Genomic DNA, 56,180 nt, shown 5'->3' on the forward strand with positions numbered 1-56,180 from the left:
CTCCCGGCCTGGTTCGTGCCCGGCGCCCGCGAGACCTGGGTGATCACCGTCCACGGACTCGGCACCGGCCGCGAGCACCCGATGGTGGTCATGCCCTTCCTGCACCGGTACCGGCTCCCGGTGCTGGACCTCGCCTACCGCGGCGACCTCGGCGCCCCCGCCTCCCCCGACCGCCGCGGCCACCTCGGCGCCTCCGAATGGCGCGACCTCGACGCCGCCATCCGCTACGCCCTCCGGTACGGCGCCCGCCGCGTCGTCCTCCACGGCTGGTCCACCGGCGCCACCATGGCCCTGCACGCCGCCACCCGTTCGTCGCTCGCCGGCCGCATCGCCGGACTGGTGCTCGACTCGCCGGTCCTCGACCGGCGGGCCACCCTGCGCGCCCTCGCCGCGGCCAACGGAACCCCGGCCGCGCTGCTCCCGCTCGCCGCCCTCGCCGCCGAGACCCTCACCGGGCCGGCCACCGACCACCGCGCCGAGGTCGTCGACCCCGAGGCCCTCGACGTCCCGGTGCTGCTGTTCGCCGGCCCGGACGACACCATCGCCCCCTGGGGCCCGGCCGTCCGGCTCGCCCGGGCCCGCCCCGACCGGGTCACCCTGCGCACCGTCCACCACGCGCCCCACGCGGCCATGTGGAACGCCGACCAGCCCCACTACGAAGAGGCCCTCCGCCGCTTCCTCACGCCGCTGATGTGACAGATCCCGGAGCCCCCGTGCAGTAACGGCTGATTCCGTTTGGGCTTTCGGCCAGTGACGGGCGAGACTGATTCCGTGACGTCCCGAAAGCCTGATGAGCAGTTGGCTCGCGCTTCCAGACTCCGACTCGTCCCCGCCCGTTCGGTCGCCAGCGCCCGCAAGGCGGTGAGCGACCGGCGCACCCGGCCGGCCTCCCGGCCGCCCGAGGGGACTCCGGCCGCGCCGGAACTCGCCAACCGGGCCCGGACATCACTCTCCGACGCGGTACGCCTGGCCCGTTGGGCCGAACGCAACCTCGGCGCCCCCGACGCCGGCCGCCCCGCGCCGGCCGGCGCCCTTCCCGCCCGCGACATCGAACGCGCCTCCGGCGAACTCGGCCTGACGCACGGCCAGGTACGCGCCGGCTGGGACCGCGCCCGGCTCGCCGGCCTCGTCGAGATGCACGGCGGGAGCGCCCGCCCCGGCTGGCGGCTGCGCGCCTGGGACCGCGACGACGCGGCCGTGCTGCGCGGCTGGGTGGCCCTGTTCGACGCCTGGTCGCTCGTCCACCCCGCCCCGGCCGACATCGCCCCCGCCCTGGTGGCCGAGGTGGTCGAGGCCATGCCGCAGGTGCTCTCCCTGCTCCAGCTCTCGGCCGGCCCGGTCACCGTGCCCGCCCTGCTGGACCTCCTCGGCCAGCGCGTGGCCGAGCTCCGCGAGGAGCGCTGCGAGGTCCCGTACGGGCCCGAACCCGCCCCCGGAGCGGACTCCGGCGCCCCCGCCGACGCCGTCCCCGCCGGGGCCGAGGCCCGGCGGACCGCACCGCTGGCCCGCCTGCTCAGGTGGGCGCTGGGCGGGCTCGCCGCCGTCGACGCCGTCACCCTCGGCCCCAACCAGGCGGGGCTCACCCCCCTCGGCAGCTGGGCCGTCTGGGTCAAGCTGGAGCAGATCTGCGTGGCCGCGCAGAGCCCCGCCGGAAACATCGAGCAGTCCGCCGCCGCCATGCTGCACGGCTGCGCCCGGCTCACCCCCGGCCCGGCCCGCGCCGAGTACCGGGCGTGGCTGGCCGCGCGCCCCGTCGGCCACGCCGTCAGCGAGCTGCTGCACGCCGCCCGCGGCGAGGACGCCCTGCTCCGCGGCCTCGCCTTCGAGGCGCTGCGGGTCGTCGGGGCCCCCGCCGAACCGGAGGTGCGGGCCGCCGCCCGCGAGCCCGCGCTGCGCCCCTACGCCCTGCTCTGGCTCGCCGAGCACGAGGGCGTGGACCCGGAGGACGCCCAGGAGGTGCTCACCGCCGAGGAGCAGACCTGGCTCTGGGTGGACACCGCCGCCGCCATCGCCGACCACGGGGAGTCCGACCTGCTCGCCCGCCACCTGGACTCGGCCGTGCGCACCACCGTCCCGCGGCTGCTCGACGAGGTCCGTGCGGTGGGGCACCCCCGCACCGTGCAGGTGCTGGTCGCGCTGGCGGCCGCCCACCCCGACCCGGCCCTGGCCAAGGCGGTCCGCCGGGCCGCCTTCCAGGTCCACACCGGCGGAGGGTGACGACGGGCTCGGCGACGCCGGTTCACACGGTCGGGGCGTACGTCCCGAAGCTCCAGATGTTGCCCTCCGGGTCCCGGGCCATGTAGTCCCGGGACCCGTAGTCCTGGTCGGTCGGCTCCATGAGGATCTCCACCCCGTGCTCCACCGCCCGCCGGTGGTGCGCGTCGACGTCCTCGACGACCACGTACACCCCGGCCGGACCCGGCTCCGCACCCATCAGCCGGTCGAAGGTGCTGCCCGTGCCGCGGCTGCCGAGCATCACCATGCCGTTGCCGTAGGACAGCTCCGCGTGCCGCACCGAGCCGTCGTCTCCCTCGTAGACGGCGACCCGGGTGAACCCGAAGGCCTCGGTGAGCAGTCTGATCGCCGCGTGGGCGTCCTGGTACGTCAGCGTCGGACTGATCGACGGTGTGCCTGCCATGAAGGTCACGACCCCTCTCGCTCCGGTTCGTGTGACTCACGCCACAGTCTGGCAGGCGGCAGCGGTCCCGGCCGGGCTTCAGCGGAAGGTGTTGCACTGCGCCATGTCACCCGTGCGGTAGCCCTGGAAGAACCACTGCTGGCGCTGCTCGGCCGAGCCGTGCGTCCAGGTCTCCGGGGTGACCCGGCCCTGGAGCTTCTCCTGGATCCGGTCGTCGCCCACCGCGGCCGCCGCGTCCAGTCCGTCCCGGATGTCGTCGTCGGTCAGCGAGGTGATCAGCGGCCGGCCGGTGGACGCGGCGGGGCTGGTGGTGGCGTTCCTCGCCCACACCCCCGCGTAGCAGTCGGCCTGCAGCTCCACCCTGACCGCGTTGCTGGTGGCGCCGGCCCGGCCGTCCTGGGCCCGCTGGAGGGTGCCGATCAGGTTCTGGACGTGGTGCCCGTACTCGTGGGCCACCACGTACGCCTGGGCGAAGGGCCCGCCGGCCGCCCCGAACGTCGTCCGCAGCTCCTCGAAGAAGCCGAGGTCCAGGTAGACCTGCCGGTCGGCGGGGCAGTAGAACGGCCCGACCTCCTTGGTGGCGGCGCCGCAGGCGGTGTTCACCCGCCCGGTGAAGAACACGGTGGAGGCCGGGGCGTACCGCCCGCCCCGCCGGGCGAATTCCTGCCGCCAGAAGCCCTGCGCGCTGTTCACCACCCCGACCAGCCGGCAGTCCTCGCGCGTGTTGGCGTCCCGCCCGGTGCGGCAGGCCTGCTGCACCTGGGCCATCGAGGACGAGGTGGCCGAGGGCTCCGGATCGCCGGAGGAGAGCCCCAGCTGCTCGGGACCCACCCCGAAGAGCAGGCCCATGACCAGGGCGATGATGCCGACGAGGCCCCCGCCGACCGTTGCCCGGCCGCCCGGGATGCGGCTCCCGCGCACGTCCTTGACCTGGGAGGTGTCCAGATCGGCGTTGTCGTCGAACTGCATCGCGCCTCGCCCTCGGATCGGCGGACCAGGAGGCCGGGCGGCCGGCCCCGGCGGGGGGTGTCCACCCCTTCATCCTGATACGTCCCTGATCACGCGGCCCGCACCGAGGGCCGAACGGGCGACCCGCGGTCCTCAAAACCGGTTGCGCACCACTTGTAGAATGAATCCCATGGCAAATCTCCTCGCGGACTAGCGGCGTAGAAGCCTCGCGTACCGCCCCCTTCCGCCGTCCATACCGCACTGGAGTATTTCCGTGATCACCGCCACCGGCATCGAGCTGCGCGCCGGCGCCCGCATCCTCATCGAGAACGCCTCCTTCCGTGTCGCCAAGGGCGACCGGATCGGCCTGGTCGGCCGCAACGGAGCGGGCAAGACCACCCTCACCAAGTGCCTCGCCGGCGAGGGCCAGCCCGCCGCCGGCGCCATCACCCGCTCCGGCGAGGTCGGCTACCTCCCGCAGGACCCGCGCACCGGTGACCTCGACGTCCTCGCCCGCGACCGGATCCTCTCCGCCCGCGGCCTCGACACGCTGATCAAGAAGATGCGGGCCAACGAGGACCGCATCGCCAACGGCACCGGCGCCACCCGCGACAAGGCCCTCAAGCAGTACGAGCGCCAGGAGACCGAGTTCCTCACCAAGGGCGGGTACGCCGCGGAAGCCGAGGCCGCCACCATCGCGGCCGCCCTCGGCCTGCCCGACCGCGTCCTCGGCCAGCCGCTGCACACCCTCTCCGGCGGCCAGCGCCGCCGGGTCGAGCTGTCCCGGATCCTGTTCTCGGACGCCGACACCCTGCTCCTCGACGAGCCGACCAACCACCTCGACGCCGACTCCATCGTCTGGCTGCGCGACTACCTCAAGACCTACCGCGGCGGCTTCATCGTCATCTCCCACGACGTCGACCTGGTCGAGACCGTGGTCAACAAGGTCTTCTACCTGGACGCCAACCGGTCGGTCATCGACGTCTACAACATGGGCTGGAAGCTGTACCAGCAGCAGCGCGAGGCCGACGAGAAGCGCCGCAAGCGCGAGCGCCAGAACGCCGAGAAGAAGGCCGCCGCCCTCAACGCGCAGGCCGACAAGATGCGCGCCAAGGCCACCAAGACGGTCGCCGCCCAGAACATGGCCAAGCGCGCCGACCGGCTCCTGTCCGGCCTGGAGGCCGTCCGCGTCTCCGACAAGGTCGCGAAGCTCCGCTTCCCGGACCCGGCACCCTGCGGCAAGACCCCGCTGACGGCCGAGGGCCTGTCGAAGTCCTACGGCTCGCTGGAGATCTTCACCGACGTCGACCTCGCCATCGACAAGGGCTCCCGGGTCGTCATCCTCGGCCTCAACGGCGCCGGCAAGACCACGCTGCTGCGCCTGCTGGCGGGCGCCGAGAAGCCCGACACCGGCGAGGTCACCCCCGGCCACGGCCTCAAGCTCGGCTACTACGCCCAGGAGCACGAGACCCTGGACCCCGAGCGCACGGTCCTGGAGAACATGCGCTCCTCGGCGCCCGACCTCGACCTGGTGCAGGTCCGCAAGGTGCTGGGTTCCTTCCTGTTCTCCGGCGACGACGTGGACAAGCCGGCCGGAGTACTCTCCGGCGGTGAGAAGACCCGCCTGGCCCTGGCCACGCTCGTGGTGTCCTCGGCGAACGTGCTGCTCCTCGACGAGCCCACGAACAACCTGGACCCCGCCAGCCGCGAGGAGATCCTCGGGGCGCTGCGCACCTACAAGGGCGCGGTCATCCTGGTCACCCACGACGAGGGCGCGGTGGAGGCCCTGGAGCCGGAGCGGATCATCCTGCTCCCGGACGGGGTCGAGGACCTGTGGGGTCCCGACTACCGGGACCTGGTCGCCCTCGCCTGACCCGTTGATCCAGTTCCTTATGGATCATTCGGCTCAGGGGTGATCCGTCATCTGAGTGAGACGGTCTCGTACCGTCGCGCGCTGTACAACGGCCCCGGCCGTGCCCGCACGAGGGCGCGACCGGGGCCGTCCCTGTTCTTTCCGCCCTCCTGACCTGCCGATTCATTCCCGATTCCGGGAAATGTGATGGAGGTCATGCGACGGAAGGGCAGATTCCGTTCTGCTCGGGCGTCCACCTGCGCGGAAATGCCGCCGCACGGACCTTGCTGAATGGGTGGCCAGGAAGCCCGGGAGGGGTGATCATGAGAGTCCAGAGCGCACTTCCCATGAGGAGGCACGGGTGGCCGAGACTCTGAAGAAGGGCAGCCGGGTGACCGGCGCCGCGCGCGACAAGCTCGCGGCAGACCTGAAGAAGAAGTACGACTCCGGTGCGAGCATCCGGGCGCTGGCCGAGGAGACGGGCCGGTCCTACGGATTCGTCCACCGGATGCTCAGCGAGTCCGGAGTCACGCTGCGTGGCCGCGGTGGCGCGACGCGCGGCAAGAAGGCGGCCACGGCCTGATCGAGGGCCCGAAGCCGAGGACCACACAACGTACGGTGACCCCCGGTCGGCCACTGGGTCGTCCGGGTGGTTACTGTGCAGTCACTTAAGTGGAGCTGCACAAGTAACCACCCGGAGGCACGGATGGACCTGCTCGACAAGGACGGCGTACGGCTCTCGGTCGACGACGCGATCGCCACGGTGACACTGACCAACCCGGCCAAGCGAAACGCCCAGTCTCCCGCGCTCTGGCGGGCGTTGGCGGAGGCCGGTCGGTCGCTCCCCGGATCGGTCCGGGTCGTCGTCCTCAGCGGCGAGGGCAAGTCCTTCTCCGCCGGACTCGACCGGCAGGCGTTCACCCCCGAGGGCTTCGAGGGCGAACCGTCCTTCCTCGACCTGGCGCGCGGCTCGGACGAGCTGCTCGACGCCACCATCGCCGAGTACCAGGAGGCGTTCACCTGGTGGCGGCGGAACGACATCGTCACCATCGCCGCCGTACAGGGCCATGCGATCGGAGCCGGATTCCAGCTCGCCCTCGCCTGCGACCTGCGGGTCGTCGCCGACGACGTGCAGTTCGCCATGCGCGAGACCAGCCTGGGCCTGGTCCCGGACCTCGGCGGCACCCAGCCCCTCGTCTCCCTGGTCGGTTACGCCCGCGCCCTGGAGATCTGCGCCACCGGCCGCTTCGTCCACGCCGAGGAGGCCGAGCGGACCGGCCTGGCCAACCTCGTCGTGCCCGCCGCCGAGCTCGACCACGCCGTACGGGACCTGACCGCGGCCCTGGTGGCCGCGCCCCGCGACGCCGTGATCGAGACCAAGGCCCTGCTCCGCGGCGCCGCCGGCCGCACCTACGACGAGCAGCGCACCGCCGAGCGCGCCGCCCAGGCCCGCCGCCTCCGCGACCTCGCCGGCCTGTCCGACTGAGCCGTCGGGCGAGCCGTCAGGACGACCGGTACTCGTGGCAGCTGTGCGGGCTGCGGGTCTTCCAGAAGGTGCCGGCCCGGCAGGTCTTCAGGAAGAAGGGATCCTCCGGCCGGTGCAGCGCCGGCTGCGCCGACACGTTCGACCAGACGTGCGTGCGCGAGTTCCAGTAGACGTGCCCGAGCCCCGTCCCGTTGGAGCCGGAGTTCCGGCCCGGGCCGGAGTGCAGGCGGACGGTCTTTCCGGGGCGCACCAGGTAGGTGCCGAAGGTGTAGTCCCAGCGGGAGTCGCTGCCCCGCACCTTCCAGCCCCTGAGGTTCACCGTGCGGCCGGTGTTGTTGTGGATGTCCAGCCACTCGCCGTTCCGGGACGCCACGGTGGTGGTGTCCCGGCCGGGGGAGTCCCACTGGAACGCGCCGAAGTGCACGGTACGCGCGTGCACGGTGGCGGCCGAGGCCGGGGTCGCGGTGCCGAGCGTGCCGGCCAGGAAGGTCGCGGCCAGGGCCGCGGCCCTGCCGGGGGTGAAGGTGCGCATGGTTCTCCCGTCGCAGGGACCCGGCGCCGCCGGGTGCGGGCCGAGGTCATGATCATGATCTCTGGTCCCGTACCCGGTACGGCCGTCGGGGGTCTCAGAAGCCGTGGCGCGCGCCGCCGTCGACCGGCAGCATGACGCCGGTCAGGTAGGACGCCGCCGGGGACAGCAGGAACGCCGCCGTACGGCCGAACTCCTCCGGAGTGCCGTAGCGGCGCAGCGGGATGCGCGACTCGTTCTGCGCGCGGGCCGCCTCGGCGTCCCCGGAGAGCGCGTCCAGCTCCCGCACCCGGTCCGTGTCGATCCGCGCGGGGAGCAGCCCGACCACCCGGATCCCGCGCGGCCCCAGTTCGTCCGCGAGGGACTTGGCGAAGCCGGCCAGGCCCGGGCGAAGACCGTTCGAGATGGTCAGCCCGGGGATCGGCTCGTACACCGACCCGGACAGCACGAATCCGATGACCCCGCCCTCGCCGAGCTCGGCGGCGGCGGCCCGGGCCAGCCGCACGGCCCCCAGGAACACCGACTCGAACGCGGCCGTCCACTGCTCGTCCGTGTTGTCCGCCGCGAAGCCCGGCGCCGGGCCGCCCACGCTGACCAGTACGCCGTCGAACCGCCCGAAGTGCTCCCGGGCGGCCGCGACGAGCCGGGCGGCCGACCCCGGGTCGGCGTTGTCCGCGGCCACGCCCACGGCGTTGGGCCCCAGCTCCGCGGCGGCGGCAGCGGCCCGGTCCGCGTCCCGGCCGGTGAGGAGCACCTTCGCCCCGTCGGTGGTCAGTTCACGGGCGGTGGCCAGGCCCAGCCCGCGGGTGGCTCCGGTGACGACGTAGACGCGGTCCTTCAGTCCAAGATCCATGCGCCCACGTTAGGCCACGTCAGGCGCTGACCGCTTCCCTGTCCCCGGCGCCGGTCCGTGCGGCCTCCGCCTCGCGGTCGCGCCGCTCCCGGCGCACCAGCACCACCCAGCCCACCGGCACCCCGGCCGCGAACAGCCACCACTGCACGGCATAGGCCATGTGCGCGCCGATCGAGTCGTGGTCGGGCGCGCCGATCGGTTCCGGCCTGCCGCCTGCCGGCTCCGGCGCGGTGAGTTCCAGGTAGCCGCCGAGCACCGGCTTGCCCAGGGCCCGGGCCTGCTGCTCGCTGTTGATCAGCATCACCTGGCGGTCCGGCAGGCCCTTGCGGTCCTTGATGCCGCTGCCGCCGCTGGTCTCGTCCGGCTTCAGCCGTCCGGTGACGGTGACCTCGCCGGCCGGGGGCGCCGGCACCGGGGGGTAGGCCCGCGGGTCGTCGCCCCCCTCCACCCAGCCGCGGTTGACCAGGACCACCCGGCCGTCGGTCAGCACCAGCGGGGTCAGGACGTGGAAGCCGACCGAGTCGTTCCCGTTGGTCCGCATCCGGACGACGACCTCGTGCTCCGCGTCGAACGTGCCGGTGGCGGTGACCGATCGCCAGCGGTCGGAGCGCGGCACGGTGTGGCCGGGGGAGGTGAGCTCGGTGACGGGGACCGGCGCGGCGTCCAGGTTCGCCGCTATCAGCTCGTTCTGCGCGACCCGGTGCTCGTGGCGGTGGAACTGCCAGAACCCCAGCTTGACCATCACGGGGATGAGGACGAGGGCGACGAGGGTGAGGCACACCCACTGCCGGGTCAGGACGAAGCGGTACACGCCCTCGACGGTACCCCCGGGCGCGGCCGGCCCTCGCGGTGGGGTCACCCCCCGCGGCCGGAGGGGCCCCTCGAGGAGGGCCGGCCGGCCGGGCTCAGACACGGTCGACGATGCCCACCTTCCCCTCCGCGCGGGCGCAGTGCCCGCCGCAGAACCACTGGCCCTCGACCTCGACGCCCTGCCCGATGATCTGGACGCGGCAGTGCTCGCAGATGGGCGCCATGCGGTGGATGGCGCAGGAGAAGCAGTCGAAGACGTGCACCGCGCCCTGCGCGTGCACCTCGAAGGACATGCCGTAGTCGTTTCCGCAGACCTCGCAACGTGCCATGCGCCACAGCGTGGGACCGGACGGGCCGGGCGGGCGAGCGGCGCCCTGGCGAGTCGCCCCAGGCTCACCCGTCTGCCGGAGCCACGTCCCGCAGGAGTTGGGTGAAGGCCGCCTCGTCGACGACCGGCGTTCCGTACGCCTTCGCCTTGACGGTCTTGGAGGTGGCCGAGTCGGGGTCGTTGGTCACCAGCAGGCTGGTGAGCCGGGACACACTGCTCGCCACGTGCAGCCCGGCCTCCACGGCACGGTCCTCGAGCAGCTCCCGGTCGACCGAGGTGTCCCCGGAGAAGGCGACCCGCATGCCCTGCTTGAGCGGGCTGCCGTCGGTGTACCGCCCCGGGTTCGGGTACGGGCAGGGCGGCCGCCTGCGCGAGGGACGCCAGCTGTTGGCCGATCCGTACGCGCGCTGGTGGCCCAACCGGGGCGCGGCCGGGGTGTCCGACCACTCCGTCAGCGGCCGGCACTCCAGCAGCGGCAGCCGTACGCCGTCCCGCGCGGCCGCGTGCAGCGACGGGCGGAAGGCCTCGGCCAGCACCCGGGCGTCGTCCAGGGCGTGGTGGGCGCGCTGCTGGACGACGCCGAAGTGGGCGGCGAGGGACTCCAGCTTGTGGTTGGGCAGCGGGAGGTTCAGCTCCTTGGACAGGGCGATGGTGCACAGCCGCTGGCGGACCGGCGCCGCGCCCTCGGCCCGGGCGTACTCCCGGGCGATCATCTGCCAGTCGAACATGGCGTTGTGGGCGACCAGCACCCGGTCCGCCAGCCGGTCCGCGAACTCCCCGGCGATGTCCGCGAAGAGCGGCGCGCCGGACAGCACCTCGGTGGTGAGGCCGTGGATCCAGACCGGGCCGGGGTCCCGCTGCGGGTTGACCAGCGTGTACCAGTGGTCCTCCACGTTGCCCTGCGCGTCGAGCCGGTAGACGGCGGCGGACACTATCCGGTCGTCGCGAGCGAGCCCGGTGGTCTCCACGTCGACGACCGCGTACCCCTGGGGGTACGCGGCCGGCCACGTCGTCTCTGCGGTCGTACGGTCGTCGAGCATGGTCACAGAGGATACGGGCCCCGACTGACACCCCGCTGCCCGAGGCGGTGACCGGGGCCGCTCACCCGAGTTCCGCGACCAGGTCCGCGGCGGTGACCCGGACGAGCGCTTCGGCGGCGTCGCCGGGGCCCGGGAAGAGCCGGTAGGAGGTGCCGGTGGCGCGGGCGGGCGCCACGCCGGCGTCCACCGTGGCCAGGAACACCCGCCTGCCGGAGGCGAGTTCGGCGGCCGCCGCGCGGGCGTCGGGAACCGCGAGCCGCTCGTCGGGGCCACCGGCCGCCCCGTCCGCGCCGGCCTCGTCCGCCGCCCCGGTCCCCCCGGTCCCCCCGGCCGCCACCGGGCCGGCGATCCTGGCCGCGAAGGCGCCGGGCTCCTCGCCGGGCCCGCGCCGGTAGAGCCACAGTTCGTCGGAGCCCCCGGTCGGACCCGAGCCGTCGTCGGGGCCGGCCCGGCGTACGACGGCCACCTCGCGGGCCCGGACGGCCGCCCGCCACACCGTCAGGTCCCAGAGCGTGGCTCGGGTGCCGGAGCCGTACTGCTCCCACAGGTCGCGGGCGACCCGGCCCAGCCGCGGCCCCTGCGAGCGGACGCTCTGGAAACCCTCGGCGGGCGGCAGGTGGACGTCCGCCCACAGGGCGCGCCCGGCGGCCAGGTCCACGACCATCGGCAGGGTCACGCTGGAGTCGCCCACGAGGTCGAAGCGGCGGCGGACCGCGCGCGGGTGGTAGCCGGCGTCGCGCGGGACGCCGGCCGGCAGGGCCATGAACCCGGCGAAGGCGTCCGGCAGCTCCTCGAAGGCCACGTTGTTGAAGCTGAAGACCATCGGCACGGCGTACGCGTCGCCGTCGCGGGCGAGCACGGCCGGGTCGAGGTCCACGTACTCGGTGGCGCCGTCGGGTGCCGGGGCCGAGGTGAGGTCCCCGGAGTGCACGGCGCCCCGGCCGTGGGTGAGCGAGGTGTAGTCGCACAGGCCGGTGAAACGCCAGTCCGCGTCGAAGAACGCCACCGACAGGTCGAGGTCGGTCCGCCTTCCCTCCGGCTCCCGCCAGTGCAGGAACAGCCGGACCACCTCGCCGGATGGCAGGGACTGCATGCTGCCGCGCGGCACCGCCACCAGGGACGCCGCCGCACCGTGCTCGGCGAAGGGGACGGCCAGGTCGCCGAGTTCGGGGTCGAGCACGGCCAGCTCGTACGGCTCCCCGGCCCCGCCCGCGAACCGGCGGAGCACCTCGGCCTCCAGCACCCGCACGACCGCCCCGGTCAGGGCGGCGGGCAGCGGGGGCCGCACCTCGCGCAGGGCGAGGGCCCGGGTGACCTCCGCGCGGGGGAAGAACACCCGGCGGCGTCCCGTCCGGTCCTCGGCACGCACCCGGAGCGCCCCCAGCGCCGACAGCAACGGCCCGGGCCCCACCCGGGGCAGCCCGCGCGCCAGGGCCTCGGCCAGCTCCGGCACCGGGGCGTCCGCGTCGGCGGGGTGCAGGCGCAGCAGGTGGTCGAGGCGGCGGACCAGTTCGCCGGGACGCTCGCCGGCGAGCGCGGCGGCCGGGCCCGGATCGCCCGCGGCCAGGGCCCGTTCCATCCGGCCGGCCCAGGTGGCGGGCCGGATCCGGTCGCCGACCACCCGGACCGCGTCGGGGTGGTCGGCCGCGGTCTCCAGCAGGGCCGCGCCGAAGGAGGTACCGGCGTCGACGCGGGTCTCGCGCAGCACGGCGAAGGCGAGGGCCGCGCGGGGGTGCCGGGCGTGCTGCTCGAAGGGGTGCAGGGGCTCCGCGGCCCGCTTCCACGCGGTCGGGTGCCGCAGCAGGTCCTCGACCAGGAACGGGGTGGGCAGTCCGTCGAGGACGGCCAGCAGCAGCCGGCGCAGCGCCCGGTGCGGGCCGATGAACTGCGGTAGCGGCAGCAGCCCCGCGGACCCGCCCGACAGCACGGAGAGGACCCGAAGCACGTCGGTTGCGGTGGTCAGCCGCTCGGCCGGCAGGGCCCGTACGGCCTCCTCGGCGCCAGCCGGGGGACGGCCCAGCAGGGTGCCGATCACCAGCGCCTTCGTCTCCCGGACCGGGATGTCCTCGGGGAGCAGGCCGCGTCCGGCGGGGCTGAGCGGCAGCAGGGTCAGCAGGTCGTGCCGGTCCTGGGGGGAGAGCGGGGTGCGGCGGGCCAGCAGGGCGCCGACGATCGCGGTGGCGTCGGCGGCCCGGTCGGTGCCCAGGCGGAGCAGGCGCAGCGGGCCGGTGGTGGGGGGCTTCGCCGCGCCGACCGCGCGCACGGGCCGCAGGAACGGGTCGTCGCCGTCGAGCCGGCGGTGGCACAGCGGGCAGCCGGAGTAGTCGGCGCCGTCCCAGCACAGCCGGCACACCAGGTGGGCGCAGGGGGAGACGGCGTGGACGGTCCGGCCCTCGCCGCACAGCACGCAGGGCTGGTCCGGCTGTTGGAGCAGGTGGGCGAAGACCCGGTCCACGTACAGGGCCTCGGTGTCCCGGGGGACGGTCCGGGGGAACTCGCGGAACAGCGGGTTGTGGGTCCGGTCGGAGCCCATGAGGCGGTCGGCCAGCGCGACGACGCGGGTGTGGGTGGCGGCCAGTTCCCCGCCGGGCAGCGCGGACAGGGCCGCGTGCAGGGCGGGCGAGAGGGTGCAGCCGCGGCCGAGGAGCTCCGCTTCGAGCCTGCGCAGCGCCGGTCCGGCGCGGTGCGCGCCGCCGGGGCCGGTCCCGGACCCGGGATCCCCGCCGCGTCCGGTGCCGGTCCCGGCCCCGGGGCCGGCGTCCACGTACACGGTCTGGATCCGGCGCAGCAGGACGGACTCGGCAGCGAGCAACAGGGCTTCCCCTCCACGGGTCTGGGACGACACGGACGGGGGCGGAGAGTAGGCGCGCGAGAGGTGTCGGAAGGGTGAGAAGGAAGCGCGCCGGGGAGCCGCCCCCGTACGAGCCGATCCCATCACGGCGGTGGCCGGGCGCCAAACGATTAATGCCCCGGGCTCGGGGTCCCCGGGGTCGGGGTCCCCGGCTTCGACCGGTCCCGGGCTCCGGTGCCGGGCGACAGCAGGGACTCCACCAGGGCCCGCACGGAGAGCAGGAAGATCCGCTCCGGTTCGGCGGGCCGGGCCAGGGCGCGGGCCAGGGCGGCGTCGTCGGGGGAGGTCCCGGGGGTCCTGGCCGCCGCCGGGCCGCGCGGGGGGTTCCACAGCTCGCCCTCGGCGGGGGACTGGGCGGGGGCGCGTTCCCGGTTGCGTTCCACCAGGACGTGCCCGACGACCTGGAACTGCACGGCCCGCACGACGTCGGCGGCTCGGGCGCCACGCAGCCCGGCCGCGTGCACCTCGTGCACCAGGGCCTGCTGCGCGGGCAGGAACATCCGCTCGGTGAGCCCGCGTTCGTGGACCATCGCGATCAGGTGGGGGCGCTCGCGCAGCTCGCGGCGCAGCGCCCGGGCCACCGAGACGATCCGGTCGGCGGGAGTGCGGCCGGCGGGCCGGATGGCGCCCATGTCCGTCACCGTCCGCTCGACCAGCGCGTCGAGCAGCGACTCGCGGTTGCCGACGTGCCAGTAGATGGAGGTGACCGCCGTGCCCAGTTCGGCGGCGAGCTTGCGCATGGTCAGGGCGGCCGGGCCGTGCCGCTTGACCAGCGCCGCGGCCGCGTCCAGCACGTCGTCGCGGGTCAGCGGGGTTCGCGTCATCGTTGCCCCCTCCTTGTCCGACGTACCGTCAGTTCTGCTCGGTGCAGCCCTCTTTACCCTTCATCGGCGTCGGTGTAACTGTGTTACAGAGCCCCCGGGAACGAACCCATGAAGGGTGGTACACCCATGGCACGCATACGGTACGGCGCGCGTACCGAGGCCGAGATCGCCGCCTCCCGCGAGAAGAGCACCGACCTGCCCGACATTTGGTCCACCGGCGTGGTCGCCGTCTGGGAGACCGACCCGGACGTCGTCGCGGCGGTCCTCCCGCCGCCCCTCGAACCCACCGCCCGCCCCCTGGTCCGCGCCAACATCAGCAAGGTCGACCTGCCCGGCTACCCGCTCGGCGCCGGATCGGTGGCCGTCGCCGCCCACCACGACGGAGTCGACGGCTGGTACCCGCTGGTCATGCCGATGACCCACGAGCGCGCCCTCACCGGCGGCCGCGAGGTCTTCGGAGAGCCCAAGAAGCTCGGCGAGGTCACCGTCGAGCGCGACGGACTGGTGGTCTCCGCCGCCCTCGCCCGGCACGGCATCGCCTTCGTCGAGGTGCGCGGCGCCGTCGACCGCGAGCTCCCCCCGCCCGCCCCCGCCCCGAAGACCGACTTCTACTTCAAGTTCCTCCCCGCCGTGGACGGTTCCGGCTTCGAGGACGACCCGGTCCTCGTCCACTGCACCCGCAACGAGAAGGTCCGCAGGCTGGAGCACGTCACCGGGGACGTCATCCTCCGCGAGTCCATGTACGACCCCGTGGCCGACCTCCCCGTCCGCCGCCTGGTGGAGATCACCATCGGGGAGAAGACCACCGACCAGAAGGGCCGCGTGGTGGAGCGGGTCAGCGCCCGCGCCCTGCTGCCGTACGTCCACCAACGCTACGACGACCCCCAGCAGGTCCTGGACGGCCCGCCCGAGGGGAGCGTGTGACATGAGGCTGGAACCCGGACAGACGGCCGTCGTCACCGGCGCCGCGAGCGGCATCGGCCTCGCCCTGGCCCGCCGCTTCGCCGACGAGGGCCTGCGCGTCGTACTCGCCGACGTCGAGGAGGGCGCCCTCGCCGACGCCGCGGAACAGCTGGCCGCCGACGGGGCCGAGGTCCTCGCCCGCACCGTCGACGTCGCCGACCGCGACGCGGTGAACGCCCTCGCCGACGCCGCGTACGACGCCTTCGGCGCGGTCCACGTCCTCTGCAACAACGCGGGCGTCGGCTCCGGCGCCGAGGGCAGGATGTGGGAACACGAACCCAACGACTGGAAGTGGGCCTTCTCCGTCAACGTCTGGGGCGTCTTCCACGGCATCCAGGCCTTCGTCCCCCGCATGCTCGCGGGCGGCGAACCCGGCCACGTCGTCAACACCTCCTCCGGCGACGGCGGCATCGCCCCGCTGCCCACCGCCTCCGTGTACGCCGTCACCAAGGCGGCCGTGGTCACCATGACCGAGTCCCTCTACGCCCACCTCAGGGCGGAGCGCGCCCAGGTCGGGGCCTCCGTCCTCTTCCCCGGGCCGCACATGCTCCGCACCGGACTGTGGGAGTCCCACCGCAACCGGCCCGAGCGCTACGCCAAGCAGCGGCCGCGCCGGAGCCCGTACCGCACCCTCGACCAGTACGAGGCCGCGATGAAGCAGGCCGGCCACGAGGTGCGGTTCACCCCGGTCGAGGAGGTCGCCGAGCAGGTGGTCGACGGCATCCGCGCCGACCGCTTCTGGATGCTCCCCGCCGGCGAACACAGCGACCGGCAGATCCGCGCCAGGTCGCAGTCCATGCTCGACCGCGCCAACCCCGCCTACCTGGAAAGCTTCATCCTCGACTGAGGAGCGTCGTGTGAGCGAGTACGCGTACGAAGACCCGTACCTGATCATCTCCTCCGACTGCCACGCGGGCCTGCCCACCGAGCGGTACCGCCCCTACCTCGAATCCCGCTTCCACCGCGCGTTCGACGAGTTCCTCGGCCAGCGCGACGCCCGCCGCGAGGAGGCCACCCGGCTCGGCATCCGCAACGAGGCCTTCGCCGAGAAGTGGTTCCACGACAACGAGGAAGGCCTGCGGGGCGGCTGGGACACCGCGCAGCGGCTGAAGGAACTCGACGGCGACGGGGTGGCCGCCGAGGTCGTCTTCCCGGACGCCGACGCCGTCGACAGCCAGACCGCCGCCCCCTTCGGAGTCGGCCTCGGCCTCTCCGGCGACCAGGACCCCGAACTCGGCATGGCGGGCGCCCGGGCCCACAACCGGTGGCTCGCCGAGTTCGTCTCCGAGAACCCCGGGCGCCACTGCGGGGTCGCCCTGCTCCCGGTCACCGGCGAGACGGACCGGGTCGTCGCCGAGATCCACCGGGCCAGGGAGTCCGGCCTCGGAGCCCTGATGATCCCCTCCATGTGGGTCGACAAGGCCCCCTACCACGACCGCCGGTACGACCCGGTGTGGGCGGCCGCGGCCGAGTCCGGGATGCCCGTCGTCACCCACTCCGGGGCCGCGCCCCGCCACGAGTACGGCGACCACCTCGGCATCTACGTCTCCGAGGTCACCTGGTGGCCGGCCCGCCCGCTGTGGTTCCTGCTCTGGTCCGGCGTCTTCGAACGGCACCCGGGCCTCCGGTTCGGCGTCGCCGAGTCCGGGTGCTGGTGGCTGCCCAACCTGCTGTGGTTCATGGACCGCCTCTACCTCGGTGCCCACGGCGGCAAGAAGCTTTCCCCCTTCGCCGAACTGAAGCGCCCGCCCAGCGAGTACCTCGACCGGCAGTTCTTCGTCTGCGCCACCAACACCAAGCGGCGCGAACTGGCCCAGCGCTACGAGATCGGCGTCGACAACATCCTGTGGGGCTCCGACTTCCCGCACCCCGAGGGCACCTGGCCCAACACGCGCGCCTGGCTGCGCAACACCTTCCACGACGTCCCCGTCGCGGAGAGCCGCCGCATGCTGGGCCTGGCCGCGGCCGAGGTCTTCGGCTTCGACACGGAGGCACTCGCCCCCCTCGCCCGCCGCATCGGGCCCACCCCGGCGGAACTCGGCCAGCCCGCCGACCAGGCCGCCGTCGAAGCCTCCTGGGCCCGCTCCCGGGAGGTCGGCCGGCACTGGCTGACCGGCCACGACTTCCCGGTCCTGGGGGTGGACCGGTGAACGACGACCGCTACACGGTGATCTCGGCGGACTGCCACGCCGGAGCCGACCTCCTCGACTACAGGCCCTACCTGGAGAAGCGCTTCCACGAGGACTTCGACGCCTGGGCCGCCACCTACGTCAACCCGTACGAGGACCTGCTCGCCGACACCGCCGACCGCAACTGGAACTCCGCCCGCCGCCTGGCCGAACTGGAGGCCGACGGCATCGTCGCCGAGGTCGTCTTCCCCAACACCATCCCGCCGTTCTTCCCGAACGCCTCGCTGATGGCCCAGCCGCCGACCCGCGAGGAGTACGAACGGCGCTGGGCCGGCCTCCAGGCACACAACCGCTGGCTGGCGGACTTCTGCGCGGACGCGCCGGGCCGGCGCGCGGGCGTGGTCCAGATCCTCCTCAACGACGTGGACGCCGCGGTCGCCGAGATCCGCCGCACCCGGGAGGCCGGCCTGACCGGAGGCGTCCTGCTCCCCGGCGTCCCGCCCGGCTCGCCCGTCCCCGAGCTCTACTCCGCCGTCTACGACCCCATCTGGGCGGTCTGCGCGGAGCTCGGGGTCCCCGTCAACCACCACGGAGGCTCGGCGTCACCGCCGCTGGGCGACGAGCCGGCCGCACGGGCGGTCTTCATGGTGGAGACCACCTGGTTCTCGCACCGCGCGCTGTGGCACCTGATCTTCGGCGGCGCCTTCCGCCGGCACCCGGACCTCATGCTGGTCCTCACCGAGCAGGGCTCCGGCTGGATCCCGGGCGTCCTGGAGATGCTGGACTACTACCACGGCCGCCTGGTCGCCGCCTCGGCCACGGCGGAGTCCAAGTTCGGCGCGGGCCTGGCGGAGGCGATGGGGCGCGGGCCGTCGGAGGTGTGGCGCGACAACTGCTTCGTCGGCGCGAGCTTCATGCGCCCGCACGAGGTCCCGCTCCGCGACCGGATCGGCCTCGACAAGATCATGTGGGGCAGCGACTACCCCCACGACGAGGGCACCACCCCGTACTCGCGCGAGGGCCTGCGCATCGCGTACGCGGGCCTCCCGCGGGACGAGGTCGCCGCGATGGCCGGCGGCAACGCGGCCCGGGTGTACGGGTTCGACCTGGCGCTGCTGGACGCGGTCGCCGCGAAGGTCGGCCCGACCGTGGCCGAGATCTCCGCCCCGCTGACGGAGGTCCCGGCCGCGGCCACCAGCCCGGCGTTCGCCCCGGGGGGCTCGGTCCGGGTCTGGTAGCCGCGGGGTCCCGCCGGGCGGTTCACAAGAGCCGGAGCCGCCCCGGCGGGAAGAGGCCGCTGCCCAGCGCGGGCGTGGTCGCCGTGAGATCCACGCGCAGCCGGTCGAGGTCCGCAAGCGGGCCGAGGTCGATGGACGGGCCGCATTGGTGGATGCTGAGGCGGTTGAGGTGCGGCAGCTTCCGGAGGGGTTCGAGACCGTTGGTGAGCACGCATGTGCTCAGGTAGAGCTCGGTGAGGTTCCGGTGGCGTACCAGCGTTGCCGGATCGAGCGCGGGGTGGTTGAGGAGTCGCAGGGTGCGGAGCCGGGGAGGTCGGATGTCCGCGAGTTCTGAAGCCTGCCGAGGGCCGGTCACGGTCAGCCATACCAAGTCGCGCCAGCCCTCGATTCCCCGCAGGCTCATGTGTTCGGCGCTCGCGTAGAGGCCGAGACCGGTCAAGGGGCCGGGGAGCGGAAGGTCCGCCACGCAGGTGGCCTCCGGTGTGAGGTCCAGCCCCAGATGGGACAGCCGGGTCAGCTCGACCATGGGTGACAGGTCGAGCCCGTTGGGCATGCGGTACAGGTAGAGGGTCTCCAGCGGTAGCCGCCGGACGCCCCGCAGGTCGACCGCCGAGCAGTCGTCGAAGCCCAGCAGCTTGAGGTGAGGCAAGGCCGACAGCGCGGACAGGTCGTCCAGCATGCGGTTGGACCCGAAGTAGACCTCCTCGGCTCCGTGGTCCAGCAACTCGGCCGGGATGCCGTGGTCACCGTCCAGACGGACGCGCTTGAGGTGCCGCAGCCGCCGCAGTTGCGCCAGTTGTGCCGCCGTGTACACCTGCAGGAAGACCACCGGCCCGAGCGCGCTGCGGCTGAGCACCGCGTCCGTGTACGCCTCGGCGTCGAATCGGCGCCAGCTTCCGGCCAGTTCGTGGCACACCTCGAAGCGGTCGTCGTCGCGGAACCTGGTGACCAGGTCAAGGGCGCGCTGGCCGCCGACGAGCGAAGCCGTTCGCACCGTGGCCGCCGCCTCCACCTCGCTCAGCTCCTCCGGGCCGGGCAGCAGGTCCAGCACCAGCTCGCCCACTTTGGCGAGCTCTCCGGCCTGGTCCCGCGAGCGGGGCGGCAATAACCCCGCCGTGCGGGAGCGGATCTCGTCCCGTACGGCGGCGTCGAGTTCGGGGGCGTGCTCCAGGCAGGCCGCGGCCAGGAGCACCAGGCGGCTGCGGGCGCCCCTGACCTTGTCCGCGCGGCGGAGCAGGCCGCGCAGGATGCGGGTCCGCTCGTCGGGGCGGGCGTGGCCGACGGCCATGCGGACGACGTCGTCCCAGGTGTCGTCGTGGGCGTTGCGCACGAGCACGCCGAAGTCGCGCGACTCCACCGCCGCCTTCGCGCCCAGGTAGTCCTGGAAGGTCCGGTGGACGAAGTCCACCGAGCCCTTCACCGGCTCCCGCAGCAGCCCGCTGCGGATCAGCAGGTGGGAGAAGACCCGCTCGGCGTCGCCCTGCTCCCGGACCTGCGGCATCGCCGCGAGCCACTCGTCCAGCAGCTCGACCGCCTCCTCGCGCCCCGCCTCCACCTGCCCGTTGCGGATCAGCCAGTACGCGAACCGCTGGAGCAGCAGGATCTGCTCGTCCCGGGTGAGGTACACGCCCTCGACCCCACTGATCTCCCGCTCCGTGTCCCGCCGGACCAGCAGCATGTCCAGCGCCGCGTCGTACAGCTCCTTGCGGGCGCGGGGGAGCTGCATCCGCCGGTCCCGGTTCAGGGCGCACAGCAGCGCGCACATCAGGGGGTTGGTGGCGAGCCGGCCCAGGTCCCGGCGGGCGCCGACCGCCTCCAGCAGCGAGGCCTCGTACGCGGCCAGGTCCTCGCCGCCGCATTCCGTCCGTGCGGCCGCGTGCCAGTGCGTGACGAACGCCCGGACGTCCTCCCGCTCCATCGGCAGCAGCGAGTGCGGTGTGAAGCCCGCTCCGGCCAGCCAGTCCTCCGGTACCGCCGAGGGCCGGGTCGTCACCACGTAACGGGCCCTGGGGAAGGCCGAGACGAGTGACCGCAGCCAGTGCTCCGTCCGGGTGCGCAGCCGTTGCGGGACCTCGTCCACGCCGTCCACCAGGACCAGGGCCCGGCCGCTCAGCATGAGGTCCTCGACCCAGTCGGCCGGGGCCGACAGTGGTACGCCCGAGGCCCGGAGGAAGGCCTCCGGCGCCGGCAGGGCCTCCAGGGTGGTGAAGGACCGCAGCCGCAGCACGAACGGCACGCAGCTGCTCCACGGCCCTGCCGTTCGCCGGGCCGCGTTGAGCGCCAGCCACTGCAACAGGGTGCTCTTGCCCGAGCCGGCCGGACCGCGCAGCAGGATCCGGTCCGCGGTCCCGAGCGCCTGCTCCGCCCTGGCGGTGGCACGGTGCGGCCCCGGCTCCCCGGGCAGCGGCTGCTGCCCGCCGCTCACGCTGAGGCTGATGTACGCGAGGTCCAGCGGCCACTCCTCCCGGGCCCGGGCGGTCGTCAGCCCGAACAGCTGGAGGCGCCCGTGGGTGGCGGCCACGTACGCCGCGTACCGCTCCTCGAACGCCAGCGCCGCGCCCTCCGCCACGTCGCCCGGCCGCTCCGACAGCCGGCCCACGGCCCGCGCCAACTCGCCGGTGCGGCGAACGAGTTCCACGTCCGCCCGGGCCCCGAACCCGGGCAGCGTCGTCACGTACTCCACCGCGTGGACGCAGGTGAGCCGGATCAGGTCGCGGCAGACCGCCTCGGCGGCGCCGCTCAGCCCGGCCCCCGGCGGGACCGGCAGCCGGGCCGCCAGGGCCGCCGGGTCCAGGTCCGCCGCGAACACGGCGTCCGCGTCGAGCGGCCCCACGGCCGCGAACGCGTCACCCACCGCAGCCAGCACCGCCTCCCGCTCGTGCCCGGGCAGCCGCGCGGCGGCCTCGCCCAGCCGGTCCGCGAGCAGCTCCGTCAGGTGGCGCACCTCCCGGTCGCCCAGCGCCGCCGGGCGCCGCCACGGCGGTGCCGGCCGGCCCGGTGCGGACGTCAGACCCGCGCCCGGGACCCGCCCCAGCCTGGCCCGCACCAGCGCGCCCGCGGCCGCCCCCGCCGCCCGTAAGGCGGCCGTCTCCCAACCCGTCATGCGCCCTCCCCTTGTACCGTCGGTAACCCCGACGGATACTGATCGGTAACAACCCCTAGCGACACCCCGGATCCCGCCCCTAAGGTGCGCCCATGCCGAACCTGCCCGATGTCGTGCTCTGGTCCATACCCGCGTTCGTCCTGCTCACCGTCATCGAGATGGTGAGTTACCGGCTCCATCCCGACGAGGACGCCGCCGGCTACGACGCCAAGGACGCGGTCACGAGCGTCACCATGGGGCTCGGCAGCATCGGATTCGACCTGCTCTGGAAGCTCCCGGTCGTCGCCGTCTTCACGGCGGTCTACGAACTCACGCCGCTGCGCGTGCCGTTCCTGTGGTGGACCGTCCCGCTGATGTTGCTCGCCCAGGACTTCCTCTACTACTGGCAGCACCGCGGCCACCACGTGATCCGCATCCTGTGGGCCTGCCACGTGGTCCACCACAGCAGCCGGAAGTTCAACCTCACCACCGCCCTGCGCCAGCCCTGGACCAGCGCCACCACCTGGTGGTTCTACCTGCCGATGGTGGCGCTCGGCGTGCACCCGGCCGTGATCCCGTTCTGCTACGGGATCAACCTGCTGTACCAGTTCTGGGTGCACACCGAGCGCATCGGGAAGCTGCCCCGCGCCTACGAGTACGTCTTCAACACGCCCTCGCACCACCGCGTCCACCACGCCTCGCAGGGCGGCTACCTCGACCGCAACTTCGGCGGGATCCTGATCGTCTGGGACCGGATGTTCGGGTCCTGGGTGGGCGAGACCGAGCAGCCCGTCTACGGCCTGACCAAGAACATCGGCACCTACAACCCGCTGCGCGTGGCCACGCACGAGTACGCCGCCATCGCCCGCGACGTACGCGCCGCCCGCAGCTGGGGCGAGCGCGCCGGACGGGTCTTCCGCGGGCCCGGCTGGCAGCCGGCCGCCCCCGCCGCACCCGCCGCCCCCGCCGCCGCACCCGCCGCACCCCCCGCCCCCGCCGGGGCACCGGCTGCCGCCGCGCGGGAGAGCGCCGCGTGAGCGCCGACGCCGGGCGCGGCGGCGGCCCGTCGTGGGTGGCCGCGCCCGCCGCGGCCGCCGCCGCGGCCCGCCGGGAGACCCTCGGCCGGGCAGCCCTCGGCGGCTTCGCCGCCGCCACCGCCGCGGACCTCGGTTCGCTGCTCGCCGGCTGGGACCCGGGGCACGTCCTGTTCAAGCCGCTGCTGATGCCCCTGCTCATCGCGTACGTACTGACCCGCGGCGCCCCCCGCCTGCTGGTCGCCGCCCTGGCCTTCGGCTGGGGCGGGGACCTGGCCCTGCTCTTCGACGCCGAGGCCGCCTTCCTCGCCGGCATGGGCTCCTTCGCCCTCGGGCACGTCTGCTACCTGGTGCTGTTCGGCACCCGCCCGGTGTCCCCGTGGCTCGGCGCCGTCTACGTGACGGCCCTCGTCGGCACGGTAGGGCTGCTCTGGGGCGACCTGCCCGCCGAGCTGCGGATCCCCGTCGCCGGGTACAGCCTGCTGCTGACCGCCATGGCCTGGCGGTCGGCCGCACCGGCGGCCCGGGCCGGCCTCGGCGGGGCGCTGTTCCTGCTGTCGGACACGCTGATCGCCACCGGGGTGGCGGAGTGGCCACAGCTGCCCCGGCCCGATTTCTGGATCATGCTGACCTATCTGGCCGCGCAGTACCTGCTGGCCACGGGCGTACTCGCGGCCCGCCCGGCGAACCCGGTCCGCGAGCAGGCGTACGGTAGGGAAGTCATACAAGACTGAACCACCTAGCCGGAGGACTGCACCACCATGCGCGCCACCGTCATCCACGCCCCGCACGACATCCGCGTGGAGGAGGTGCCAGACGCGGCGGTCCAGGAGCCGCGGGACGCGGTCGTCCGGGTGCTGCGGGCCTGCATCTGCGGCAGCGACCTCTGGGCCTACCGCGGCGAGGCCCAGCGGCAGCCCGGCCAGCGCATCGGGCACGAGTTCCTGGGCGTGGTCGAGGAGACCGGCTCCGCCGTCTCCTCCCTCCGCCCCGGAGACCTGGTCGTCGCCCCGTTCATGTGGTCCGACGGGACCTGCGACTACTGCGCCGAGGGCCTCTTCACCTCCTGCGTGCACGGCGGCTTCTGGGGCTCGGTGGGCCACGACGGCGGCCAGGGCGAGGCGGTCCGGGTCCCGCACGCCGACGGCACCCTGGTGAAGCTGCCCGCCGACGCCGCCTCCGACGACCACCTGCTGACCGCCCTGCTCGCCCTCTCCGACGTCATGGGCACCGGCCACCACGCCGCCCTCGGCGCCGGCGTGCGCCGGGGATCCACGGTCGCCGTGGTCGGCGACGGCGCGGTCGGGCTGTGCGGCGTACTGGCGGCCAAGCGGCTCGGCGCCGAGCGGATCATCGCCCTGGGCCGCCACTCCGCCCGCACCGACATCGCCAAGCTCTTCGGCGCCACCGACGTGGTCGCCGAGCGCGGCGAGGCCGCCGAGGCCGCCGTACGGGAGCTCACCGGCGGCCAGGGCGCCCACTCGGTCATCGAGGCGGTCGGCACCGAGCAGTCCATGCGCACCGCCGTCGGCATCACCCGCGACGGCGGGTCCATCGGCTACGTCGGCGTGCCGCACGGCAGCGGCACCGGCCTCGACCTGGGCGTCATGTTCGACCGCAACATCAGCCTGCGCGGCGGCGTGGCCCCGGTCCGGGCCTACATCCCCGAGCTGCTGGCGGACGTCCTCGACGGCACCATCGACCCGGCCCCGGTCTTCGACCGCGCGGTCGGCCTGGACGAGGTGCCGGACGGCTACCGGGCGATGGACGACCGCAGCGCGCTGAAGGTGCTCATCAAGCCGTGAGGGTCCCGGCGGTACGCGCCGGGGGCGGGGGGGGGGCGCGCCGCCCCCGCCCGGCCCCCGGCCGGGTGTTGCCGATGTCTGCTACTTCACCGCGTTGAGCGCGTTGACCTGGCCGTAGCCGTAGTAGCCGGTCTGGCCCCACTTGCTCTGGCAGGTGGTGGCGTCGATCAGGTTGCCCGTGTTGTCGTAGACCTTCTCCGGGCAGACCATCTTGTCCGCCTGCGCCTTCAGCATGCGCTGCAGCTGGGCCGGCGTGGCCCACGGGTTGGCGCTCTTGAGCAGGGCCGCGACGCCCGCGACGTGCGGGGTGGCCATCGAGGTGCCCTGCTTGTAGCCGTAGCCGCCGTCGAGGACGGTGGACAGCACGCGGCCGTTCTTGTCCGGGGTCTCCGGGATCTGGTACCGGTCGCCGCCGGGGGCGGAGACGTCGGCGACGCCCAGGCCGTAGCTGGAGTAGTAGGACTTGAAGCCCTTGTCACCGGTGGAGGTGACCGTGACCACGCCCGGCAGCTGGGTCGGCAGGTCCAGGCAGACCTTCGGGTCGATGGTCCGCGGGCCCGGGACGGTGTCGTTCGGGCTGCTGTCGTCGAGGATCGAGTCGGCGGCCAGGTCGAAGTTGGAGTTGCCGGCCGCGGCGACGTTGAGGACGCCCTTGCGCTCGGCGTACTTCGTCGCCCGGGTGAGGGACTCCACCAGCGCCTTCTGGTCGTCGTCCGTCTTGCAGTTGAACATCCACGGGTCGACGTAGTAGCTGTTGTTGGTCACCTCGATCCCCTTCTCGGCGGCGAACATGAAGCCGCAGACGACCGCCTCGGTGAAGAACAGGCTGGTCGCGGGCTCGCTCACCTTGATGCCGGCGACCTTGACCCCCGGCGCGATGCCGGTGATGCCCTGGCCGTTGCGCGGGGCGGCGATGGTGCCGGCCACGTGCGTGCCGTGGTCGCTGCCGTCCGCGTACGGACGCCAGGCGCCCTCGGAGGTGTCCGCGACGCCGCCGACGCAGTTGGCCGACTGCTCGCGCGAGAAGTTCGGGGCCAGATCGGGGTGGGTGTCGTCGACACCCGTGTCGATGACGCCCACCGTGACGTCCTGGCTGCCATCGTTGATCTTGTGAGCCTGGTCGGCCTTGATCGCACGCACGTCCCACTGGTTGGGCTCCAGCGGCTCCTCGCCCGGGGCGGCGGCCGCCGCCGCGCGCGCGGCCTCGGCGGCGCCGAGCTTCTGGGTGCTGCCCTCCTCGGTGGTCTGCACCGACTGGAGCGGGGCCGTGCGGGTGGCGCCCACCGAGGTGAACAGGTGCTTCTGGGTCCGCAGCTGCTTGGCGAACTCCGGGTTCTGGGAGTGCGCGACGACGACCCCGATCTGCTCATAGGCCGTCACCACCGTGCCACCGGCCCGCTCGACGGCCTTCTTCGCCTGCTTCACCGAGCCGTACGCGGTCAGGTTCGCCACGTAGCTGAGCTTGGGGCCGCTGGTGGAAGGCTGGGTCACACCGCTGTTGCCGAGCGGGGCCGCCGAGGCCGCCACCGAGGGCACGAACGCGAGCGAGGCCGTGAGCGCCAGACCGACCGGCACCGCGAGGGCGCGCCGGCGTCCGGATCCCAGATGAGCCATGGGTTCTCCACATCATCCGTAAAAAGCCGTCCGGACGCGGGTCGCGTCGGACGGGTTCATGACAGGTGAACCTAGCTCGCGTGTTCCCTTCCGCGCTATGAGTTCGAGGAATCAGTTCCATAAGAAAAGTCGGCCGCTGAACCGTCGCGGCCCGGCGTACGTGCCGTTGACAGGGAGACGGCATCGTCCGGCCCCCGCCCGGGCAGTCACCGTGTCCGCAGCCCCCACCCCGCACCCGCGTCGCAAGGAGAGCTCCCCGTGACCACCGAAGCAGCGCCGCCGCCGAGCGGCCCGGAAGCCGGTACGGCGACCACGCCGACGGCGGAACAGTTCACCGCCGTCCAGCAGAGCGAGGAGTTCGGGGAACTGCGCCGGTCCTACCGGTCCTTCGCCTTCCCCCTCACCATCGCCTTCATCAGCTGGTACCTGCTGTACGTCCTGCTGTCGAACTACGCCGGCGGCTTCATGGGGACCAGGCTCTTCGGCAACGTCAACGTCGCCTTCGTGCTCGGCCTCGGCCAGTTCGCCACCACGTTCCTGATCGCCTGGTGGTACTCCCGCCACGCCGCCGAACGCCTCGACCCCAAGGCCGAGGCCATCAAGTCCCGCATGGAGGCCGGAGAATGACGCTCACGCACCACCTGGCGGCCGGAGGAGCGAGCGAGCACCGCCCGCTCATCATCACCCTGTTCGGCCTGTTCGTCGTCGCCACGCTCGTCATCACCGTCTGGGCCGGCCGGCAGACCAAGGGCGCCGCGGACTTCTACGCCGGCGGCCGCCAGTTCACCGGCTTCCAGAACGGCCTGGCCATCTCCGGCGACTACATGTCCGCCGCGTCCTTCCTCGGCATCGCCGGCGCCATCGCCCTCTTCGGCTACGACGGCTTCCTCTACTCCATCGGCTTCCTCGTCGCCTGGCTGGTCGCCCTGCTGCTGGTGGCCGAGCCGCTGCGCAACTCCGGCCGCTACACCATGGGCGACGTCCTCGCCTACCGGATGCGCCAGCGCCCGGTCCGCACCGCCGCGGGCACCTCCACCATCGTGGTGTCGATCTTCTACCTGCTCGCCCAGATGGCCGGCGCGGGCGTCCTGGTCTCCCTGCTGCTCGGCATCACCAGCGACGGCGGAAAGGTCGCGATCGTCGCCCTCGTCGGCGTCCTCATGATCGTCTACGTCTCCGTCGGCGGCATGAAGGGCACCACCTGGGTCCAGATGGTCAAGGCCGTCCTGCTGATCGCCGGCGCCCTCCTGCTGACCTTCCTGGTGATGTGGAAGTTCGACTTCAACGTCTCCGCGCTGCTCGGCAAGGCCGCCGAGGAGAGCGGCAAGGGCGCCGCCTTCCTGGAGCCCGGCCTGAAGTACGGCGCCACCGGGACCTCCAAGCTCGACTTCATCTCCCTCGGCCTCGCCCTGGTCCTGGGCACCGCCGGTCTGCCGCACATCCTGATCCGCTTCTACACCGTCCCCACCGCCAAGGCCGCCCGCAAGTCCGTGAACTGGGCCATCGGCATCATCGGCGGCTTCTACCTGATGACCATCGCGCTCGGCTTCGGCGCCGCCGCCCTGCTGGAGCGGAGCGACATCATCGCCTCCAACCCGGCGGGCAACACCGCGGCCCCGCTGCTCGCACAGGAGCTCGGCGGCGGCGCCGACTCCACCGGCGGCGCGATCCTGCTCGCGGTGATCTCCGCGGTGGCCTTCGCCACCATCCTCGCCGTGGTCGCCGGCCTCACCCTCGCCTCGTCCTCGTCCTTCGCCCACGACATCTACGTCAACGTGATCCGCAAGGGCCGGGCCACCGAGCAGGAGGAGGTCCGGGCCGCCCGCCTGTCCACCGTGGTCATCGGCGCCGTCGCCATCGGCCTCGGCGCACTGGCCCGCGACCTCAACGTGGCCGGCCTGGTGGCCCTGGCCTTCGCGGTCGCCGCCTCCGCCAACCTCCCGACGATCCTCTACAGCCTCTTCTGGAAGCGCTTCACCACCCGGGGCGCCCTGTGGTCGATCTACGGTGGCCTGATCTCGGCGGTGGTCCTCGTGCTGTTCTCACCCGTCGTGTCCGGCAACCCGAAGTCCTCCATGTTCAAGGGAGTGGACTTCCACTGGTTCCCGCTGGAGAACCCCGGGATCATCTCCATCCCCCTCGGCTTCCTGCTCGGCTGGCTCGGCACCGTCCTGTCCAAGGAGAAGGCCGACCCGCAGAAGTACGCGGAACTGGAGGTCCGGTCGCTGACCGGGACCGGGGCCCACTGAGACCCTGTGAACACGCAGCGTGGCCACCTCGTACGTCCGTACGAGGTGGCCACCTGACGTATCGTTCCTTTGGCGACGTCAACAAGCCACGGGGGTCCCGTAGGCTCGATGACAAGGGATGACACCGGACACACCACCGGATCCGCCGTCACCAGAACCGGACAGGGGAGGGGGCCCACAGTGCTTCTCGACACCTACGGCCGCGTGGCCACTGACCTGCGCGTCTCGCTCACCGACCGGTGCAACCTGCGCTGCACGTACTGCATGCCCGAGGAGGGCCTGCAGTGGCTGGCCAAGCCCGACCTCCTCACCGACGACGAGATCGTCCGCCTCATCCGGATAGCCGTCACCGACCTCGGGGTCACCGAGGTCCGCTTCACCGGCGGCGAGCCGCTGCTCCGCCCCGGCCTGGTGGGCATCGTCGAGCGGTGCGCGGCCCTGGAGCCCCGCCCCCAGATGTCCCTCACCACCAACGGCATCGGCCTCAAGCGCACCGCGGGGGCCCTCAAGGCCGCCGGCCTGGACCGGGTCAACGTCTCCCTGGACACCCTGCGCCCCGAGGTCTTCAAGGCCCTCACCCGCCGTGACCGGCACAAGGACGTCATCGAGGGCATGGCCGCCGCCCAGGAGGCCGGGCTCACCCCGGTCAAGGTCAACGCCGTCCTCATGCCCGGCCTGAACGACGACGAGGCCCCCGACCTGCTGGCCTGGGCCGTGGCCCAGCAGTACGAGCTCCGCTTCATCGAGCAGATGCCCCTCGACGCCCAGCACGGCTGGAAGCGCGACGGGATGATCACGGCCGGTGACATCCTCGAGTCGCTGCGCACCCGGTTCGAGCTGACCCCCGAGGGCCAGGAGGCCCGCGGTGCCGCCCCGGCCGAGCGCTGGCTGGTCGACGGCGGCCCGGCCACCGTCGGCGTGATCGCCTCGGTCACCCGCCCGTTCTGCCGCGCCTGCGACCGCACCCGGCTCACCGCCGACGGCCAGGTCCGCACCTGCCTGTTCGCCACCGAGGAGTCCGACCTGCGCGCGGCCCTGCGCTCGGGCGCCCCGGACGAGGAGATCGCCCGCCTGTGGAAGGTGGCGATGTGGGGCAAGAAGGCCGGCTCCGGGCTCGACGACCCGTCCTTCCTCCAGCCCGACCGCCCGATGTCCGCGATCGGCGGCTGAGGCCCCGCCCCCGCCGCCCGTTCCGGGCGGCGGGCCGGCCGTACGCGGCTACGCGTCCGCCTGCCGCTCCTCAGCCTCCTGCCAGTCGGCGAGCGGTACGACGTCCTTGAGGAACCCGCGCACGTCCAGGAACCGGGACAGGTGCTCGCGGTGCTCCCCGCACGCCAGCCAGGTCTTGCGGCGCTCCGGCGTGTGCAGCTTCGGGTTGTTCCAGGCCAGCACCCACTCGGCCGCGGCGCGGCAGCCCTTGGCGGAGCAGACGGGGGTGGCGGGTTCATCGGCGGGAGCGGCGAAGAGGTTCACGCCCCCACCCTAGAAGACGGAATGACGACGCCGAGCAGCCACGGGGGGAGCTGCCCGGCGTCGGTCCGTCGCTCCGACGGGGGATGCGGAGCGCGTAGGCAGTATGTCACGGGGGACCCGGTGCGGTGCACCGGAACTTCATGATTGATCTGAGCTTTTATTGAGGTTTCCCGGACCCAGTGCGGGGCGTGCGGGAGGGGCGATGAAGTTCGACGGCAGCGAGGGGGTGCTCTCCCGGCCCGCGTTGGCGATGACCACGGCCACGTAGGGCAGCAGGGCGCCCGCGATGAGCGTCACCACGGCCACGTGCCGTTCCACGTTCCACAGGATCACCGTCAGGATGACCGACAGGGTCCTGATGGACATCGAGATCACATAACGGCGCTGCCGCCCCCGCACGTCTTCCGCGAGCCCCATCCGGGCCCCGGTGATCCTGAAGACCTCGGCTCCGTTCCGCTTCTTCACACCACCACCGTACGCCTGGCCCCGCCTGCTGGGGAGAGCGGGTACCCCCGGACGGGCCCGCCCGACATGCGGCGTTCGTCCCCGGGATCGAAACTGGGCCCACGTGCGCACACTGCGCCTAAGGAGGCGACATGAGTTGGTTGTGGGCGATCATCGTCGGGTTCGTGCTGGGGCTCATAGCCCGGGCCATCCTGCCGGGCAAACAGCACCAGCCCCTGTGGCTGACCACCCTCTTCGGCATCGTCGGCGCGATCCTCGGCAACGCCGTCGCCGGCTGGATCGGCGTCCGGGAGACCGCGGGCATCGACTGGATCCGGCACCTGCTCCAGCTCGCAGGGGCGGTCCTGATCGTGGGGGTCGGCGACATGATCTACATGTCGCTCCGGGGGCGCCGCCGGACGGCCTGAGCCGCCCCGGCCGCACCACGACGAAGGGGCCGGTACGGACGCACCGTCCGCACCGGCCCCTCGCGCGCGAAGGCGACGGTTACGCGCCGACGACCTCCACCGCGGCCAGGTTCTTCTTGCCGCGGCGCAGCACCAGCCAGCGCCCGTGGAGCAGGTCCTCACGGGCCGGAACGGCGTCCTCGGCGGTGATCTTCGCGTTGTTCACGTAGGCGCCGCCCTCCTTCACCGTGCGGCGCCCGGCCGACTTGCTGGCCACCAGCCCGGTCTCGGCGAACAGGTCCACCACCGGAACCAGGGCGTCGACCTTGGCGTGCGGCAGCTCGGACAGGGCGGCGGCCAGCGTGGCCTCGTCCAGCTCCGCCAGCTCGCCCTGGCCGAACAGCGCCTTCGACGCGGCGATCACGGCGGCGCACTGCTCGGCGCCGTGCACCAGCGTGGTCAGCTCCTCCGCGAGCGCCCGCTGCGCGGCGCGCGCCTGCGGCCGCTCGGCGGTCTGCGCCTCCAGCTCCTCCAGCTCCGCCATGGACTTGAAGGACAGGATCCGCATGTACGTCGAGATGTCCCGGTCGTCCACGTTCAGCCAGAACTGGTAGAACGCGTACGGCGTGGTCATCTCGGGGTCGAGCCAGACGGCGCCGCTCTCGGTCTTGCCGAACTTCGTGCCGTCCGCCTTCACCATCAGCGGGGTCGCCATCGCGTGCACGTTCGCGTGCGGCTCCACCTTGTGGATGAGGTCGAGGCCGGCCACCAGGTTGCCCCACTGGTCGGACCCGCCCTGCTGGAGGGTGCAGCCGTGCCGCCGGTACAGCTCCAGGAAGTCCATGCCCTGGAGCAGCTGGTAGCTGAACTCCGTGTAGCTGATCCCCTGGTCGGACTCCAGCCGGCGGGCCACCGAGTCCTTCGTCAGCATCTTGTTGACGCGGAAGTGCTTGCCGATGTCGCGAAGGAACTCGATGGCGGACATGCCGCCCGTCCAGTCCAGGTTGTTGACCAGGGTGGCCGCGTTCTCGCCCTCGAAGGAGAGGAACGGCTCGATCTGCGCCCGCAGCCGGGTCACCCAGTTCGCGACCGTCTCCGGGTCGTTCAGGGTGCGCTCGGCGGTCGGCCGCGGGTCGCCGATCTGACCGGTGGCCCCGCCGACCAGCGCCAGCGGCCGGTTACCGGCCAGCTGGAGCCGGCGCATGGTGAGCACCTGCACCAGGTGCCCCACGTGCAGCGAGGCCGCGGTCGGGTCGAAGCCGCAATAGAACGTGACCGGACCGTCCGCGAACGCCTTGCGCAGGGCCTCTTCGTCGGTGGACTGCGAGAACAGCCCGCGCCACTTGAGTTCGTCGACGATGTCCGTCACGGTCGTGACTCTCCTTGGAGGATGGAGTGAGTAGGGGTACGGATGAGGGGTTCGGACCACATTCTAGGTGGTCAGACGCCCTGGCTCACCGAACTCATGTTGAAATCGGGGATACGCAGGGCCGGCATGGCGGCCCTGGTGAACCAGTCGCTCCACTCCCTCGGCAGGGTCTTCTCGGTCCGGCCGGCCTCACAGGCCCGGGACAGCAGGTCCACCGGGGACTCGTTGAAGCGGAAGTTGTTCACCTCCCCGACGACCTCGCCGTCCTCCACCAGGTACACCCCGTCACGGGTCAGGCCGGTCAGCAGCAGGGTGGCCGGGTCGACCTCCCGGATGTACCAGAGGCAGGTCAGCAGCAGGCCCCGCCCGGTCGCGGCGACCATCTCGTCCAGCGACTTCTCCCCGCCGGCGTCCAGGATCAGGTTCCCGAAGCCCGGGGCCTGCGGCAGCCCGGTCATGTCCGCGGTGTGCCGGGTGGTGAGCAGCCGGTTCAGCTGCCCCTCGCGCACCCACTCCGTGGGCGGCACCGCCAGCCCGTTGTCGAACACCGACACGTCGTCGCCGGAGCTGTGCGCGATCACGTACGGCGCGGACTCCAGCCCGGGTTCCGCGGGGTCGCTGCGGAGGGTCAGCGGGAGCCCGGACAGCTTCTCCCCGACCCGGGTGCCGCCGCCCGGCTTGGAGAAGACCGTCCGGCCCTCCGCCGCGTCACGGGCCGACGCCGACCACATCTGGTAGATCAGCAGGTCCGCCACGGCCGACGGCGGCAGCAGGGTCTCGTACCGGCCGGCAGACAGCTCGACGCGCCGCTCGGCCCAGCCCAGCCGGACCGCCAGCTCGGCGTCCAGCACGGTCGGGTCCACGTCGGTGAAGTCCCGCGTCGAACGGCCCGCCCAGGCGGAGCGCAGCCGGCCGTCCGCCGCGGGCGCCTTGGCGTTGAGCTCGAGGGTGCCGTTGGGCTGGTCGTGCCGCAGCCGCAGCCCGGTGGAGCTGCCGACGTAGGTGGAGACCATCTCGTGGTTGGCGAAGCCGTACAGCTCCCGGCCGCCCTCCCGGGCCCGGGCGAAGGCCTCGCCGAGGGCGGGGGCGAACCGCGTGAACACTGCCGAGGAGGTCTCGGCCGGGGCCTCGCGGAACCCGGCCGACTCCGGCACCCCGCCGATCAGCGGACGGGCGTCCTCGGCGGGCCCGGCTGCCCGGGCGGCCGCCTCGGCGGCCCGTACCAGCGGCTCCAGGTCCTCCGCGGTGACCGCGGACCGGGACACCACCCCGGAGGCCGTGCCCTCCCGGCCGTCCACCATGGCGATCACGGTCAGCGTCCGGCCCCGGGTCACCCCGTTGGTGGTCAGCGCGTTCCCGGCCCACCGCAGGTTGGCGGTCGACTGCTCGTCGGCGATCACGACGCAGCCGTCGGCGGTGGACAGCTCCAGCGCCCGCTCGACGATCTCGTGCGGCTTCGTACGCGTAGTCGGCATCAGCGACCGGCCTCCTGAGTCGTGTTGAGACTGTGCTCACCCGGGGGGCAACCCCCGGACCCCCGGCGAGGGTGGTGGTGTCCGCGAGGGGTCATCGACCGGCCTCCTGGGTCGTGTTGAGACTGTGCTCACCCGGGGGGCAACCCCCGGACCCCCGGCGAGGGTGGTGGTGTCCGCGAGGGGTCATCGACCGGCCTCCTGGGTCGTGTTGAGGATGTTCACGCCGCGGAACAGCGCGGACGGGCAGCCGTGCGACACGGCCGCGACCTGGCCCGGCTGGGCCTTGCCGCAGTTGAACGCGCCGCCCAGCACGTACGTCTGCGGCCCGCCCACGGCCTCCATCGACCCCCAGAAGTCGGTGGTCGTGGCCTGGTAGGCGACGTCGCGGAGCTGGCCGGCCAGCCGGCCGTTCTCGATCCGGAAGAAGCGCTGACCGGTGAACTGGAAGTTGTACCGCTGCATGTCGATCGACCAGGAGCGGTCGCCGACCACGTAGATCCCGCGCTCCACCCCGCCGATCAGGTCCTCGGTGGACAGCCCGCCCGGATCCGGCTGGAGTGAGACGTTCGCCATCCGCTGGACCGGCACGTGCCCGGGGGAGTCGGCGAACGCGCAGCCGTTGGACCGCCCCAGGCCGGTCAGCCTGGCGATCCGCCGGTCGGTCTGGTAGCCGACCAGGGTGCCGCCCCGGACCAGGTCCCAGCTCTGCGCCTCGACGCCCTCGTCGTCGTAGCCGATGGTCGCCAGACCGTGCTCGGCCGTCCGGTCGCCCGTCACGTTCATGACCGGCGAGCCGTACTTCAGCGTGCCCAGCTGGTCGAACGTGGCGAACGAGGTCCCCGCGTACGCCGCCTCGTAGCCCAGCGCCCGGTCCAGCTCGGTGGCGTGGCCGATCGACTCGTGGATGGTGAGCCAGAGGTTCGACGGGTCCACGACCAGGTCGTACCGGCCCGCCTCCACGCTCGGCGCCCGCATCTTCTCGGCGAGCAGCTCCGGGATCCGCTCCAGCTCCCCGTCCCAGTCCCAGCCCGTGCCGGTCAGGTACTCCCAGCCGCGCCCGGCCGGCGGGGCGATCGTGCGCATCGAGTCGAACTCGCCGGTCCGCTCGTCCACCGACACCGCGGTGAGCTGCGGGTGGATCCGCACGCGCTGCTGGGTGGTCACCGTGCCCGCCGTGTCCGCGTAGAACTTGTTCTCGTGTACGGCCAGCAGCGAGGCGTCCACATGGGCCACGCCCTCGGCGCGCAGCAGCCGGTTGCTCCACTCGGCCAGCAGCGCCGCCTTGTCGGCGTCCGGAACGCCGAAGGGGTCGACGTCGTACGCGGAGACCCAGGTGCGGTCCGCGTGCACCGGCTCGTCCGCCAGCTCCACGCGCTCGTCGGACCCCGCCGCCTTGATCACCTTGGCGGACAGCTGCGCCATGGCCACGGCCTGGGAGGCGACCCGGGCGGCGCCGTCCATCGTCAGGTCCACGCCCGAGGCGAAGCCCCAGCTGCCCCCGTGCACGACCCGGACCGCGTAGCCGAGGTCGGTGGTGTCGGACCCGCCGGAGGGCTTGGCGTCCCGCAGCCGCCAGGAGGCGCTGCGGATGCGCTCCAGCCGGAAGTCGGCATGGTCGGCGCCCAGCGCGCGGGCCCGGGCGAGTGCCGCGTCGGCGAGCGCCCGCAGGGGCAGCGCGGTGAAGGCCGCGTCGATGGAATGGGGCACGGAATTCCTCCCTGGTCGGGGCCGGTCGCCACGATCATGTCGCGGTTGGGGCGGATGTGCCTAACTCTTTCTGTAGGGATCCGACAGAGCCCGTCCTGAGGCCCTGTCGGAGCCCGATTCTTTGTCCGGAGCGTCCGCCCGCTAGGTTTTCGGTATCCAGACCGCTAGCGAAAGGGTGATCCGTTGAGCCGCTCGGTTCTCGTCACCGGAGGAAACCGGGGCATCGGCCTCGCCATCGCCCGCGCCTTCGTCGACGCCGGCGACAAGGTCGCGATCACGTACCGCTCGGGCGAGCCCCCGGCCGAACTCACCGGGCTGGGCGTACTGGCGGTCCGCTGCGACATCACCGACTCCGAGCAGGTGGAGCAGGCCTACAAGGAGATCGAGGAGAAGCACGGCGCCGTCGAGGTGCTCGTCGCGAACGCCGGGATCACCAAGGACACGCTGCTGATGCGCATGTCCGAGGAGGACTTCACCTCGGTCCTGGACACCAACCTCACCGGCACCTTCCGCGTGGTCAAGCGCGCCAACCGCGGCATGCTCCGCGCCAAGAAGGGCCGCGTCGTCCTGATCTCCTCGGTCGTCGGGCTGCTCGGCTCGGCGGGCCAGGCGAACTACGCCGCCTCCAAGGCCGCCCTGGTCGGCTTCGCCCGCTCCCTCTCCCGCGAGCTGGGCTCCCGCAACATCACCTTCAACGTGGTCGCCCCCGGTTTCGTGGACACCGACATGACGAAGGTCCTCACCGACGAGCAGCGCGCCGGCATCGTGTCGCAGGTCCCGCTGGGCCGTTACGCGCAGCCGGAGGAGATCGCCGCCGCGGTGCGCTTCCTCGCGTCGGACGACGCGTCTTACATCACCGGAGCCGTCATTCCCGTTGACGGCGGATTGGGCATGGGTCACTGATCACCATGAGCGGAATTCTCGACGGCAAGCGCATTCTCATCACGGGCGTGCTCATGGAGTCCTCCATCGCCTTCCACGCCGCGAAGCTGGCCCAGGAGCAGGGCGCGGAGATCATCCTCACCGCCTGGCCGCGGCCGACGCTGACCGAGCGCATCGCCAAGAAGCTCCCCCGGCCCGAGAACGTCAAGGTCCTGGAGCTCGACGTCTCCAACGACGAGCACCTCGCCCGCCTGGAGGGCCAGGTCCGCGAGCAGCTGGGCGACCGCCTCGACGGCGTCGTCCACTCCATCGGCTTCGCCCCCCAGGACGCGCTCGGCGGCAACTTCCTCAACACGCCGTTCGAGTCGGTCGCGACGGCCATGCACGTCTCGGCCTTCTCGCTGAAGTCCCTGACGATGGCGCTGCTGCCGCTGATGAGCGAGGGCGGCTCCGTCGTCGGCCTCACCTTCGACGCGAAGTTCGCCTGGCCGCAGTACGACTGGATGGGCCCGGCCAAGGCGGCGCTGGAGGCCACCAGCCGTTACATGGCCCGTGACCTGGGCAAGCAGAACATCCGTTGCAACCTGGTCTCGGCCGGTCCGCTCGGTTCGATGGCCGCCAAGTCCATCCCGGGCTTCGGCGAGCTGGCGAGCGTCTGGGACAGCCGCTCCCCGCTGGAGTGGGACCTGTCCGACCCGGAGCCGGCGGGCCGCGCCATCGTGGCGCTGCTCTCCGACTGGTTCCCGAAGACCACCGGCGAGATCGTCCACGTGGACGGCGGCCTGCACGCGATCGGCGCCTGAGCTCCGCCACGACCCGCGAGCACCGCGGAGGCCGCGCTCCCCGCAGGGGGGCGCGGCCTCCGCGTTCGCACGCCACGGCTGGGCCGACCGGACTTCCGACTCGTGAAACCGGTCGGATGCCTGCAAACTGGCCGGGTCGGGATCTTCCCGGCGCGCTGCGGGGAGGAGGTGCGGGAGTGCGTGCGAGGCCGAACCGAGCGGTGTCGCTGCTGGTCACCTCAGCCGTCCTGACCGGCCTCCTGATCCCGGGGGCGGCGGCGCAGGCCTCCCGTACCGGCCGGGCCGGCGACCCCCCGGCCGCCGCCGGCGTCCCCGACGGCACGGGTGCGGGAGCCGGGGCCGGGCTCGCCGACCTCCCGGCCGAGCCGCCCGCCCAGCCGCGCCGGTCCCCGGCCGGCGAGCTCTTCGGCGCCGACTGCGACATCGACATCCAGGGCTCCTACGTCACCGCGTACTGCCACAACCCGTACCCCGAGACCGACCGGGTCAGCCTGCACGTCGAGTGCGACCGCTGGTGGGACGTGGACGGGGACCGCGCCCCGGTGGCCCTGCACCCCGCGGGCCGGGTCGAGCTGGCCGCCCGCTGCTGGAAGGAGGTCCGCTCGGCCTGGGTCGGGCACGGGCGCGGCTGAGCCCGACCGCCCGCTCAAGCCCCTTCGCGCCCCAGGCAGGCGAAGGGGTAGCCGGCCGCCTCCGAGGCCGCCGTGTCGCCGTCGCCGCGCCGGATCGCCTCGATCAGCCGCCCGTGGTCCATGTGCGACTCCGGGGTCAGCTCGGTGCCCACGTCCCCGCGCAGCCAGTCCCGCACCAGGTCGCCGAGGTCGGCGTAGAGCCCGACCAGCACCTCGTTGTGCGAGGCGGCCACCACCGCCATGTGCAGGGCCACGTCCGCGGCGACGAACCGCTCCGCGTCCCCCGACGCCCACGCCTCCTCGCGCCGCGCGAGCAGCGCGTCCAGCTGCGCCAGGTCGCGCCCGGTGCGCCGCTCGGCCGCCAGCCTGGCCGCCGAGGACTCCAGGGTGGACCGCAGCTCGGCGACGTGCCGCGGGTCCGCGCCCGCGAACCGGCGGTGCATCACCCCGGCCAGCTCGCTGGTGGCGAGCACGTACGTACCGGAGCCCTGCCGGATGTCCAGCAGGCCGTTGTGGGCCAGCGCCCGCACGGCCTCGCGCACCGTGTTGCGGGCCACGCCGAGCAGTTCCACGAGCTCGGGCTCGGTGGGGATGCGGCTGCCCACCGGCCATTCGCCCGAGGTGATCTGGTTGCGCAGCTGGGCGATCACCTGGTCGACCAGGGCGGAGCGCCGGGGCGAGGTCAGTGGCATGGGACCCTCTCGTCGGTCACGACTGGACAACCAATCATCCCATGATTCTATGATGGACCGATGCACGACGAAGACATCCGGACCCTCGACCGGCGGGCCACCCCCGCCGACCGCACCGGCACCACCCCCGCCCGCACCCCCGCCAGAGCCGCCGAGCCCACCCGGCCCCGCTGGCTCGGCACCGTCCTCGTCGTCGGAATCGTGCTCGCCGCCCTCAACCTGCGGCCCGCCATCACCAGCCTCGGCGCCCTCTTCGAGGAGGCCCGCACCGGCCTCCACATGAGCGGCCCCGTCGCCGGCCTGATCACCTCCGTCCCGGCCCTCTGCTTCGCTGTCTTCGGCATCACCGCCCCCCGGCTCTCCCGCCGCTTCGGCCCGGCCGCCGTGGTCTGCGCCGGCATGGGTCTCGTCGCGGCCGGCCTGCTGGTCCGCCCCTTCATGGACGACGCGGCCTCCTTCCTCGCCTTCAGCGCCCTCACCCTCGCCGGCATCGCCCTCACCAACGTGCTGCTCCCGGTGATCGTCAAGCGCTGGTTCCCGGACCGGGTCGGCACCATGACCGGCCTCTACTCGATGGCCCTGGCCGTCGGCACCTCCCTGGCCGCCGCCGCCACCGTCCCCATGACCGAGGGCCTGTTCGACGGCGACTGGCGCACGGGCCTGCTGGTCTGGGCCGCCCTCGCGCTGGTCGCCGTACTGCCGTGGCTGCCCGTGATCCGCGCCGACCGCCGCGACCGCGCCGGGAACGCCCCGGCCACCGGGGCGGCCGGCAGCGCCGCCGGCGGCCCCCGGGTCGCACGCAGCCGTACCGCCTGGGCCCTGGCCTGCTACTTCGGCCTCCAGGCCACCGGCGCCTACACCACCATGGGCTGGCTCCCGCAGATCTTCCGCGACGCCGGGGTCTCCGCCGGCACCGCCGGCGTACTGCTCGCCGTCACCATGGCCATGGGCGTCCCGCTCGCCTTCGTCATCCCCGGCCTCGCCGGCCGGATGAAGCACCAGAGCCCCATCGCCGCCGGCCTCGGCCTGTTCGGCCTCGTCGGCTACCTCGGCCTGTACTTCGCCCCCGCCGCCGGAGCCTGGGCCTGGGCCCTGCTGCTCGGCATCTCCAACTGCGCCTTCCCGCTCGCCATCACGATGATCGGACTGCGCGCCAAGTCCCCGGCCGGGGTGGTCAGGCTCTCCGCCTTCGCCCAGTCCACCGGCTACCTCATCTCCATCCCCGGCCCACTGCTCATCGGCACCCTCTACCAGCACAGCGGCGGCTGGGACCTGCCGCTGGTCCTGATGGCGGCCCTGCTCGTGCCCCAGATCGCCCTCGGCGTCCTGGCCGGCCGGGACCGCACCGTCGAGGACGAATGCGGCATGGGAGACTGACCGCATGCCCGTCCTCGAACCGAACCCCAAGAACGGTCACAAGATGCTCGGCATCGTGCTCGGCGCGATGCTCGGCGTGACCGTCCTCATCGCCGTCATCGCCACCGCCGTCTCCCCCTGACCGCACCCCGCCCCGGGCCGGGACGGCCGTCCCCCGCACCGGGGGTGGGGACAACCCCACCTCCCCTAGGGGGCCCGGGTCAGGGTCGAGTCGGGTGCCTCCCCGATGGGAACCGGGCCCGCCCCTCCGTAGATTCGCCGGTGGAGCAGCGCACGGACGCGCTCCGACCAGGCGGAGCGACAGGGGGCGGCGATGACGGCACCGATCCGGAACCGGACGGGGGCCCGTCCGCGCGGCCCCGTACAGGCCACCCTGCCCTGGTGGGCCCTGGCCCTGCCCACCCTCGCCTTCGGTCTGCTCTTCGCGCTGCTCGGCGGGACCGGCGGGGCCGGGGCCGCCCCCCACGGCACCGCCCTCACCCAGCTCGTCGAGACCGCCCTGCACGCCCTCGCCGGCTGACGGCGGCGACCCCCGTACGGCGCCCTCCGGCCCCCACCGGCCGCGCACCGCACCACTCGGCACCCCCAGGGGTGAGGCCCCCCAACACCCTGCGCCACATGGCTCGTTTCGTGCGAAGCTGGGGTGCATGAGCGCCGATACACCCCGCAGGATCGTCCTCCTCCGGCACGCCAAGGCCGACTGGCCGGACGTGGCCGACCACGACCGGCCGCTGGCCGAACGCGGCCGCCAGGACGCCCCGGCCGTCGGACTGAAGCTGGCAGAGACCGGCATCCGCTTCGACCTGGCCCTCTGTTCCACCGCGGTCCGCACCCGCGAGACCTGGAAGCTCGCCGCCCCGAAGCTGGAGCACCGCCCCCGCACCGCGTACGAGGAGCGGCTCTACGAGGCCTCCCTCGGCGAGCTGATCGCCCTCCTCAACGAAGTCCCCGACGAAGTCGCCGACCTCCTGGTCATCGGCCACAACCCCGGCATGCACGCCCTCGCCGACGCCCTCGCCGGCCGTAGCGAGGGCGACACCCTGGCCCGGATGTCGCGCACCGGCTTCCCGACCTCCGCCCTGGCAGTGCTCACCTTCACCGGCTCCTGGAAGTCCGTGGAGCACGGCGTCGGCACCCTGGTCGACTTCTGGACGCCCAAGGACCGCTGACCCGCCGTACGCGGGCGGGCCCCGGCGGTCACCAGGACCGCCGGGGCCCGCCCCCGCGTACGCCGGCCTCCGCTACGCCAGGTCGGCGGCCTCGACCTCTTCGCGGGTGATCCCGAGCAGGTACAGCACCGCGTCCAGGAACGGCACGTTCACCGCGGTGTGCGCGGCCTCCCGGACCACCGGCTTCGCGTTGAACGCCACCCCGAGCCCGGCCGCGTTCAGCATGTCCAGGTCGTTCGCTCCGTCACCGATGGCCACCGTCTGGGCCAGCGGCACACCGGCCTCCGAGGCGAACCGGCGCAGCAGCCGCGCCTTCCCCGCGCGGTCCACGATCTCGCCGGTCACCCGCCCGGTGAGCTTGCCGTCCACGATCTCCAGGGTGTTCGCCGAGGCGAAGTCCAGCCCCAGCCGCTCCTGAAGGTCGTCCGTGACCTGCGTGAACCCGCCGGACACCACACCCACCTGGTAGCCGAGCCGCTTCAGGGTCCGGATGAGCGTCCGCGCGCCCGGAGTCAGCCGGACCTCGGCCCGCACCTTGTCCACCACCGAGACGTCCAGCCCCTCCAGCAGCGCCACCCGGGCGTGCAGGGACTGCTCGAAATCCAGCTCCCCGCGCATCGCCCGGGCCGTGACCTCAGCCACCTGCTCCTCGCAGCCGGCGTGCGCCGCGAACAGCTCGATGACCTCGTCCTGGATCAGCGTGGAGTCCACGTCCATGACCACCAGCCGCTGCGCCCGCCGGTGCAGGCCGGCCGAGACCACGGCCACGTCCACGCCGATCTGCGCGGCCTCGGTGGCCAGGGCGGTCCGCAGCGGCTCGGTCTCGGTGCCGGAGACGGCGAACTCCACGGCGGTCACCGGATACTTCGCGAGCCGGAAGATACGGTCGATGTTGCCGCCGACGTCGGTGATCCGGGCGGCGATGGCCGCCGTGGACTCGGCGGTGAGCGGGTGGCCCAGCACCGTCACATGGGACCGGCCACTGCCGCGCGGCCGGTTGTCGCCGGTACCGGACAGGATCTCGGCCTGGAGCTTCAGGGACTCGGCCCAGCTGTGCACGGTGGCCCGGAGCTCGCCCTCGGTGCCGGCGGTGGGCTGGGTGATCAGGGCGCACAGCACGATGCGGCCGCGGGTGACCACCTGCTCGATGTCGACCACGTCGACGGAGTAGGCGGCGAGGGTGTCGAACAGCCCGGCGGTGATCCCGGGACGGTCCTTGCCGAAGATCTTGACGAGGAGGGTGGGGACGTCGGAGGTCTGCGAAGCGCTCATGGTGCTCTCACCGTATCCCCCCGCCCCGCACGAACGTCCCCCCGTCCCACCCACCGGGCACCCGCCGGTCACCCCCGCGGCGGCACGCACCCGCGGGCGAGTCGCCCGCTACCTCCCGTTCCGGCCCTCTTCGACAAGGCCCGGATTCCACTTGTGGCCGCGAGCCTGGAATAGTTCCCCCGGATGTTCGCCATCCCTAGACTCCCTGACTGCAGGGGGATTCTCGGGGGACAACAAGTGGGGCTGGAGTGCCGGAACTCGTACTGGAATTGAACGGAAGGACCTGGACCCTCGATCCGTCCAGGTCGTACTCGCTGGGCCGCGACCCCCAGGGGGACGTGGTGATCGACGACGCCCGCGTCTCGTGGCGGCACGCCACCATCACCTGGAACGGCCGGGGTTGGGCCATCGAGGACCACGGGAGCACCAACGGCACGTACGTGCGGGGCGCCCGGGTCCAGCAGACCGAACTGACGCCGGGCACCCCGGTGCACCTCGGCAACGCCAACGACGGGCCGCGGCTCGACTTCACCGCGGCCGCACCGGCCGCCGCTGCCGCCGCGCCCCAGCAGGCCGCGCACCCGGCCGCGGCCGGCTGGCACGCCGCACCACAGCACCAGCAGCCGCAGCCGCAGGGCTATGCCCAGCCGCAGCACCAGCAGCCGCAGCAGCAGCACCAGCAGGTCCCGCAGCAGCCGCAGTACCAGCAGCAGGCCCATCAGCAGCACGCCCCGCAGCAGCAGTTCCCGCACCAGCAGGGCGCCCCGCAGCAGCCCGTCCAGGGTCCTGCCGGCGGCGGGCAGGGGTACGGCGACCGCAGCCCGACCACCTTCCACCAGATCGCGGTCGGCCGCGTCATGCGCATCGGTCGTGCCCTGGACAACGAGCTGGTCGTATCCGACCTCCAAGTGTCCCGGCACCACGCCGAGTTCCGGGCCACCGGCGGCCGCTTCGAGATCCACGACCTCGGCAGCCACAACGGCACCTATGTCAACGGCCAGGCGCTGCCCAAGTCCGGCTCCGCGATGCTCGGCCCCAACGACATCGTCGGCGTCGGCCACTCCACCTTCCGCATCGTCGGCGACCGGCTGGAGGAGTTCGTCGACACCGGCGAGGTCTCCTTCTCGGCCCGCCACCTGACCGTCACCGTCGACGGCGGCAAGCAGATCCTCAAGGACGTCACCTTCGGCGTCCCGGAGAAGTCGCTGATCGGCGTCATCGGCCCGTCCGGCTCCGGCAAGTCGACCCTGCTCAAGGCGCTGACCGGTTACCGGCCCGCCGACCAGGGCGACGTCCTCTACGACAACCGCAACCTGTACAAGCAGTTCGCGGAGCTCCGCCAGCGCATCGGCCTGGTCCCGCAGGACGACATCCTGCACAAGGAGCTGAAGGTCTCCACGGCCCTGAAGTACGCGGCCAAGCTGCGCTTCCCCGGCGACACCGCCGAATCCGAGCGCGCCGCCCGCATCGACGAGGTCCTGCGCGAGCTCAAGCTCGACATCCACAAGGACAAGAAGATCACCGCGCTCTCCGGCGGCCAGCGCAAGCGCGTGTCCGTGGCCCTGGAGCTGCTCACCAAGCCGTCGCTGATCTTCCTCGACGAGCCGACCTCGGGCCTGGACCCGGGCATGGACCGCGACGTCATGCAGCTGCTCCGCGGCCTCGCCGACGACGGCCGCACCGTCCTGGTCGTCACCCACTCCGTGGCCGAGCTGTCGCTCTGCGACAAGCTGCTGGTCATGGCCCCGGGCGGCTCGGTCGCCTACTTCGGCCCGCCGGAGGAGGCGCTCAACTTCTTCGGCTACCAGACCTGGGCCGACGTGTTCTCGGCGTTCGAGAACTACCGCGACTACGACTGGGCCGGCCGCTGGAAGGGCTCGCAGCACTACCAGCTGTACGCCGCCGACCTGGACGCGCAGGCCCCGCAGTCGGTCACCATGCCCTCGCCGCAGCAGCTCAACCCGAAGAAGGCGCAGGGCTGGGGCGACCAGCTGCTGACCCTGATCCGGCGCTACGTCGCGGTGATCGCGTCCGACAAGGGCTTCCTGGGCCTGATGCTGATCCTGCCGGCCGTCCTCGGCGTGGTCTCCACGGTGATCCCGGCCGACTTCGGCCTGGCCCCGCCGACGCCGCCGTCCCGCTTCAACGGCGACGCGGGCACGATCATGCTGATCCTCGCGGTCGGCATGTGCTTCTCCGGCGCCGCCAACTCGGTCCGCGAGCTGATCAAGGAACGGGTCATCTACGAGCGCGAACGGGCCACCGGCCTGTCCCGCTCGGCGTACCTGATGTCGAAGGTGATCGTCCTCGGCTTCATCACCGCAGTCCAGGGCGTGATCATCTGCGGGATCGGCTTCGCCGCCCGCGAGCTGCCCGAAGACGGCCTGTTCATGAACCCGGCCGTCGAGCTCTGCCTCTCGGTCATCGCCCTCGGCTTCACCTCGATGATGTTCGGCCTGGTGATCTCCTCGCTGGTCAAGACCGCCGAGAAGACCATGCCGCTGCTCGTCATGTTCGCGATCGTCCAGGTCGTGTTCACCGGCATCCTGTTCCAGGTCTACGACAGCCCCGGCCTGGAGCAGTTCGCCTGGCTGATGCCGTCCCGCTGGGCCGTCGCGGCCGCCGGCACCACCCTGGACCTCGGCCGCCTCATGCCGCCGTGGGACCACAAGAACCCCGACAACGTGGACCCGCTGTGGGAGGCCACCGTCGGGCAGTGGACGCTGGACATCACCGTCCTGCTGCTGCTGGGCATCGCCTGCGGCTTCGCGGTGGCGCGCCTGCTGCGCCGCCACGAGCCCGAGGTCATGCGCAAGTAGTCCCCCGGGACTCCAGGAGCGCCGAACGCCGCGGGGCGGCACCCGGAACCGGGTGCCGCCCCGCGGCGCATGGGGGTGAAGAGGCTGCCGGAGGCAGTGGCGCGGCTCAGTAGGCGCTGTTGACGTTGTCCATCGAGCCGTAGCGGTCGGCCGCGTAGTTGCAGGCGGCGACGATGTTGGCGACCGGGTCGTACTGGTCGAACTTGGTGCCCTTGACGTGGTACGCCTTGAAGGTCGGGTAGATGACCTGGAGCAGGCCCTTGCTCGGGACGCCGTTCTGGGCGTTGATGTCCCAGTTGTTGATCGCGCGCGGGTTGCCGGAGGACTCCCGCATGATGTTCTTGTGGATGCCCTGGTAGGTGCCGGGGATGCCTTCCTTCTTCATGATGAAGAGGGCTTCCTTGATCCAGCCGTCGAGGTTGTTGGCGAAGACCGGCTTGCGGGCGGCGGCGCGGCTCGCGGCCGCCTTCTGCTCGCGGGCCTTCTTCGCGGCGGCCTCGGCCTTGGCCTTGGCCTCGGCGTCCGCCTTGGCCTTGGCGGCCTTGGCCTGCTTGTCGGCGAAGGCCTGCTGGGCGACGACGCTGTCGACGGTCTTGTGCTGCGTGGAGGCCACGACCTGCGTCCAGGCGACGGGGGCGGCGGTGACGGTCTCGGCGGACTCGGCGGCGCCGGCCGGCACCAGGGAGAAGGCGAGGGCGGCGGTACCGAGGGTCGCGACACCGGCGATCGACATCTTGTGGGCCTTGGTCAGACGGCTATGACCGGCAGAGCTGGACGCAGACATGCAGAGCAACCTCTTCGAATAGCGGGGGCCGCAGGAAAGCGCTGCGTAGATCTTCCGACCTCGCAGCGCCGTGCGACGGCAGCCATTCTTAGCGGCGGCAAAATCCTGTGGCAAAGGTGTGACGTACGAAGCCGGATAGTGGATCAGGGACCCCCGAACGGCCCTTGATTCCGGCGCCTGACCCGGCCCCTACGGCATTCACGGCACCTTTACACCTCCACTAGGCGCCTTCGTAAGTGATGTGCGTCCTATGCGCGGGCTCACATCGGTCACGTAACGGCTTCACCTTCTGTTGCCCCCGCAATGCAATCAGTGAGGCCCCTCGGCCGGAAGGCGGAGGCGGACGCCGCCGAACTCGTTCCAGAGGCAGAGGCGGCCCACCGCCACCTGCTACCCGCGGCGTACGGCCGCGCTGTTCCGCCGGTGTCCGGGCCGAAAGTCCGGGAGGTATGTCCCTTATATGGGGAGAGGTGGTGCTCTGTACGGTCCGGCCGTTCACCGCCCCGCCCGCACCGCGGCACCGGAGCCGCCCACCGGCGGCACGTCCCCCGCCGCCGGCCCCACCAGGCCCGCCGCCGTGTACCGCCCGCTCGGCGGCCGCTCCGCCACCAGCCGCCCCAGCACCGCGGCCACCTCCTCGGGCGCCGGAAGCCCCGACAGGTCCTCGCCCGGCTCCGCCGCCGCCATCATGCGCGTCCGCATCGACCCCGGGTCCACCCACCACACCCGCAACCCCGGCTCCTCCACCGCCAGCACCCCCGACAGCAGGTCCAGCCCCGCCTTCGTCGCCCCGTACGCCCCCCACGTCGCGTACGGCACCACCGCCGCGGCCGAACTCACGTTGAGCACCGCCCCCGCCGGCGACCCCCGCAGCAGCGGCGCAGCCGCCTGGTACAGCCCCAGCGGCCCCACCAGGTTCACCTCCAGCGCCGCCCTGAACCCCGCCAACGGCTGCTCCGCCAACGGCACCAGCGGCTCCGCCCCCAGCACCCCCGCGTTGTTCACCAGCAGGTCCAGCCCGCCCAGCTCCCGTGCCGCCTCCACCAGCGCCGAACGGTGCTCCGCCGAGGCCACGTCCCCGGACACAGGCACCGCCCGCACACCCAGCCGCTCCACCCGGGCCGCCGCCCGCTCCAGCTCCCCGGCCCCCCGCGCGCCCAGCACCAGATCGAAGCCCCGGCCGGCCAGCTCCACCGCCAGCGCCAGGCCCAGCCCCCGGGACGCCCCCGTCACCACCGCCACCGACACGACCGCTCCCCTTCCCGTCCCACGACCTGTGGTCCGACCCCCCAACGTAGGAACCGAACACCCCGCGCACCTCGGCCGCCCGCCCGACCCCGCACCCGCCCATGGGCCTACGCCTCCGGCCCGATACGGCAGGTCAACGCCTCGGTTACGGTGAGGCCATGCACAACGGACCGGAACGCACCGGCCTGGCCGCGGTCAGCACCGCACTCCTGGCCATGAGCCGGCACCTGGAGGTCCGCGACGTCCTCAAGACGATCGTCGTCTCGGCCCGCGAGCTCCTCGACGCCGAGTACGCGGCCCTCGGCGTCCCCGACGACCACGGCGGCTTCGCCCAGTTCGTCGTGGACGGCGTCACCGACGAGCAGTGGCGCCGCATCGGCCCGCTGCCCCGCCAGCACGGCGTCCTCGCCTCGATGCTCCACTCGCCCGGCGTCGAGCGGCTCGCCGACGTACGCCAGGACCCCCGCTTCGAGGGCTGGCCCGCCGCCCACCCCGAGATGTCCGACTTCCTCGGCCTGCCGATCCGCGACGGCGACGAGATCCTCGGCGCCCTCTTCCTCGCCAACAAACGCTGCCCCCGCCCCGGCGCGGCCGGCTGCGGATTCACCGAGGAAGACGAGACGGTGCTCCGCATCCTCGCCCAGCACGCGGCCATGGCCCTCACCAACGCCCGGCTCTACGAACGCAGCCGTGAACTCACCATCGCCGAGGAACGCTCCAGGCTGGCCCACGAGCTGCACGACGCCGTCTCCCAGAAGCTGTTCTCCCTCCGCCTCACCGCCCAGGCCGCCGCCGCACTCGTCGACCGCGACCCGGCCCGCGCCAGGCGCGAACTCGAGGAGGTCGCCGAGCTCGCCGCCGAGGCCGCCGACGAGCTGCGCGCGGCGGTGGTCGAGCTCCGCCCCGCCGCCCTCGACGAGGACGGCCTGGTCGCCACCCTCCGCAACCAGGTCCGCGTACTGGACCGCGCCCACGCCGCCCGGGTCACCTTCGCCAGCGACGGGGTGCGGGCCCTGCCCAGCGGCCAGGAGGAGGCCCTCCTCCGGGTCGCCCAGGAAGCCCTCCACAACGCCCTGCGCCACTCCGGCGCCGCCCACGTCGACGTGAGCCTCCGCCGCGACGGCGGCCGCGTCTCCCTCCGGGTCGCCGACGACGGCAGCGGGTTCGACCCCGGCGCGGTCCGCCGGGCCGGCCGCCACCTGGGCCTCGTCTCCATGCGGGACCGCGCGGCCGGCGCCGGCGGCACCCTCACCGTCCGGTCGGCCCCCGGCGCCGGAACCACGATCGACATGGAGGTCCCCGGTGCCTGACAAGCGGATCCGGGTCCTGCTGGTGGACGACCACCAGGTCGTGCGCCGCGGCCTGCGGACCTTCCTGGAGGTCCAGGAGGACATAGAGGTCGTCGGCGAGGCCGCGGACGGCGCCGGGGGAGCGGCCCTGGCAGTGGAACTCCTCCCCGACGTGATCCTGATGGACATCAAGATGCCCGGGACCGACGGCATCGAGGCCCTCAAGCGGCTCCGAGAGCTGGACAGCCCCGCCCGGGTACTGGTCGTCACCAGCTTCACGGAACAGCGGACGGTCATCCCGGCGCTGCGGGCGGGCGCGGCCGGCTACGTCCACAAGGACATCGACCCCGACGCCCTGGCCGCCGCCATCCGCTCGGTGCACGCCGGTCACGTCCTGCTGCACCCCGGCATCGCCGCCGCCCTCCTCGCCCAGGACGAGCAGCCGCCCGCCCCCACCCGTGGTTCCACCCTCACCGAGCGGGAGCGCGAGGTGCTCGCCCTGATCGCCGACGGCCGCTCCAACCGGGAGATCGCCCGCGCCCTGGTGCTCTCCGAGAAGACCGTCAAGACCCACGTCTCCAACATCCTGATGAAGCTGGACGTGGCCGACCGCACCCAGGCCGCGCTCTGGGCCGTACGCACGGGTAACGCCACGGACTGAGGTCCCCGCCGGCACCGGGCCGCGCCCCTCCAGCCCGAGCGGCCTGACCGTGCGGCCGGGCTTCGCCGGGGCACGCGGGGCTCCGCCCCGCACCCCGCGCCTCAATCGCCGGCGCGGCTGGATTTCCCCCGGGCGGCGTTCCGAGCCCGAGCGGCGTCTGAGCGGGCCCGGCGGCAGCCCCGGGTACATGGCGGGGTCCCGGCGGGCCGGGGCGCTGGCCCCGGGGCACCGGGACGGAGCCGCGCCGGCGTCCAGCCCGTGCGGCGCTTGAGCACCACCCCGCCAGGAACCGCCGGGCTAGCCCCGGCCCCGCTCGCGTTCCTCCACCGCCGCGTTGTACGCCGCCACCTGCGCCCGCCGGGCCACCCGCTCCACCGGCCGCAGCGCCAACGCCCTCGCCTCCATCTCCGCGGCCGACACCGCGCCCCCGTGCCCCCGCTCGTACGCCAGCCCCACCAGCAGCCCGACCCGCTGCGCCAGCTCCAGCACCCGCACCGCCCGCGGCGGGTACCCCGGCGCCAGGACCTCCCGGCCCGCCTCGGCCCGCGCCCGGTACGCCGAGTGCGCCGCCCGCCCCGCCACGCCCGACGCCGCCACGTCCAGCCGCGTCAGCACCACCGTCGCCTCGCGCAGCGCCTCCGCCAGCTCCCGCTCCGCCTCGCCCAGCGACGGCACGTCCGCCGGCGGGGCCTCCCGTACCGGCAGGCAGTGCCAGACCACCGTGACGTGCGCGTCACCCTCCGGCCCCACCGCCTCCACCCGCGGCACCAGCCCCAGTGGAGCCGAGACGCACACCACGGCCTCCTCCGCCTCCAGGGCCCGCGCGTTGAACTCCGGCGGCCCGCTCAGCCCCAGCGGGTGCCCCGGCGCGGGCAGCGCCACCCGCAGCCCGGAAACCCCCAGCGCGCGCAGCCGCCCCAGGGCCACCGTCAGGCCCACCTGACCTGATTCATTCGGCAGACCGGCCACCCGGTGCACCGCGTCCCCGCCCACGATCGACAGCGCGGCCTCGTCGGGCGAGACGAGACCGGCCAGCAGTGCGTTCCCCCAGGCGGCCAGCCGCCCTGAACGTGGTTCGACAAGCATCCCCCCACCTTACGGACCGGCCCCGTCCCCGGGGCCCGGCCCCGCGTCCCGCCCCGAGTGGCGTAGGTTTTCCCTGGGGCCGCGCCCACAGGCGGGCACAGACAGACCATGACTGCAAGGGGAGACAACAACCTCATGAGCGACGTACTGGAGCTGGTGGACGTATCCGTGGTCCGCGAGGGCCGGGCTCTCGTGGACCAGATCTCCTGGTCGGTCAAGGAGGGGGAGCGCTGGGTGATCCTCGGCCCCAACGGCGCCGGGAAGACCACCCTGCTCAACGTCGCCTCCAGCTACCAGTTCCCCACCACGGGCACCGCCACCGTCCTCGGCTCCACCCTCGGCAAGCCCGGCAGCGACGTCTTCGAGCTCCGCCCCCGCATCGGCATGGCCGGCATCGCCATGGCCGACAAGCTCCCCAAGGGCCAGACCGTCCTCCAGACCGTCCTCACCGCCGCCTACGGCATGACCGCCACCTGGCAGGAGGAGTACGAGGCCGTCGACGAGCAGCGCGCCCGCGCCTTCCTCGACCGCCTCGGCATGAACGACTACCTGGACCGCAGGTTCGGCACCCTCTCCGAGGGCGAGCGCAAGCGCACCCTCATCGCCCGCGCCCTGATGACCGACCCCGAGCTGCTGCTCCTCGACGAGCCCGCCGCCGGCCTCGACCTGGGCGGCCGCGAGGACCTCGTCCGCCGCCTCGGCCGGCTCGCCCGCGACCCCCTGGCCCCCTCCATGGTCATGGTCACCCACCACGTCGAGGAGATCGCCCCCGGCTTCACCCACGTCCTGATGATCCGTCAGGGCAAGGTGGTCACCGCCGGACCCATCGACCTCGAACTCACCTCCCGCAACCTCTCCCTCTGCTTCGGCCTCCCGCTCGTCGTCGAGCGCAACGGCCACGACCGCTGGAGCGCCCAGGGCCTGCCCCTGCGTTGACGCGTACCCTGTCCCGACCGCGCCCGCCCCACCTACCATGACCACGTGGACATCGACGCATGGGTGTGGTGGCTCATCGGAGCGGTCGGACTGGGCATACCCCTGGTCCTCACCGCGATGCCGGAGTTCGGCATGTTCGCCGCGGGAGCGGTCGCGGCCGCGATCACGGCGGCACTGGGCGGCGGCGTCGTCGCCCAGGTCCTCGTCTTCGTGGCCGTCTCGGTCGCGCTGCTCGCCGTGGTCCGCCCGATCGCCAACCGGCACCGCGACCAGCGCCCCCAACACCGCAGCGGAATAGACGCCTTGAAGGGAAGAACCGCCGTCGTCCTGGAACGCGTCGACAGCAGAGGCGGACGCATCAAACTGGCCGGTGAGATCTGGTCGGCCCGCAGCCTCGACGCGGACCTCAGCTTCGAACCCGGCCAGCAGGTCGACGTGGTCGACATCGACGGCGCCACCGCCGTCGTCATGTAACAGAAAGCCAGAAGGGGCGGGGGAACCGCATGCAACCGATCATCATCGTCTTGATCATTCTGGTGGTGCTGGTCTTCATCGCGCTGGTCAAGACGATCCAGGTGATCCCTCAGGCCAGCGCCGCGATCGTCGAACGCTTCGGCCGCTACACCCGCACCCTCAACGCGGGCCTCAACATCGTCGTCCCGTTCATCGACTCGATCCGCAACCGGATCGACCTGCGCGAACAGGTCGTCCCGTTCCCGCCGCAGCCGGTGATCACCCAGGACAACCTGGTCGTCAACATCGACACCGTCATCTACTACCAGGTGACCGACGCCCGCGCCGCGACCTACGAGGTCGCCAGCTACATCCAGGCCATCGAGCAGCTGACCGTCACCACCCTCCGCAACATCATCGGCGGCATGGACCTGGAACGGACCCTCACCTCCCGCGAGGAGATCAACGCGGCGCTGCGCGGAGTCCTCGACGAGGCCACCGGCAAGTGGGGCATCCGCGTCAACCGCGTCGAGCTCAAGGCCATCGAGCCGCCCACCTCCATCCAGGACTCGATGGAGAAGCAGATGCGCGCCGACCGCGACAAGCGCGCCGCCATCCTCCAGGCCGAGGGCGTCCGCCAGTCCGAGATCCTCCGCGCCGAGGGCGAGAAGCAGTCCTCCATCCTCCGCGCCGAGGGTGAGGCCAAGGCCGCGGCGCTGAAGGCCGAGGGCGAGGCCCAGGCCATCCGCACCGTCTTCGAGTCCATCCACGCAGGCGACGCCGACCAGAAGCTGCTCGCCTACCAGTACCTCCAGATGCTCCCGAAGATCGCCGAAGGCGACGCCAACAAGCTCTGGATCGTGCCCAGCGAGATCGGCGACGCCCTCAAGGGCCTGTCCGGCGCCATGGGCAACTTCGGCCCCCTCGGCGGCGGTTCCGTCCCGAAGCAGGCCGCGCCCGGTGACACCCCCACCCGCCGGGAACAGCCCCCCATCGACTGACCCCACCCACCACCCACCGGCCGGATCCGGCATGATCGGTGAGGCCCCTCGACCTTCAGGGCGGGGAGGCGACTCACTGATCGAAGGAGATGGCCTTGTCCATCCACGACTCCCTCGGGGAATCCCTCGCGGTCTTCGCCGCCGGTGTCGGAGCCGGCACCATCAACACCATCGTCGGCTCCGGCACCCTCATCACCTTCCCGGTGCTGCTGGCCACCGGCCTGCCACCGGTCACCGCCAACGTGTCCAACACCCTGGGCCTCGTCCCCGGCTCCGTCAGCGGCGCCATCGGCTACCGCAAGGAACTCCGCGGACAAGGGCGACGGGTCCTGCGCCTGGCCGCCACCAGCCTCGTCGGCGGGCTCGCCGGCGCGGTCCTCCTGCTCACCCTGCCCTCGGAGTCCTTCGACACGATCGTGCCCGTCCTCATCGGACTGGCCCTCGTCCTCGTCGTCCTCCAGCCCCGCCTCGCCAAGGCCCTCAAAGAACGACGGCAACGCGCCGGCGGCAGTGGCCCCCACCCCGACGGCGGCCCGGCCCTCCACGCCGGCATGCTGCTCGCCAGCACCTACGGCGGCTACTTCGGCGCCGCCCAAGGAGTCCTCTACGTGGGCCTGATGGGCCTCTTCCTGCACGAGGACCTGCAACGCGTCAACGCCGTCAAGAACGTCCTCGCCGGCCTCGTCAACGGCATCGCCGCCGTCTTCTTCCTCTTCGTCGCCGAGTTCGACTGGACGGCCGTCCTGCTCATCGCCGCCGGATCCACCCTCGGCGGCCAGCTCGGCGCGAAGGTCGGCCGCCGCCTCCCGCCGACCGCGCTGCGCGCGGTCATCGTGGCGGTCGGCGTCGCGGCGATCGTCCAACTCTCCCTCCGCTGAACGGACGGCCCGCTCAGGCCGTCCGCTCCAGCCACTCCGGCAGCGCCTCACCCTCCGCCGCCCCCAGGGCGAGCAGCATGGCGTCCGCCGGGGAGGGCACGAACGGCTTCCGGAGGAGCGGCATCCCCGCCTCCTCCGGAGTCCGGGCCGCCTTGCGGTGGTTGTCCTCCGCGCAGGAGGCCACCGTGTTCAGCCAGGTGTCCCCACCACCCTGCGCCTTCGGCAGCACGTGGTCCACGGTGGTCGCTCGCTTCCCGCAGTACGCGCACCGGTACCTGTCCCGCACCAGCACCCCCCGCCGCGACCACGGAGCGTGTCTTCGGAACGGCACCCGTACGTACCTGCACAGCCTGATCACCCGGGGCACCGGCAGATCCACCGCCGCGGCGCGCATACGGAGCCCGGGATGCGAGGCTTCCACCACGGCCTTGTCCTGGAGCACCAGGACCACGGCCCGGTTCGACGTCACCGTCGACAGCGGCTCGAAGCTCGCGTTCAGCACCAGCGTGTCCCGCATCTCGCCCACCTCCCGTGCGCAGGCCCGCGACCACCCTGGCTACAGGGCCCGCCCCCACTCTGGACGGGCCGGCCACGCGGGACAACGCAATAAAAATGCCCGGCCCCGGCCACCCTCAGACCAGGACCGGGCAAATTCCAGGAGAACGCTCAACCCGCGGCCGGCGCCTCGTACTCGCCGATCAGCTGGGCCCGTCCCAGCGCGTGGAACCGCAGGTGGAACCCGACCACCGCCGGCGACGCGTCTGCGTCCGGCCCCAGTTCCGCCCGGTCCACCGCGTACACGGTGAACACGTACCGGTGCCGCTCGCCGGCCGGCGGCGCGGCCCCACCGAAGTCCTTCGACCCGTAGTCGTTGCGCACGTGCACCGCCCCGGCCGGCAGCCCCTCGAACTTCCCGCTGCCCGCACCGGCCGGCAGTTCGGTCACCGACGCCGGGATGTCGAACAACACCCAGTGCCAGAACCCGCTGCCCGTCGGAGCGTCCGGGTCGAAGCAGGTCACGGCGAAACTCTCGGTCCTCTCCGGGAACCCCTCCCACCGCAGGTGCGGCGACACGTCCCCACCGGCCTTCACCTGCCCCTCGCCCAGCTCCCCGCCGTGCACCAGGTCATCACTGGTCACGGTGAACTCGTGCACCTCGGGGTGGAAATCGTGCGGCAGCGGCGGTCGCTTGCGCTCGGACACGACGGAAACCTCCTCGCGTGATCGAAAAGCCTGCAACGCGAGCCTAAGCCCTTCCGGCCAGGCCGTATCTTCACCCAATGCGAAGATCAAGAAACGCGCCGTCAGCTTTCCGCGGCACCGTCGCCGCGGCCCTGCTGTCCAGCGCGGCAGCGGTCGCCGCCACCCTCGTCGCGATATCCCCGGCGCAGGCGTCCGGCACCCAGCAGTCCACACCCGACCCCGAGGACAAGCGCAACGAACAGGTCCTGTTCCGCTCGGGCACCGGAGGCTACGGCTGTTACCGCATCCCCACCCTCACCCGAACGAAGACGGGCGCGCTCCTCGCCTTCGCCGAAGCCCGCACCTCCCCCTCCTGCGCCGACCGTGGCCCGATGGACATCGTGGTCCGCCGCTCCACCAACGACGGCCGCACCTGGGGACCCGTCCGCACGGTCCTGACCGGCCGCCCCGTGATCAGGGAGGAGGGCAAACCCGACCAGCCGGGCGACCCCAAGGCCCCCTGGACCCACGGCAACGCCTCCCCGGTCGCCGACCTCGAGACCGGCGACGTCTTCCTGCTCTCCACCGGCGAGCCGACCGTCCCCGGAGGCAAGCGCCTCGCCTACGTCCAGAAGAGCACCGACGACGGCGTCTCCTTCGGCCTGCCCGCAGATCTCCACCGCCTCAGCGGCAGGACCGACGGCTGGTTCGGCACCGGCCCCTCGCACGGCATCCAGCTGCGCAACGGCACCGCCCACGACGGACGCCTCGTCGTGGGCGCCTACGAAAGCCCGAGCGGCAAGCCCCAGCACACCGGCGTCTACTACAGCGACGACCACGGTGCGACCTGGAAGACGAGCGCCACGTACGCCGCCGGCGAGACCGTGCCGCCCGCCGCCGAGATCAAGCCCACCGAACCCTCGGTGGTCGAACTCCTCGACGGAACCGTCTACGTGGGCGCCCGCAACGAGGTGTCGCCGAAGACCGGGCCGGACGGAAAGCCCGTCCCCCCGCACCACCGGGTACGCGCCAGAAGCACCGACGGCGGCGCCACGGTCAGGAACTTCCAGACCGTCCCCAGCCTCGTCACCCCCCAGATCCAGGCCTCCCTCCTGGCCCCGCGCCTCACGTACCAGAACACGCCCGGCGACACGCTCATCGCGGCGGCCCCCGCCGACCCGATGGACCGCGGGAAGTTCGAGATCCGCTACTCCCTCGACCACGGCGAGACCTGGCAGCGCCCCGCCGACGACGCGGGCCGCATCAACAAGGACCGCGTCGGCTACCCGGACCGGGCCGGCTACTCGGACCTCGTCGAAATGGGCGTCGAGGTCCCCGGCCCGTCCGGCGAACCGGTCATGACCGGCGGCGAGATCGGCATGGTGTACGAGGGCGGCAGCACCTTCTCCGCCCAGCACGTCTACTTCAAGCGCTTCTACCCGTCGGACCTGAAGATCCCCGGCACCTTCGCCGGCACCAGGAACCCCCAGCCGCGGCAGCTGCCCGGTCCCACCACCCCGGACAGCGGACCGCACGCCAACGACGCCTACCTCGCCGATGACGCGAAGGTCGTCAAGGAGGGCAGGTTCGGCCAGGGCCTCGCCCTCGACGGCGCCCTGCCGTCCACCGCCGAGAACCCGAACGCGGCCGACTGGGCCGACGTCCCGTACGCCGCCTCCATCGACCCAGGCCAGGACGGGTTCACGTACTCGCTCCACTTCAGGCGGGACCCCGCCGCTCCCACGACCGCCCAGGTCCTGATGTGGGCCTACGGCGTCAACGCCGAGCCCCAGGTGTGGGTACGCGCCTACCCGGCCGAGGGGGTGGTCCGGGCCCGCGTCGAGGGCCCCGGCGGCAAGGCCGTCACC

General features: G+C 72.8%; 54 protein-coding genes (2 of these 54 running past the window's edge). 31 read left to right on the forward strand and 23 right to left on the reverse strand.

The features are described 5' to 3' along the window. Positions 1-696 carry the 3' portion of an alpha/beta hydrolase family protein gene (locus ACFY61_RS02230; protein ID WP_389465756.1) on the forward strand. 432 nt of this gene lie to the left of the window's left edge, so 696 of the gene's 1,128 nt are visible here — the last part of the coding sequence; its start codon lies off the left edge, out of view; it ends in the stop codon at positions 694-696. Between the two features lie 75 nt (positions 697-771). After that, the gene (locus ACFY61_RS02235; RefSeq protein WP_389465757.1) at positions 772-2,217 is read left to right on the forward strand and encodes a hypothetical protein; all 1,446 of its coding nucleotides are present in this window, start codon (positions 772-774) and stop codon (positions 2,215-2,217) included. 22 nt (positions 2,218-2,239) lie between these two features. On the opposite strand, the gene ACFY61_RS02240 is transcribed toward ACFY61_RS02235, so the two are convergent. Both ACFY61_RS02240 and ACFY61_RS02245 read right to left on the reverse strand, forming a co-directional pair. Further along, on the reverse strand, positions 2,240-2,638 hold the full coding sequence (locus tag ACFY61_RS02240) for a VOC family protein (protein WP_389465759.1): 399 nt from the start codon (positions 2,636-2,638) through the stop codon (positions 2,240-2,242). 78 nt (positions 2,639-2,716) lie between these two features. Next, complete coding sequence (locus ACFY61_RS02245; RefSeq protein ID WP_389465761.1) at positions 2,717-3,607, reverse strand: neutral zinc metallopeptidase; 891 nt, start codon at positions 3,605-3,607, stop codon at positions 2,717-2,719. A gap of 253 nt (positions 3,608-3,860) precedes the next feature. Between ACFY61_RS02245 and ACFY61_RS02250 the strand changes: the two genes are divergently transcribed. The 3 genes from ACFY61_RS02250 to ACFY61_RS02260 all read left to right on the forward strand — a co-directional run bounded on the left by ACFY61_RS02250 (position 3,861) and on the right by ACFY61_RS02260 (position 6,924). After that, a complete protein-coding gene (locus tag ACFY61_RS02250; protein WP_389465763.1) occupies positions 3,861-5,459 on the forward strand; it encodes an ABC-F family ATP-binding cassette domain-containing protein in 1,599 nt (532 codons plus the stop codon). Positions 5,460-5,799: 340 nt separating this feature from the next. Continuing rightward, entirely contained in the window at positions 5,800-6,021 is a 222-nt protein-coding gene (locus tag ACFY61_RS02255; RefSeq protein WP_018518904.1) for a helix-turn-helix domain-containing protein, read from the forward strand. Between the two features lie 123 nt (positions 6,022-6,144). Next, the gene (locus ACFY61_RS02260; RefSeq protein WP_389465767.1) at positions 6,145-6,924 is read left to right on the forward strand and encodes an enoyl-CoA hydratase/isomerase family protein; all 780 of its coding nucleotides are present in this window, start codon (positions 6,145-6,147) and stop codon (positions 6,922-6,924) included. 16 nt (positions 6,925-6,940) lie between these two features. Here ACFY61_RS02260 and ACFY61_RS02265 read toward each other — a convergent pair whose 3' ends face one another. The 7 genes from ACFY61_RS02265 to ACFY61_RS02295 form a co-directional block, all read right to left on the reverse strand. Beyond that, positions 6,941-7,456, reverse strand: coding sequence for a lamin tail domain-containing protein (locus ACFY61_RS02265; protein ID WP_389465770.1), 516 nt, complete (start codon positions 7,454-7,456; stop codon positions 6,941-6,943). A 94-nt stretch (positions 7,457-7,550) separates the two neighbouring features. Continuing rightward, positions 7,551-8,306 carry an SDR family oxidoreductase gene (locus ACFY61_RS02270; protein WP_389465771.1) on the reverse strand — a complete coding sequence of 252 codons (756 nt, stop codon included), beginning with the start codon at positions 8,304-8,306 and terminating at the stop codon, positions 7,551-7,553. Positions 8,307-8,325: 19 nt separating this feature from the next. Beyond that, on the reverse strand, positions 8,326-9,117 hold the full coding sequence (locus ACFY61_RS02275) for an SURF1 family protein (protein WP_389465773.1): 792 nt from the start codon (positions 9,115-9,117) through the stop codon (positions 8,326-8,328). Positions 9,118-9,211: 94 nt separating this feature from the next. After that, entirely contained in the window at positions 9,212-9,445 is a 234-nt protein-coding gene (locus ACFY61_RS02280) for a hypothetical protein (protein WP_079431638.1), read from the reverse strand. A 64-nt stretch (positions 9,446-9,509) separates the two neighbouring features. After that, positions 9,510-10,490: a DEDDh family exonuclease gene (locus ACFY61_RS02285; RefSeq protein ID WP_389465776.1), complete on the reverse strand. Its 981-nt coding sequence runs from the start codon at positions 10,488-10,490 to the stop codon at positions 9,510-9,512. A gap of 55 nt (positions 10,491-10,545) precedes the next feature. After that, positions 10,546-13,296, reverse strand: a complete 2,751-nt coding sequence (locus ACFY61_RS02290) for an MXAN_6230/SCO0854 family RING domain-containing protein (protein WP_389465779.1) — start codon at positions 13,294-13,296, stop codon at positions 10,546-10,548. Between the two features lie 149 nt (positions 13,297-13,445). Next, positions 13,446-14,159: a TetR/AcrR family transcriptional regulator gene (locus ACFY61_RS02295; RefSeq protein WP_389465781.1), complete on the reverse strand. Its 714-nt coding sequence runs from the start codon at positions 14,157-14,159 to the stop codon at positions 13,446-13,448. 126 nt (positions 14,160-14,285) lie between these two features. Here ACFY61_RS02295 and ACFY61_RS02300 point away from each other — a divergent pair, with 126 nt between their 5' ends. Genes ACFY61_RS02300 through ACFY61_RS02315 form a run of 4 tightly spaced genes read left to right on the forward strand, consistent with a single transcriptional unit; the run spans position 14,286 to position 18,489 of the window. Continuing rightward, positions 14,286-15,083, forward strand: a complete 798-nt coding sequence (locus tag ACFY61_RS02300; protein WP_389465784.1) for an acetoacetate decarboxylase family protein — start codon at positions 14,286-14,288, stop codon at positions 15,081-15,083. A gap of 1 nt (position 15,084) precedes the next feature. Next, the gene (locus ACFY61_RS02305) at positions 15,085-15,969 is read left to right on the forward strand and encodes an SDR family NAD(P)-dependent oxidoreductase (RefSeq protein ID WP_389465786.1); all 885 of its coding nucleotides are present in this window, start codon (positions 15,085-15,087) and stop codon (positions 15,967-15,969) included. 10 nt (positions 15,970-15,979) lie between these two features. Beyond that, positions 15,980-17,272, forward strand: a complete 1,293-nt coding sequence (locus ACFY61_RS02310; RefSeq protein ID WP_389465789.1) for an amidohydrolase family protein — start codon at positions 15,980-15,982, stop codon at positions 17,270-17,272. Next, entirely contained in the window at positions 17,269-18,489 is a 1,221-nt protein-coding gene (locus ACFY61_RS02315) for an amidohydrolase family protein (protein WP_389465792.1), read from the forward strand. The genes ACFY61_RS02310 and ACFY61_RS02315 overlap by 4 nt, the downstream gene beginning before the upstream one ends. A 22-nt stretch (positions 18,490-18,511) precedes the next feature. On the opposite strand, the gene ACFY61_RS02320 is transcribed toward ACFY61_RS02315, so the two are convergent. Next, positions 18,512-21,592 carry an NACHT domain-containing protein gene (locus ACFY61_RS02320; protein WP_389465795.1) on the reverse strand — a complete coding sequence of 1,027 codons (3,081 nt, stop codon included), beginning with the start codon at positions 21,590-21,592 and terminating at the stop codon, positions 18,512-18,514. Positions 21,593-21,684: 92 nt separating this feature from the next. On the opposite strand from ACFY61_RS02320, the gene ACFY61_RS02325 reads away from it, so the two are divergent. Genes ACFY61_RS02325 through ACFY61_RS02335 form a run of 3 tightly spaced genes read left to right on the forward strand, consistent with a single transcriptional unit; the run spans position 21,685 to position 24,410 of the window. Beyond that, positions 21,685-22,608, forward strand: a complete 924-nt coding sequence (locus ACFY61_RS02325; protein ID WP_389465798.1) for a sterol desaturase family protein — start codon at positions 21,685-21,687, stop codon at positions 22,606-22,608. Then, positions 22,605-23,339, forward strand: coding sequence for a lysoplasmalogenase (locus ACFY61_RS02330; protein ID WP_389465800.1), 735 nt, complete (start codon positions 22,605-22,607; stop codon positions 23,337-23,339). Before ACFY61_RS02325 ends, ACFY61_RS02330 begins: the two co-directional genes overlap by 4 nt. Before the next feature lie 27 nt (positions 23,340-23,366). Continuing rightward, on the forward strand, positions 23,367-24,410 hold the full coding sequence (locus tag ACFY61_RS02335; RefSeq protein WP_389465802.1) for a zinc-dependent alcohol dehydrogenase family protein: 1,044 nt from the start codon (positions 23,367-23,369) through the stop codon (positions 24,408-24,410). A gap of 81 nt (positions 24,411-24,491) precedes the next feature. Here ACFY61_RS02335 and ACFY61_RS02340 read toward each other — a convergent pair whose 3' ends face one another. Further along, on the reverse strand, positions 24,492-26,024 hold the full coding sequence (locus ACFY61_RS02340; protein WP_389465804.1) for a S8 family serine peptidase: 1,533 nt from the start codon (positions 26,022-26,024) through the stop codon (positions 24,492-24,494). Positions 26,025-26,282: 258 nt separating this feature from the next. On the opposite strand from ACFY61_RS02340, the gene ACFY61_RS02345 reads away from it, so the two are divergent. The 3 genes from ACFY61_RS02345 to moaA all read left to right on the forward strand — a co-directional run bounded on the left by ACFY61_RS02345 (position 26,283) and on the right by moaA (position 29,443). Continuing rightward, positions 26,283-26,651, forward strand: coding sequence for a DUF485 domain-containing protein (locus tag ACFY61_RS02345; RefSeq protein WP_389465807.1), 369 nt, complete (start codon positions 26,283-26,285; stop codon positions 26,649-26,651). Continuing rightward, entirely contained in the window at positions 26,648-28,273 is a 1,626-nt protein-coding gene (locus ACFY61_RS02350; protein WP_389465810.1) for a cation acetate symporter, read from the forward strand. The genes ACFY61_RS02345 and ACFY61_RS02350 overlap by 4 nt, the downstream gene beginning before the upstream one ends. Positions 28,274-28,453: 180 nt before the next feature. Continuing rightward, positions 28,454-29,443: a GTP 3',8-cyclase MoaA gene (gene moaA, locus ACFY61_RS02355; protein WP_389465813.1), complete on the forward strand. Its 990-nt coding sequence runs from the start codon at positions 28,454-28,456 to the stop codon at positions 29,441-29,443. A 48-nt stretch (positions 29,444-29,491) separates the two neighbouring features. Here moaA and ACFY61_RS02360 read toward each other — a convergent pair whose 3' ends face one another. Then, positions 29,492-29,746: a hypothetical protein gene (locus ACFY61_RS02360; protein WP_389465815.1), complete on the reverse strand. Its 255-nt coding sequence runs from the start codon at positions 29,744-29,746 to the stop codon at positions 29,492-29,494. A gap of 138 nt (positions 29,747-29,884) precedes the next feature. Then, complete coding sequence (locus ACFY61_RS02365; RefSeq protein ID WP_389465817.1) at positions 29,885-30,211, reverse strand: DUF3099 domain-containing protein; 327 nt, start codon at positions 30,209-30,211, stop codon at positions 29,885-29,887. Between the two features lie 131 nt (positions 30,212-30,342). Here ACFY61_RS02365 and ACFY61_RS02370 point away from each other — a divergent pair, with 131 nt between their 5' ends. Continuing rightward, a complete protein-coding gene (locus tag ACFY61_RS02370; RefSeq protein ID WP_389465820.1) occupies positions 30,343-30,618 on the forward strand; it encodes a GlsB/YeaQ/YmgE family stress response membrane protein in 276 nt (91 codons plus the stop codon). 79 nt (positions 30,619-30,697) lie between these two features. Here the strand turns inward: ACFY61_RS02370 and tyrS are convergent, their stop codons facing one another. From tyrS to ACFY61_RS02385, 3 genes are all read right to left on the reverse strand, one after another. Continuing rightward, complete coding sequence (tyrS, locus tag ACFY61_RS02375; protein WP_389465823.1) at positions 30,698-31,966, reverse strand: tyrosine--tRNA ligase; 1,269 nt, start codon at positions 31,964-31,966, stop codon at positions 30,698-30,700. A gap of 71 nt (positions 31,967-32,037) precedes the next feature. Further along, complete coding sequence (locus ACFY61_RS02380; RefSeq protein ID WP_389465826.1) at positions 32,038-33,441, reverse strand: metallopeptidase TldD-related protein; 1,404 nt, start codon at positions 33,439-33,441, stop codon at positions 32,038-32,040. Between the two features lie 183 nt (positions 33,442-33,624). After that, entirely contained in the window at positions 33,625-35,148 is a 1,524-nt protein-coding gene (locus ACFY61_RS02385; RefSeq protein ID WP_389465829.1) for a TldD/PmbA family protein, read from the reverse strand. Between the two features lie 183 nt (positions 35,149-35,331). Between ACFY61_RS02385 and fabG the strand changes: the two genes are divergently transcribed. From fabG to ACFY61_RS02400, 3 genes are all read left to right on the forward strand, one after another. Next, positions 35,332-36,051, forward strand: coding sequence for a 3-oxoacyl-[acyl-carrier-protein] reductase (gene fabG / locus ACFY61_RS02390; RefSeq protein WP_389465830.1), 720 nt, complete (start codon positions 35,332-35,334; stop codon positions 36,049-36,051). Between the two features lie 5 nt (positions 36,052-36,056). Then, positions 36,057-36,833: an enoyl-ACP reductase FabI gene (gene fabI / locus ACFY61_RS02395; RefSeq protein WP_389465832.1), complete on the forward strand. Its 777-nt coding sequence runs from the start codon at positions 36,057-36,059 to the stop codon at positions 36,831-36,833. 176 nt (positions 36,834-37,009) lie between these two features. Beyond that, on the forward strand, positions 37,010-37,465 hold the full coding sequence (locus ACFY61_RS02400; RefSeq protein WP_389465833.1) for a hypothetical protein: 456 nt from the start codon (positions 37,010-37,012) through the stop codon (positions 37,463-37,465). A gap of 14 nt (positions 37,466-37,479) precedes the next feature. Here the strand turns inward: ACFY61_RS02400 and ACFY61_RS02405 are convergent, their stop codons facing one another. Further along, positions 37,480-38,157: a FadR/GntR family transcriptional regulator gene (locus tag ACFY61_RS02405; protein ID WP_389465836.1), complete on the reverse strand. Its 678-nt coding sequence runs from the start codon at positions 38,155-38,157 to the stop codon at positions 37,480-37,482. Positions 38,158-38,217: 60 nt separating this feature from the next. On the opposite strand from ACFY61_RS02405, the gene ACFY61_RS02410 reads away from it, so the two are divergent. The 4 genes from ACFY61_RS02410 to ACFY61_RS02425 all read left to right on the forward strand — a co-directional run bounded on the left by ACFY61_RS02410 (position 38,218) and on the right by ACFY61_RS02425 (position 40,703). Then, entirely contained in the window at positions 38,218-39,534 is a 1,317-nt protein-coding gene (locus ACFY61_RS02410) for a CynX/NimT family MFS transporter (RefSeq protein WP_389465838.1), read from the forward strand. Positions 39,535-39,538: 4 nt separating this feature from the next. Then, positions 39,539-39,655, forward strand: a complete 117-nt coding sequence (locus ACFY61_RS02415; RefSeq protein ID WP_389465840.1) for an SGM_5486 family transporter-associated protein — start codon at positions 39,539-39,541, stop codon at positions 39,653-39,655. Positions 39,656-39,847: 192 nt separating this feature from the next. After that, positions 39,848-40,054, forward strand: coding sequence for a hypothetical protein (locus ACFY61_RS02420; RefSeq protein ID WP_389465843.1), 207 nt, complete (start codon positions 39,848-39,850; stop codon positions 40,052-40,054). Positions 40,055-40,181: 127 nt separating this feature from the next. Further along, positions 40,182-40,703 carry a SixA phosphatase family protein gene (locus tag ACFY61_RS02425; RefSeq protein WP_389465846.1) on the forward strand — a complete coding sequence of 174 codons (522 nt, stop codon included), beginning with the start codon at positions 40,182-40,184 and terminating at the stop codon, positions 40,701-40,703. A 72-nt stretch (positions 40,704-40,775) separates the two neighbouring features. On the opposite strand, the gene serB is transcribed toward ACFY61_RS02425, so the two are convergent. Continuing rightward, the gene (gene serB, locus ACFY61_RS02430) at positions 40,776-41,975 is read right to left on the reverse strand and encodes a phosphoserine phosphatase SerB (protein ID WP_389465849.1); all 1,200 of its coding nucleotides are present in this window, start codon (positions 41,973-41,975) and stop codon (positions 40,776-40,778) included. Positions 41,976-42,223: 248 nt separating this feature from the next. Here serB and ACFY61_RS02435 point away from each other — a divergent pair, with 248 nt between their 5' ends. Further along, complete coding sequence (locus tag ACFY61_RS02435; protein ID WP_389465851.1) at positions 42,224-44,794, forward strand: FHA domain-containing protein; 2,571 nt, start codon at positions 42,224-42,226, stop codon at positions 44,792-44,794. A gap of 106 nt (positions 44,795-44,900) precedes the next feature. Here the strand turns inward: ACFY61_RS02435 and ACFY61_RS02440 are convergent, their stop codons facing one another. Next, the gene (locus ACFY61_RS02440) at positions 44,901-45,578 is read right to left on the reverse strand and encodes a transglycosylase SLT domain-containing protein (protein ID WP_389465853.1); all 678 of its coding nucleotides are present in this window, start codon (positions 45,576-45,578) and stop codon (positions 44,901-44,903) included. Positions 45,579-46,073: 495 nt separating this feature from the next. After that, entirely contained in the window at positions 46,074-46,826 is a 753-nt protein-coding gene (locus ACFY61_RS02445) for an SDR family NAD(P)-dependent oxidoreductase (RefSeq protein ID WP_389465856.1), read from the reverse strand. 158 nt (positions 46,827-46,984) lie between these two features. On the opposite strand from ACFY61_RS02445, the gene ACFY61_RS02450 reads away from it, so the two are divergent. Both ACFY61_RS02450 and ACFY61_RS02455 read left to right on the forward strand, forming a co-directional pair. After that, positions 46,985-48,136, forward strand: a complete 1,152-nt coding sequence (locus ACFY61_RS02450) for a GAF domain-containing sensor histidine kinase (RefSeq protein ID WP_389465859.1) — start codon at positions 46,985-46,987, stop codon at positions 48,134-48,136. Then, positions 48,129-48,776, forward strand: coding sequence for a response regulator (locus ACFY61_RS02455; RefSeq protein WP_389465861.1), 648 nt, complete (start codon positions 48,129-48,131; stop codon positions 48,774-48,776). The genes ACFY61_RS02450 and ACFY61_RS02455 overlap by 8 nt, the downstream gene beginning before the upstream one ends. Before the next feature lie 297 nt (positions 48,777-49,073). On the opposite strand, the gene ACFY61_RS02460 is transcribed toward ACFY61_RS02455, so the two are convergent. After that, on the reverse strand, positions 49,074-49,862 hold the full coding sequence (locus ACFY61_RS02460) for a hypothetical protein (RefSeq protein ID WP_389465864.1): 789 nt from the start codon (positions 49,860-49,862) through the stop codon (positions 49,074-49,076). A 135-nt stretch (positions 49,863-49,997) separates the two neighbouring features. On the opposite strand from ACFY61_RS02460, the gene ACFY61_RS02465 reads away from it, so the two are divergent. The 4 genes from ACFY61_RS02465 (at position 49,998) to ACFY61_RS02480 (ending at position 53,130) form a co-directional block, all read left to right on the forward strand. Next, positions 49,998-50,798, forward strand: a complete 801-nt coding sequence (locus ACFY61_RS02465; RefSeq protein WP_389465940.1) for an ABC transporter ATP-binding protein — start codon at positions 49,998-50,000, stop codon at positions 50,796-50,798. A 45-nt stretch (positions 50,799-50,843) separates the two neighbouring features. After that, positions 50,844-51,272 (forward strand): NfeD family protein, encoded by a 429-nt coding sequence (locus ACFY61_RS02470; protein WP_389465866.1) that lies wholly within the window; start codon positions 50,844-50,846, stop codon positions 51,270-51,272. Between the two features lie 29 nt (positions 51,273-51,301). After that, positions 51,302-52,252, forward strand: a complete 951-nt coding sequence (locus ACFY61_RS02475) for an SPFH domain-containing protein (RefSeq protein ID WP_389465868.1) — start codon at positions 51,302-51,304, stop codon at positions 52,250-52,252. Positions 52,253-52,347: 95 nt separating this feature from the next. Continuing rightward, positions 52,348-53,130 (forward strand): sulfite exporter TauE/SafE family protein, encoded by a 783-nt coding sequence (locus ACFY61_RS02480; protein WP_389465870.1) that lies wholly within the window; start codon positions 52,348-52,350, stop codon positions 53,128-53,130. A gap of 13 nt (positions 53,131-53,143) precedes the next feature. Here ACFY61_RS02480 and ACFY61_RS02485 read toward each other — a convergent pair whose 3' ends face one another. Then, positions 53,144-53,647 carry an HNH endonuclease gene (locus tag ACFY61_RS02485; protein ID WP_389465872.1) on the reverse strand — a complete coding sequence of 168 codons (504 nt, stop codon included), beginning with the start codon at positions 53,645-53,647 and terminating at the stop codon, positions 53,144-53,146. Positions 53,648-53,796: 149 nt separating this feature from the next. Continuing rightward, entirely contained in the window at positions 53,797-54,333 is a 537-nt protein-coding gene (locus tag ACFY61_RS02490; protein WP_389465873.1) for a YbhB/YbcL family Raf kinase inhibitor-like protein, read from the reverse strand. A 77-nt stretch (positions 54,334-54,410) separates the two neighbouring features. Here ACFY61_RS02490 and ACFY61_RS02495 point away from each other — a divergent pair, with 77 nt between their 5' ends. Further along, positions 54,411-56,180: the start of a LamG-like jellyroll fold domain-containing protein gene (locus ACFY61_RS02495; protein WP_389465874.1), read on the forward strand. The gene runs 1,941 nt beyond the window's last position; 1,770 of the gene's 3,711 nt are visible here — the first part of the coding sequence; the start codon lies at positions 54,411-54,413; the stop codon falls past the right edge of the window.

Origin of the sequence: Streptomyces sp. NPDC012888 (genome assembly GCF_042900645.1) — a bacterium.
In the GTDB taxonomy this organism is placed as follows: Bacteria; Actinomycetota; Actinomycetes; order Streptomycetales; family Streptomycetaceae; genus Streptomyces.

Bases quoted from the DNA above. Each gene is read 5' to 3' on its own strand.
- ACFY61_RS02240 (WP_389465759.1), bottom strand. From the start codon at position 2,638: ATGGCAGGCACACCGTCGATCAGTCCGACGCTGACGTACCAGGACGCC.
- ACFY61_RS02245 (WP_389465761.1), bottom strand. From the start codon at position 3,607: ATGCAGTTCGACGACAACGCCGATCTGGACACCTCCCAGGTCAAGGAC.
- ACFY61_RS02260 (WP_389465767.1), top strand. From the start codon at position 6,145: ATGGACCTGCTCGACAAGGACGGCGTACGGCTCTCGGTCGACGACGCG.
- ACFY61_RS02265 (WP_389465770.1), bottom strand. From the start codon at position 7,456: ATGCGCACCTTCACCCCCGGCAGGGCCGCGGCCCTGGCCGCGACCTTC.
- ACFY61_RS02270 (WP_389465771.1), bottom strand. From the start codon at position 8,306: ATGGATCTTGGACTGAAGGACCGCGTCTACGTCGTCACCGGAGCCACC.
- ACFY61_RS02280 (WP_079431638.1), bottom strand. From the start codon at position 9,445: ATGGCACGTTGCGAGGTCTGCGGAAACGACTACGGCATGTCCTTCGAG.
- ACFY61_RS02295 (WP_389465781.1), bottom strand. From the start codon at position 14,159: ATGACGCGAACCCCGCTGACCCGCGACGACGTGCTGGACGCGGCCGCG.
- ACFY61_RS02300 (WP_389465784.1), top strand. From the start codon at position 14,286: ATGGCACGCATACGGTACGGCGCGCGTACCGAGGCCGAGATCGCCGCC.
- ACFY61_RS02305 (WP_389465786.1), top strand. From the start codon at position 15,085: ATGAGGCTGGAACCCGGACAGACGGCCGTCGTCACCGGCGCCGCGAGC.
- ACFY61_RS02320 (WP_389465795.1), bottom strand. From the start codon at position 21,592: ATGACGGGTTGGGAGACGGCCGCCTTACGGGCGGCGGGGGCGGCCGCG.
- ACFY61_RS02325 (WP_389465798.1), top strand. From the start codon at position 21,685: ATGCCGAACCTGCCCGATGTCGTGCTCTGGTCCATACCCGCGTTCGTC.
- ACFY61_RS02335 (WP_389465802.1), top strand. From the start codon at position 23,367: ATGCGCGCCACCGTCATCCACGCCCCGCACGACATCCGCGTGGAGGAG.
- ACFY61_RS02340 (WP_389465804.1), bottom strand. From the start codon at position 26,024: ATGGCTCATCTGGGATCCGGACGCCGGCGCGCCCTCGCGGTGCCGGTC.
- ACFY61_RS02350 (WP_389465810.1), top strand. From the start codon at position 26,648: ATGACGCTCACGCACCACCTGGCGGCCGGAGGAGCGAGCGAGCACCGC.
- ACFY61_RS02370 (WP_389465820.1), top strand. From the start codon at position 30,343: ATGAGTTGGTTGTGGGCGATCATCGTCGGGTTCGTGCTGGGGCTCATA.
- ACFY61_RS02380 (WP_389465826.1), bottom strand. From the start codon at position 33,441: ATGCCGACTACGCGTACGAAGCCGCACGAGATCGTCGAGCGGGCGCTG.
- fabI (WP_389465832.1), top strand. From the start codon at position 36,057: ATGAGCGGAATTCTCGACGGCAAGCGCATTCTCATCACGGGCGTGCTC.
- ACFY61_RS02405 (WP_389465836.1), bottom strand. From the start codon at position 38,157: ATGCCACTGACCTCGCCCCGGCGCTCCGCCCTGGTCGACCAGGTGATC.
- ACFY61_RS02410 (WP_389465838.1), top strand. From the start codon at position 38,218: ATGCACGACGAAGACATCCGGACCCTCGACCGGCGGGCCACCCCCGCC.
- ACFY61_RS02415 (WP_389465840.1), top strand. From the start codon at position 39,539: ATGCCCGTCCTCGAACCGAACCCCAAGAACGGTCACAAGATGCTCGGC.
- ACFY61_RS02420 (WP_389465843.1), top strand. From the start codon at position 39,848: ATGACGGCACCGATCCGGAACCGGACGGGGGCCCGTCCGCGCGGCCCC.
- ACFY61_RS02425 (WP_389465846.1), top strand. From the start codon at position 40,182: ATGAGCGCCGATACACCCCGCAGGATCGTCCTCCTCCGGCACGCCAAG.
- serB (WP_389465849.1), bottom strand. From the start codon at position 41,975: ATGAGCGCTTCGCAGACCTCCGACGTCCCCACCCTCCTCGTCAAGATC.
- ACFY61_RS02440 (WP_389465853.1), bottom strand. From the start codon at position 45,578: ATGTCTGCGTCCAGCTCTGCCGGTCATAGCCGTCTGACCAAGGCCCAC.
- ACFY61_RS02450 (WP_389465859.1), top strand. From the start codon at position 46,985: ATGCACAACGGACCGGAACGCACCGGCCTGGCCGCGGTCAGCACCGCA.
- ACFY61_RS02460 (WP_389465864.1), bottom strand. From the start codon at position 49,862: ATGCTTGTCGAACCACGTTCAGGGCGGCTGGCCGCCTGGGGGAACGCA.
- ACFY61_RS02465 (WP_389465940.1), top strand. From the start codon at position 49,998: ATGAGCGACGTACTGGAGCTGGTGGACGTATCCGTGGTCCGCGAGGGC.
- ACFY61_RS02475 (WP_389465868.1), top strand. From the start codon at position 51,302: ATGCAACCGATCATCATCGTCTTGATCATTCTGGTGGTGCTGGTCTTC.
- ACFY61_RS02485 (WP_389465872.1), bottom strand. From the start codon at position 53,647: ATGCGGGACACGCTGGTGCTGAACGCGAGCTTCGAGCCGCTGTCGACG.